Origin of the sequence: Psychroflexus montanilacus (assembly GCF_020164535.1) — a bacterium.
In the GTDB taxonomy this organism is placed as follows: domain Bacteria; phylum Bacteroidota; class Bacteroidia; order Flavobacteriales; family Flavobacteriaceae; genus Psychroflexus; species Psychroflexus montanilacus.
The window spans coordinates 1-57,671 of record NZ_JAIQZC010000005.1; the positions used below are offsets into that span (position 1 = coordinate 1).

The following is a 57,671-nucleotide window of genomic DNA, read 5'->3' on the forward strand; positions in this document are numbered from 1 at the left end:
CGGGGCTCACCTCTTCCCATTCCGAACAGAGCAGTTAAGCCCGTTAGCGCCGATGGTACTACATACCGTGGAAGAGTAGGTCGCCGCCTTCTTTATACTAAACCCTTCATTGCATCCGTAATGAAGGTTTTTTTATTTAAACACATTTATACACTCATATTTACACAAAAAAGTCTGCATAAATTAATTATGCAGACTTTTATTCTAGTTGTATTTTTGATATTAAGCTGGGATCAATCCAGCTCTTTTCAATAAAGCTTTAGGGTCAGGTTCTTTACCCCTAAACTCTTTATACAGTTTTGTAGGCTCAATGGTGCCTCCTTTTTGGAGAATGTTTTTTTTATACTTTTTAGCTACAGCTTCATTAAAAATCCCTTCTTCTTTAAAAAGCTCAAAGGCATCAGCATCCAATACTTCTGCCCATTTGTAAGAATAATATCCAGAACTGTATCCGCCTTGAAAGATGTGACCAAAAGCAGTACTCATACAATTATTATCCACATCAGGTAAAAGTTCAGTCGATTTAAAGGCTTTATCTTCATGTGCTTTTACATTGTCAATTCCTTCAGTAGTTTTTAGTGCGTGCCATGCCATGTCCAATTTCCCAAAGCTAACTTGTCTGGTGGTTTGTAAGCCCTCCATAAAGTTAGACGATGCTTTTATTTTTTCAATATATTCAATTGGTAAGACCTTATTCGTTTCATAGTGTTTTGCAAAAAGTTCAAGAGCTTCTTTTTCATAACACCAATTTTCCATCAACTGACTAGGTAGCTCTACAAAATCCCAGTATACAGAAGCTCCTGAAAGGGATGGATAGGTTGTATTGGCATTCATTGCATGAAGAGCATGACCAAACTCGTGAAATAAAGTCGTCACTTCATTAAAGGTTAGGAGTGAAGGCTTATCCTTTGTAGGTTTTGTGAAATTACAGACGATTGAGACCTGCGGCCTTTCTTCTTTACCTTCGTAATTATATTGATCCTTATAAGTTGTCATCCATGCTCCATCTCTTTTGCCAGGTCTGGGATGAAAATCAGCATATAAAGTAGCTAAATACGTATTACCTTCATAAACTTTATAGGTCACTACATCTTTGTGATAGACTTCAATACTATCATCTCTTTTAAAACTCAGGTTGAATAATTTTGAGGTAATTTCAAACATGCCCATAATGACCTGATTCAATTCGAAATAAGGCTTTAAAACCTCTTCATCCAAATCAAACTTCTTTTGCTTTAGCTTTTCAGAATAGTAAGCTTTGTCCCACTTCTGAAAGTCTTTAATACCATCACTTTCGAGTGCAAAAACTTTAATCTCTTCCATCTCCTTTTCAGCGGCTGGTAGAGCTTTTTCCAAAATATCATCAAGAAAGGATTCTACATTGTCTATACGTTGAGCCATGCGTTCTTGCAGAACAAAATCAGCGTGAGAGTCAAATCCAAGAAGATTTGCTCTTTCTAACCTTAACCTTACGATTTCTAAGACATTTTCTTCGTTATTGAATTCGTTATCTTTAAAAGCTTTAGAACCAAAACCTAAAAACATCTGTTTTCTTAGGTTTCTATTCTTAGCAAATTTCATTATTGGAATGTAAGTAGGGAAATCCAAAGTCAAAATATAACCCTCTTCACCTTTTTCTTTAGCGGTCACCCTGGCAGACTCTTTCACAGAATCTGGAATGCCATCTAATTCGGCTTCATCAGAAATATGCAATTGAAAGTTATTGGTTTCTGCCAACACATTTTCTCCAAACTTTAAAGAGGTAAGGGATAATAATTTATCGATTTCTCTCAATCGCTCTTGCTTTTCCTCATTTAGATTAGCTCCGTTTCTGGTAAAGTTTTTATAAATCTTATCGAGTAACATGATCTGTTCTCCAGTAAAATCATGATTTGACTTATCCTCATAAACCTGTTTAATCTTATCAAATAAACCTTTATTCAGAAGTAAATCATTATTAAACTCACTCAACAAAGGAGAAATTTCCTGTGCTAGTTTTTGAATTTCTGGATTCGTCTCAGCTGAATTTAAATTGAAGAAAATACTTGCAATTCTACCTAACTGGTTGCCTGAAAATTCTAAAGCTTCGATGGTATTTTTAAAAGAAGGACTTTCAGAGTTTTTGACAATAGCATCAATTTCTTGTCTTGCCTCTTTCAGACTTTCTTCAAAAGCAGGTTTAAAATGCTCAGTTTTTAACTTTGAAAACGGAGGGTGATCAAACTTTTGAAGTAATGGGTTTATTTTTGTCATAAATTAGTTTTGATTTAGCTTTTTTCTTCCTTATTGAAGTAAACGAGGTAATAGAACATCTGGCGATCTTCGTCCCAGCCTTTTTCTATAAATTTCTCTGCACTGTCCCCGTTCACAAAATCCATCTTGATCTGCACATTAGTGTCCAGATTGATCACACTTTTGATTTTCTTACGAGCGGCGGTGACTGCCGTGTTGGATATAGGAAAATCCGAAAGGTCTTCCACTTTATACTTGGGTGCTTTTTCTGTTTTGTAATTTTGAAATTCAGGTTCTAAGGCCGGATTATCAATCACATCTTTTAGAAAATTTTGTTCATTAAAATTATCATTAGACGCAAAGTGGTTCATAGCTTTGTTCATGAAAAGCACTTCTTGTTGTTTGTCTTCAGCAGGCAAGACAACATCTTTAGCGAAATTCTCACAGAATTTTAAGTACTTCTTGGTATAAAAATTTTCATCTTCAAAAAAGTCCACCTGCAAAAATTGCTCAAGCCAGTATTTGGTATCGTATTTATTGGAATCCACTGAAAGGATCTTATAACCGTTTTCTTTTTCAGTATTGAAAATTAAAGCGCCTTTGTCTAATTTATTTAGATAGACACCTTGTTGTAGGATGACATCCAAATTATTTTGCTTTTCTTCAAACTGAAGGAAATCGTGTTTTAATTCAGATTTAAAAATTCCAACCGCAGACACTTTTTCGTTATCGATGAGCATATTTTCAAAATAGACTACATAAACTTCACCGCCTTTGATATGCTGATGTTTGGATTCTTCAAACAGTAATCGGGTGATTTTTTTGGAAATCGAATGACTTTCCAAGGGATTATTGAAAATGTCAGTCGTTAAATTATAAAGCTCATGAAATTCTAAATCAGTATTATGAACAAAGTGATAGTAGTTTTCCTCTTTGTCTCTAAATGACTTTAAGAAATATTCCTTGATGAGAGGTTTTAATTCATCCGAAAGTTCGTGTGGTTCTTCTGAAATAAATAGAGATTCATTTCGGCTTTTATTGCCTACACGATGTATGGACATGCTCTCAATCTGAGCACTAAATAAGTTGATCATATAAAACTATTAATTAATCTATGTATATGTTGGTTTTAATTCCAATTTTCATCAAAATCGAAATCATCTAAATTTTCAAATTCAATGTCATCATTACTATCATCATCGAAATCATCCAATTTTTCAGCTTCAAATTGCTTTTCGGGAGGGGATTCTGGCAACTGACCCTGAGCAAACATTAAGTTTGGATAATCCTGACCATCTTTAGGTTCGGTGATATCCGCCAGTTCTACATAAAATGTCCACATGTTGAAAAAATCATACACATAGATCATCTTGGTGTCTTTTCTTGAAAATACAGAGTCCAGTGAGGTTTCATTCATCATATTCACATCGCCTTGTCCATCACTCATATCGAAGAGTAAATACTCTTCGCCTTGGTTCCATTCTTCATCACTCTTGTAAAATGAGGCCATTTCGGTACCATCGAAACCAAAGGCCTGAGCAATAGAATTGTGAAGATCTTCAAGAGTAGAGGTGTCTCTTATTTCAATATCTCTTATAACATCGTCTAGTACATCTAAAACGATTCTATATTTGTAAATCATTACTTAAGTGTTTTTGTAATTAGTTTAGCTTCAAAACTTTGCATTAAAATATAAAATTGTATTCCGAATAACAAAGCTGCAAAAACTAAATGTAAAGGTTGAGTAAGAAAGGGAAAATCTAAGTAAAACATAGCAATTCCAGTTAAGATTTCAATGCTTAAAATAATCATCATCCAGTTGGTGAGTTTGAAACCGAGATTTCTCGTTTTATTTAGCCACCAGATTCCAAGATTGATTAGTAAGACTAAAATCGAAAAGGATCTGTGTGCATAAAACACTAAAGTTGGATTCTCTAACCAATCACTTTTGTTTGAATAGCCAACTAAGTCAATTTGTTCGTCTACAAACTGTCTTACCTGAGTCCCCATGGCGACTTGAATTAAACTCAATATCACAGCAAAAACAAGTAGGTTTCTGAAGGTAAAGCTACTCCTTAAAGAAGTATCCTCCTCTGAAGAAAGTTTAAGAATGTAAATGAGAAGTGCTACTAATACTAAAGCAACAAGCATGTGGATGGTAATTCTTACAGGAGACAAAACTGAGTACACTACTGTAGCACCCAGCCAGGCTTGAAAGAGCAGAAGTAACAGACAAAATATTGAAAAAAGCGTCAATTTTTTATTCTTTTTCCATTGTCCAAAAGAACTTATGGTCATAATCAGTATGGCAATTCCAGATAAGGCCCCCAAAAGTCTATTGATGTATTCTATCCAAGTATGAGCAGCGTTGAACTCTGCATAATCGTGTTTTTCATAGGTTTCCCAATGGGTTTGATCAAAACTTGAATTAGAGGTGAATGCCTCTTTAGCAACTTTTAGGGATTCGTCTACAATGATGACCTGACCTTTAAAATAGTCATGACCTGGTTCCCATTTTAATTGGCTTTCCTCTGTAGGTGGAATATAATAACCAAAACATTTTGGCCAGTCTGGACAGCCCATTCCACTCCCAGTCATTCTTACCACAGCCCCAGCGATAATAACCAGGTAGATAATGATGATAGAAGCTTTTATCGATTTTCTAAACACGTTTTTAGTTTTGTACAAAGATAATTCTTATGCATCAGTTGACCCCTTCATTACAAACTTTACAAGCGTATTTTGGGAGGTTTTTGAGAAAAATTAAGGCTGTTGTTTAAATCCGTAAGCTTTGCCTTCTTTCAACATAAATTCAAAAGCGGCATCATATTCATTGGGAATGACCCCATCAAGAATAGCTTCTTTGATTTTAGCTTTTATTTCTCCTACGGCCTGGCAAGGCTCTATATTGAAAGTTTCCATAATTTCTGTTCCTGAAACCGGTGGTTGAAAGTTTCTTACTTTATCACGCTCTTCCACTTCTTTTATTCGGTCTCTTACGAGTTTGAAATTGTTGTGGTATTTCTTGTAACGTTTAGGATTCTTGGTGGTGATATCTGCTTCGCAAAGTGTCATCAAATCTTCCAAATGTTCACCAGCATCGTGAACCAGTCGTCTTACTGCAGAATCTGTGACGTCTTCATCTACAATAGCAATAGGTCTTGAACTCAATAAAACCAGTTTTTGAACAAATTTCATTTTGTCATTCAATGGCATTTTCAAACGTTTAAAGATCTGATACACCATTTTGGAGCCTTTGAATTCATGACCATGAAAGGTCCAGCCAATTTTTTTGTGAAAACGTTTAGTCGGTGCTTTGCCGATATCATGCAATAAAGCGGCCCAACGCAGCCAGACATCATCGGTTTCTTTGGAAATATTATCCACAACTTCTAAGGTATGCCAAAAATTGTCTTTGTGTTTTTGTCCGTCAATTTCATCAATGCCTTCAAGATTGGTAAGCTCTGGAAGTATGCGTTTAAGTAATTCGGTATCGTGAAGCAATTTTAAACCGATGGAAGGTTTTTCCGATTCTAAGATTTTATGTAATTCTGTAACGATGCGTTCTTTACTAACGATATCTATCCTTGATGCATTGTCTTGAATAGCTTGAAGGGAATTCAGCTCGATCACAAAATTAAGCTGAGAGGAGAACCTTATAGCTCGCAGCATCCTCAAGGGATCATCAGAAAAGGTGACTTCTGGATCTAAAGGGGTTTTGATCAGCTGAGTTCTGAGATCCTGCAGACCATTAAAAGGATCCAGGAGTTTTCCAAAATGAGCTTTGTTCAACTGAAGCGCAAGCGCATTGATAGTGAAATCTCTTCGGTTTTGGTCGTCTTCCAGTGTTCCTTGTTCGACCTCAGGATTTCGACTGTCTTCAGAATAAGACTCTTTTCTGGCACCAACAAATTCAACTTCCAGGTCAAAAATCTTCAACATGGCCGTGCCATAAGTTTTGAAAACCTTTACAGGCGGATGGCCAGGGAGTTTTTCAGACACTTTTTTGGCCAGTTCAATTCCACTGCCAACTGCAACAATGTCAATATCTTTAGCTTTGCCGCGTTTTAAAAAGAAATCCCTTACAAAACCACCTATAGCGTAAGCCTCTATGTGGAGTTCGTCGGCAGCTTCAGAAAGAAAATCGAATAGTTGATGTTGTAAAGCTTCTTGGTAATAAGTTTCAGACATTTTATTTGCGAATCACTTCAACCTTTCCATCCAAATCTAGTTTGATGATGGTAGAAGGCTTTTTATTTTTATTGGATTGGTGCAAATTTACAACATAGTCCACGCCTTTTAAAATCTCCTCCGAAATTTCAAAGTAGTTAGCAGGGGTTTTTTGACCGCTTATGTTAGCTGAAGTAGAAACAATTGGTTTTTTGTATTTTCTCACCAGTTCCTTAGCAAAAATGTCATTTACCACTCTAATGGCCAGGGTATCATCTTCTGCAATCAGGTTGGTGGCAACTCTTATAGGATTTTGGTAAATAATAGTGGTAGGTTTATCTGCGTATTTTAAAATATCGTAGGCCACTTCTGGAATTTCTTCTACGTATTGATTCAGCATTTTAAAGTCGGAAACCAGGCAAATCAAAGACTTATCGTTGGGTCTTTGCTTTAATTTATAGATTTTATCAATAGCCTCGGCATTGGTCGCATCGCAGCCTATTCCCCAAACGGTGTCGGTAGGATAGAGGATAAGTCCTCCTCTTTTAAGGGTTTGTATGCATTCTTGAATGACTTCTTTTTGATCTTTCATATATTTTGAAGATAAATTCTGCTGTAATAATGAAGTTACAAATCTAAGTTATTCTGTTGTTTTTGATTTTGAATTTGATAAACAAATAGGAAAAAAACATGAGAATATATTAGATAAGTCATACTAAGAATTATTTCTACATTTGAAACTTCGAACTAATCTTTATATTATACTACTATATTTGAGAACTGAAAATATGGTATTAATTAGCTAACACAGATGAATATATTAATTGTTGAAAATTCCATTATCCCCGTCAGTTTGTATGGGGGGACCGAAAGAGTAATTTGGGATCTTGGAAAAGAATTTGTAAAATTAGGTCATAAGGTAACATTTTTAGTCAAGGAAGGTTCTACCTGTGAATTTGCATCTGTACTATACATTAATAACGAAATTCCTTTAGTTAAACAGATTCCTGTTGATATCGAAGTAGTTCATTTTAATTCGAAACAAGCTGATCTAGATTTGCTGGACACACCATATATTATTACTATACATGGTAATTATTATGATAATGACGAATTTGATAAAAACGTAGTTTTTGTATCAAAAAATCACGCTAATCGTTATAATTCAGACTCTTATGTATATAATGGTCTAGACTGGAATGCCTACTCAAAACCAAATTTGACCGCTAAAAGAGAAGCTTTCCATTTTTTGGGAAAAGCGTCTTGGGGAGTTAAAAATTTGAAAGGAGCTATAGATATTATTAAAAAGACGAAAACCGAAAAACTCAATGTGCTAGGTGGAAAAAGGTTTAGTGAAAGAGTTTTGAAGATGGGACCCTCATATGTTTTTTCTTCAAAAGTAAATTTTAAGGGAATGGTAGGCGGCCAAGAAAAAGAAGACTACTTAAACCATTCTAAAGGCCTGATATTCCCCGTAATATGGCATGAACCTTTTGGGTTAGCAATTATAGAAAGCTTATATTTTGGTTGTCCTATTTTTGGAACCCCCTATGGCTCATTAAGTGAGTTAGTAGTCGAAGATGTTGGTTTTCTTAGTAATAGAGCAGATGAACTTACAAACTCAGTATTAAACTCAGAACGCTTTTCCTCTCAAGTCTGTCATGAGTATGCTGTTGAAAATTTCAATAGCAAAAAGATGGCATTGGATTATTTAGCTAAGTATGAAAAAGTATCTAGTGGTTTGACTTTGAATCAAATGAATCCCAAATTAAAAAAACTACCAAAAAAGAAGTATTTGGAATTTAACTAGGGATGCAGAATCTATGCATTTTATTTTTGAATGAATTTAAAATTAGCCATTATACAAAGAGAACCTAAGAGATGGTATTTAAATCGACCTGAAGTTGTGTTCCATCTTTAATTTTTGTAATCACTTTGCTGTCATGACCTAACGCAAACGCTACTTTGTTAATATGTTTATACAGTTGGTTTAGTTTTCGATGTTCGGGTAATTTCTTGGTTAAATCTGAAATTTTCTTTAATAATATTGAAGTTTTTTTTCATGTATTTAAAGTAAGTTGAATCAAAATTATAGAAATTGATTTATTCCCTTTTCAGCATAAACTAACTTCTCCTCCGTAGTTTGCTGTTCAATTTCTAGATTGATATCTATGTGAGATTTTGACTGCTCTTTATGGTAGATGTGATAAGCAATACCTGCAAACTTAAGGCGTTTTCCTTTAATCCCAATGTTATGTAGCCTTTGGATCATTTCAGAATCATCAATTCCCCAACCTACAAGATTTTCATTAAATCCGTTGACTTTAATAAAATCTTCTTTCCAAAAGGACATATTACAACCTCTTAGTTTTTTTGAACGTTCTTCAACGGGTTTAATTAAATTTGTTAAAAAAGGAGCTCTTAGAGTTCTGCCTCTTTTTTGAATTCCCTGTGATAAAAAACTGAAACCGAGTTTTTGCTTTTCAAACAAATTTTTCAAATAATCCTTTTTTATATTTACTCTAGAGCCATAGAGATAGAAGCCTTTTTGTGAAAACAGCAGATGATCTTGCACAAAATACTTATTCATAATGATATCACCGTCTATCTCAATAATATAGTCATAGTTTGCCTTAGCAATAGCCTTATTCATAATTCTAGGCTTTCTATTCCCTTTATCTTCGTGCCAAACATGTATAATAGGGATGGGAAGCTTGTTTTTGAATTGATCGATCAAGGCTTTCGTATCTGGTTTGGATCCGTCGTCAGCAATAATAACTTCGTTGGGTAAGTAAGATTGATCTTCCACACTTTTTAATAACAATTCTAAAGCTTCAGGCCAATTGTATGTTGGGGTCACTAGACTACACTTGGGGAATGTTTTCATCAAAATATTATAAATATATAATATGAAAAAAATAAGCTTAAGTTGATTTTAAGCCATTCTTTGGTTTTAAATTTGAAATTTAAATAATATCAATGAATTCTAAGTATAATCCAGCATTTATTCAACACAAAAAAGCTTTATTGGAGCTTATCAATTCTTTTGACTCCATAGGTCAAGTTTTTGGAAAAGGGGATCGAAATGTGATCAAAACTGTTGAATTTAATGGATTGATCCTTAATATTAAATCCTTCAAAGAGCCCAACATCATCAACCAAATTGCTTATCAATACTTTAGAAAATCTAAAGCCAGGCGATCTTTTGAATATGCGACTATTTTAAAAGAAAAAGGCATTGGAACTCCAGATCCCATCGCTTATTTTGAATTTAAAAAAGGCATTGGTTTCGGTAAATCATTTTATATCAGCGAACATGTATCTCCAGATCTTACCTTTAGGGAATTAGTTCATCAACCTGATTTTCCAAATCATGAGAACATCTTAAGAGCTTTCACAAGGTTTACCTTTCAACTTCATGAGAAAGGAGTTGAGTTTCTGGACCATTCTCCAGGGAACACCTTGATTTTTATTGAAGAAAATGACCATAAGTTCTCCTTGGTTGATTTGAATAGAATGGAATTTAAAAAATTAGATTTTAAAGAGAGAATGTATAATTTTAGACGACTTACGCCTAAAAAAGAAATGGTGGAAGTGATGAGCGACGAATACGCCAAACTCATCGAAAAACCCAAAGAAGAAGTCTTTAAGTTGATGTGGGAATTCACGTCAGAATTTCAAAGAAAATTCCAATTGAAACAAAAGCGAAAACAAAAATTGAAATCACTTTTTAGATAGTTCTTTTAATATGGGATAGCGTTTGTATACACTTAAGGCATTTAAGTAGCATATAATTATTCCTTTTCTGCCATCTAAAACTCCAAGCCTAACGATATAATCGTAAAGAAATTTAAAAGCTGGTTTGACAACATAATGAAAGGTATTTGGTTTGACTCCTTTTTGATTCAATTCTTTTGCTTTTAACGCTGCATAACTTATCATTTTCTTCTTGTAAGTTGCATAGCTACTGTAGGAATAATGGATAAGTTTATGTTTCATATAAGAAGTAGACCCTTCTACTTTTAATACTTCGTGAACCAAACGCTCTGCTGTGTATTTGGATTTACTTTTCTTGAAAAGTCTTATGTTTTTATCGGTCTGCCAGCCACTAAAATGTAAAGGCTTTCCCTTGAACATAAATTTTCTATAAAAATAATAGGCATCAGCAGAATGATTTGAAGATACTGTCTCCAAAATTTCTTTTTTAAGTGGTTTTGTAATCCGTTCATCTGCATCTAAAAATAAAATCCACTCATGACTGGCCTTACTTAGGGCAAAATTTCTCTGTTTAGTAAAGTCTAGAAATGTATTTCTATATACGGTTACATTTGGATAAGATTCTGCAATTTTTGCTGTATCATCCTCAGAATAAGAGTCCACAACTATAATTTCATTAGCAAAACTTAGATTTTTAATAACCGAGCCAATATTCTTGGCTTCGTTAAGGGTAATAATAAGTGCCGAGATTTTGGGCATAATAGATTTGGTCGATTATTTGGTATCTAATTCGCAAATGTAAAATAATGTTCACTTTAGAAATAATAATTCATTAATTGATTTGAGAAGTTTTAAATTAAATTAATTTTGAGACATATATTTAATCATGAAGGTATCCGTTATTATTAGTACATATAATTCACCAAAATGGTTGGAAAAAGTACTATGGGGATATAGTGTTCAAACTTTTAAAGATTTTGAGATAATTATAGCAGACGACGGTTCAACTTCAAAGACCAAGCAACTACTTGATGTTATTAAGAATAAAACGCAACTCTCTATAACTCATGTTTGGCATAAGGATGAAGGATTTCAAAAAACAAGAATCCTGAACAAGGCTATTTTAGCTTCACAAACAGATTATTGTATTTTCACAGATGGAGATTGTATTCCACGAAAGGATTTTGTTGAAGCTCATATGTCTCATAGGAAACAAAGAAAATTTTTATCAGGCGGTCACTTTCCGTTATCTAAAGAGTTATCAAATTTAATTACTAAACAAGATATTATAAGTCAGAACTGTTTTGACATAAACTGGCTTAAGAATCAAGGCCTAATAACTAGTTTTAAAAATGTAAAACTTACAAAAAATAGGGAAGTAGCAAAATTGATGAATTTTATTACCACAACAAAGGCAACTTGGAATGGCGGGAATGCGTCTGCTTGGAAGGAGGATATTCTTGCTGTCAATGGATTTGATGAAAGAATGAAATATGGTGGAGAAGATAGAGAATTCGGGGAGCGGTTGGTTAATCATGGAATTTATCCCTTAAGAGTCCGTTATTTCGCTATTTGCGTCCATCTTGAACATGAAAGGGGATATGTAAATGAAGAGGCTTGGGAAATTAACAACAAAATTCGACAAATCACTAACAAAGAAAATATAATCAAGACTTTGCACGGGATTAATTTACACGATTAATTATAAAATTGTTAAGTAAATCCAAAAATAAATCAGGTTTGAATAGCTGATATGCTGATTCAGTATTTTTTTTTGAAATAATATCTGGCTTAAAATCTTTTAAATGTACAGAAACATGTTTCAGTGTATGATTTTCAAGACCATTCCATCCTTGTTTATCAATACAAGGTGAAAAAATTGAAAACGTAGGAACATTCAACGCTTTAGCCATGTTTGTGGAACCACCTTCATTCCCGATTACCGCCTTACAAAATTTGGTTATGGTCAGAAATTCTCTTAAACTTTTTACTTCAAAGTCGATCAGAATATGGTTTTGAGTCTTTTTTAGACACATGCCATAAAGCCTCATGATGTCGCCTTTCTGTTGAGGCATATAATTTAAGATAAGGCTTGCATTGCTTTGATTTGCCACAACATCTAAGACCTTAGCCATATAAGCTAAGGGGTAGGTTTTAGACGGGTTGCTACCCAAGGCACTTATCATGATGATTGCGTTTGACTGTTTATTCTGAACTAGTTCTATACGAGTTTTGGCAGAATCGAGTTCTTTAGGCGTAAGATAAATTTTAGGCTGTTTTGAATATATTTTAGAATTTCTAAAGCCTTTCACTAAGTTCAATCTGTTCTCAATAGCCGAACCCAAACCCATTTTGGATTCGTTTACGATCTTTATCGTTTTTGTATAATGTAATTTTGTGTAGCTTTTTTTCCAGCTAATTTTGGTTTTAGCTCCAGAAAATATTGTTATTAAATTGCTTTCAAGTTTCCCATAAGCATCTATCACCACATCATACTTTGCTTTTCTGATCTTCTTTAAAAATTTGTAAAATTTAAGCTTGCTGGACCTGAATTCATCTTCAAAAACGACTATTTTATCTATATAAGGATTGTTTTCAATAACAGGAATAGTGAATCTGTTAACCAGATAATGTACCTCTGCCTCTGGATGATTCAGTTTCAAATTCTCACAAATAAGACTGGAGACGAGAACGTCTCCAATCATTTTTTGTTGAATTACCAGAATTTTAGGAGCCTCCCCAACCCCTCCCAAGGAGGGGCTTTTTCCTCCCCAACCCCTCCTTCGGAGGGGCTTTTTCAACTCAGGTTTTAGATTTGATTTTTCCATACTGTTATTAAGTTCCTCCCCTTGGGGGAGGCTAGGTGGGGCATATTTCCTTCCCCTTTGGGGAGGTTAGGTGGGGCTTACACCGCTACATCATAAGTCCTTAACGCATCATTTAGAGAGGTTTTCTTGTTGGTACTTTCTTTTCGCTTTCCAATGATCAGAGCACAAGGGACGTTGAACTCTCCTGCTGGAAATTTTTTGGTATAACTTCCAGGAATCACTACAGATCTAGCTGGTACGATGCCTTTCATCTCCACTGGCTCAGGTCCAGTCACATCTATAATTTTGGTAGAAGCCGTTAAAACGACATTTGCACCAAGCACAGCTTCTTTTTCTACGCGAACACCTTCCACCACAATACTTCTGGAACCCAAAAAAGCATTGTCTTCAATAATTACCGGAGCGGCTTGTAGCGGTTCTAAAACGCCACCAATACCAACACCTCCAGATAAATGAACGTTTTTACCAATCTGAGCACAACTTCCCACAGTTGCCCAGGTATCTACCATAGTGCCTTCATCTACGTAGGCCCCAATGTTCACATAACTTGGCATCATGATCACTCCGCTGGAGATATAAGCTCCATGTCTTGCCACAGCGTTTGGAACTACGCGGATTCCTTTTTCCTTGTAACCAGTCTTCAAAGGCATTTTATCATGATATTCAAAAATACCAGCCTCTAAGGTTTCCATTTTTTGGATAGGGAAGTAAAGCACAACTCCTTTCTTCACCCATTCGTTTACCTGCCAGCCATCTTTGGTCGGCTCTGCACAACGCAGTTCTCCACTATCTAGTTTGGATACCACAGTTCTTACGGCTTCGATGGTTTCCTGTTCTTTTAGTAATTCTCGGTTATCCCAAGCGTTTAATATGATTTTTTTTAAATCTTCCATGAGTTGTTTTTTTGCGAAGATAAGGTTTATGGCTAAATTCAAAATAACTTCCAGTACCTTATATTTGTTGCTTAATTAAGTTTATGAAAACGAAAGTTTTAGCTTTAGATTTTGGATTAAAACGGACAGGACTCGCTATTTCTGACGAAATGAAAATGATTGCCTCAGGTTTGAAAACAGTTGATTCCAGAAGACTTATGGATGAATTGAAGACTTTAATTCCTGCAGAAGATGTTGATACACTTGTGGTAGGTGAACCCAAATTTACCGATGGCAAACCGATGCAGCTAGAAAAAAATATTCTATTTCTTATTGAAGATATTCAAAAGTTATTTCCAAATCTCAAAATTGTAAGAATGGATGAGCGTTTTACGTCTAAAATGGCTTTTCAAACCATGATAGATTCTGGATTGAAAAAGAAAAAGAGACAGAATAAAGGTCTTGTGGATGAAATAAGCGCTACAATTTTGCTTCAGAATTACTTACAATAAATCTTGAGTTTTAAATTTTGTAAATGTCAAATTCAAAAGAAATAAAACCTGTATTTTTGCACATCTAAATTGAAAATGGGCTTGCCCTCTCACTTAAAATTGAGATTATGATATTACCAATTGTAGCTTATGGTTCTCCAGTTTTGAAAAAGAAAGCTTCAGACATTTCTAAAGATTATCCTAAGTTGGATGAATTGATAGACAACATGTTCGAAACTATGTATAATGCCAATGGAGTAGGACTAGCAGCTCCTCAAATAGGACTCTCCATTAGATTATTTATCGTTGATGCCAAACCATTTTCTCAGGATGAGTCTTTAAGTGAAGAAGAAGTGAAGGAGTTGGAAAATTTTAAACGCATTTTTATAAATCCTAAGATTATTGAGGAAAATGGAATTGAGTGGGATTTTAATGAAGGCTGCCTAAGTATTCCTGATGTCCATGAAGATATTTTTAGAAAACCTGAAATTCAAATTGAATATTATGATGAGAATTTCAAAAAGCATACAGAATCATTAAGTGGACTTCCTGCTAGAGTGGTTCAGCATGAGTACGATCACATTGAAGGTGTTCTGTTTACCGATAGGATTTCAAATTTGAAAAAGAGATTGATCAAAAGTAAATTGACAAACATTACAAAAGGAAAAGTTGATGTGGGATATAAAATGAAGTATCCACTTGCTAAAAAAATACGCTAAAGCTACTTCAGAATTTAAACAAATCGCATATTTGCCAGCCAAAAAAATAAGGTATGAAATTAGACAAAGTATTATCTATATCTGGAAAACCAGGACTTTATGAATTGAAAGCTCAAACCAGAGGTGGCTTTCTAGCCGAGTCTTTTATTGATGGAAAGAAAATTCCTGTAAGCATGAGAAATAATGTAAGTATTCTTAGCGAGATCGCTATCTATACCTATTCAGAAGAAGTTCCTCTAAGAGAGGTTTTTCAAAAAATTCATGATAAAGAAGAAGGGAAACCGTCTATAGATCACAAATCACCAAAGAATGAGTTGACAACTTATTTTAGAGAAATTCTTCCTGAGTATGATGAAGATAGAGTATACCCATCAGATATAAAGAAAGTAATCCAATGGTATAACTTATTAATTTCGAAAAATATCACTGATTTTTCAGATCCTAAAGCTGAAGAAGATTCAGCTAACGAAGAAACGGAAAATTAAAACAAACCCAAAACCAACTAAACCCTCTAATTTCTAGAGGGTTTTTTGGTTTTAATCCCTATTTTTAAACAAAAAAAGGATGTATACACGAAAGGAACAACTTGCAGCTTTTGAAAGGTTACTCAATATTATGGATGAATTGAGAGAAAAATGTCCCTGGGACCGTAAACAAACTATGGAATCCTTGAGAAACCTTACTGTTGAAGAAGTTTACGAACTTGGAGACGCTATTTTGGAAAAAGATTCTGAAGAGATCAAAAAAGAGCTTGGAGATGTTCTTCTACACATTGTTTTTTATTCTAAAATCGGTAGTGAAACGCAAGACTTTGATATAGCTGAAGTTATCAATTCACTTTGTGAAAAATTGATAGATAGACATCCTCACATCTATGGAGACGTTGAGGCTAATGATGAAAAACAAGTTAAGGAAAACTGGGAAAAGCTTAAGCTGAAAGAAGGTAATAAGAGTGTTTTAGGTGGAGTTCCAAAATCTTTACCTGCTCTTATAAAAGCCAGTCGTGTTCAAGATAAAGTGGCAGGTGTAGGTTTTGACTGGGAAGAGCCAAAACAGGTTTTTGAGAAAGTGAAAGAGGAACTTGCAGAACTTCAGGAAGAGATAGAACACAATCAGCAGGATAAAATTGAACAAGAGTTTGGTGATGTTTTATTTTCTATGATAAATTATGCTCGCTTCCTAAAAATTGATCCTGAGACAGCTTTAGAAAGAACCAACAAAAAATTCATTTTTAGATTTCAATATTTGGAGAAAAAAGCGAAAGAACTCAACCTTGATTTATCAGAAATGTCTTTATTAGAAATGGATAAATTTTGGGAAGAAGCAAAAACTATAAAACTTTAATAAAATTCAATTTCAATAAGTTAAAGCTATCTTTAAACTTCGTTTATTTTTTGGGTAACTTATTTGAAATAATAATATTGCACTTAAATTAAAACATACATCATGAAAAAAGTAATTTCAACAGTCGGCCTATTTTTGTTTACTATTTTTGCCGTTACTGCTCAAACACAAGAAAAAGTAACAGACGAACAACTTCAGAAGTTTGCTCAAGCCTATCAAACTGTTCAGCAATCCAACCAGGAAATGCAACAGAAAATGGTTTCTGCAATTGAAGATGAAGGTATTACTGCAGAACGTTTCAATACCATTTATGAGGCAAAAATGGATCCTGAAAAGGAAGTGGATGCTTCAGAAGATGAGATGAAAAAGCAGGAAGCTGCTATGGAGAAAGTGCAAAAAATGCAGGAAGATTCTCAAAAAGTAATGGAAGACAAAATCAAAGAAAAAGGATTGACAATGGAGCAATTTCAAAATATTGGTGCTCAAGTTCAACAAAATCCTGAGTTGCAACAAAAAATGCAAGCCATTATGATGAAGCAAGAAACTGGTAACAATCCAATGAAAAAGAAACAATAAAAATCTTTTTCAATCTAATAGAAAAGGTCAGAATTAAATTCTGGCCTTTTCTATTTTATAATAAGTCTTTTTACAATGGAATTTCCTTTTTGCTCAATTTTCACAAAATAGCTTCCACTGGAAAATTGACTTACATCTCCTTCGTAGTTTTTTCTATAAGTTTGAGTGCTCAAAAGCCTCTTTCCAGAAACGTCAAAAATTTCAATTGTTTTGTGCCCTCTTAAATTAAAGTCTAAATTAACCTTTGAGTTTTTAGTAGGGTTGGGATATAATACTACCTCTAGAGGTTTAGAAAATTGATAGTTTGATAAGAGTTGTTCTGCCGTAATTAAAATATTATCCACAGACCATCTGGTCGCTTCCTGACCACCTGTAGTGTCATATCTGAAGGCAATGTAAACCTCGCCGGTAATTTCTGAAATATCAATATCCGTCGCTTCGTAGACAAAAAGAGAAGATGTGCCATCTGGATGAAGCGGAATAGACACATTTGGTATTTCCTCCCATTCAAAATTTGAAGGATTACCATTGCCGTCGTAGGTGGAGGAATAAAGTAGCTCAAGTTTTGTATTGCCGAAGCTTGCAGAAGTCCAGAAGCTCATTTTTTCTACTTCATGATTATCAAAGTTAAGAGCATTGGTAGTAATCAACCAATCTAAACTCGGTACTTGCTGCCCATTCTGAAATGCATTCATTTGATATGCCTGAGAGCTATTTTCACCTGCAGATTGCCTGCACTCCCAGTCGATATTACTTTGTTCACTTACGCTTGTGAAATTACTAAGGACGCTACTGCAATTTTCAAAATCTTCATAAAAAAGTATGTTTGATTCAGCTAAAGTTACCACTTCCAGATTTTCACTGGGATCAGAAATATTATCACTTAAGTCTATCGCGTAAACCCTAAAGTTATATAGTGTTTCAGGAGAAAGGTCTTCCACTTCAAAATTTAGTATTTCAGAATTGACTTCTGCTATGTTTACGTTGTCCTGTTCAATAATATATTTATTTATACCGATATTGTCTTCGGATGGCTCCCAGCTGAGTTCAACACTAGAATCTGAAATGTAGACTGCTTGAAGGTTTTGAGGCGCAGAAGGAGGTTGATTGTCTGTTTCTCCCCAGATTTGGTAAGCAAACTCAGGGCGATCTATTAATGGATTTCTATTGCCTTGAAATTGATAGCCATTGTTATTTCTGTCAATTTCTCTTTGACTTACAGGATCGTTGGTATGCCATGATAACAACAAGTCGATGTACCAGTCTACAAAGAAGTCTTGGGGATTGTCTGCCAAAACTTCGTTTTTTTTCCAGCTGGTGCTGAACTCATCTTCATACCTAATGGCAAAATATAAAATGGATCTAGCGATATCTCCCTTAAACTCATCTAAAGGTTCAAATACAGTTCCCTCATAGCCGGAGAATGTGTTTGGACCACGTTTGGAACCGTTACTTGATACATAACTAGGTTGATTTACTTCACCAAAAGGGAAACTTCCTCTAGCTCCATTTACAGACCCGTCTGATGGTACAACGTGGAAATAATCATTTTTCATAGGAGAAGCACTATTAAAAGTGGATTGTGGTACAAGGTGTTCACGATTGTAACAGTCTCCTTCACCGCTATAATTGCCACATTGATTTTGAAAGTGTTCGTAATTATATGCTTCTTCTCCATTAGGAATTTCAGAATACATATCTAAAACTGTCCCGTCTTCTTCAAAATAATCATCTGTATCTCCACTATTTTCTGAAGCATAAGCATCATACAAAGCTCCATATCCCTGGTCTTGATGAAAAGGAAAACCACTTCCATCATCTTCACTGTCTATGATGTTTTTTAAAGCTGTTTTTAATTGAAATCCGGAAAGCCCTTCAGCGTTATTATAGTAACCCGAGGGTGCCTGAGCAAATCCCAAATAAGAGATTAACAAAAAGATTGGTAGTGAAAAGTGTTTCATTTTAGACAGATTTTTGAAGTACAGCATAATAAAATCCATCAAAACCTGATTTATGAGCAAGAATTTTTTCATCCTCACTCAGTTGAAAGGCTTCACCAGATTCAGAATTTATAAATTCCTGAACTTGCATTTGATTTTCGGAAGGTAAAATAGAACAGGTCGCATACACCAAGATTCCTCCAGGCTTTACCATTTTGCTATAATCCTGAAGTAATTCCTGTTGTTTTTGTCTAATTTCAACAAGAAATTCTGGAGACAGTTTCCATTTTGCATCTGGATTTCTTCTCAGAACTCCAAGTCCGGTACATGGTGCGTCAATCAAAACTCGATCTGCAGAATTGTGAAGTTTTTTTATGACCTTGGTAGAATCAATAACCCGAGTTTCCAGATTATGAGCACCAGCTCTTTTAGCTCTTCGCTTTAATTCTTTCAATTTATTACCGTAAATATCCATGGCAATAATTTGTCCTTTGTTTTCCATCAATGCAGCGATATGAAGCGATTTGCCGCCAGCACCAGCACAAGCATCAACTACACGCATTCCTGGCTCTAGCTTCAACGCATGAGCTACTTTTTGGGACGATCCATCTTGTACTTCAAACAGCCCTTTTTTGAAAGCATCTGTTTTAAAAACATCTGCTCTTTCATAAAGTTCTAAAGCCTCTGGATAGCCTTTTACCATCTTGGTAGGAATAAATTCTTCATCCAGAATAAGTTGAAGTTTTTTTGGAGTTGTTTTGAGCGTGTTAGTTCTAAGAATGACTTTGGCCTGCTCGTTTAATGCCTTTATTTCTTCCTCCCAAAGTTTACCAAGTTCTTTTCTTCCTAGTTCGTCCAGCCAATCTGGTATAGATTCAGAGTATTTTGTGATTTTGGATAATTCATCAAATCTACCTTTAATACGTCGAGTTGGAGTGTCTTCAAACTGTTTCCAATCTGGAATTTCAATTCCCTTGAGCGTCGCCCAGACAGTAAATAATCGAAATAAATTAGGTCTGGAATAGGGAGCGTTCACGTCGGCGATTTCAGAGTACAATCTTTTCCACCTCACGATATCGTAAGTGGTTTCTGCGATAAAGCCTCTATCTCTGGAGCCCCAGCGTTTATCTCGCTTTAAAGTATTGGATATTTCTTTGTCGGCGTACTTGCCTTCATTAAAAATGAGGTGTAATGTGTCTATGACGGCGAAAACTAAATTTCTATGTAAGCGCATGATTATGATTTAATCTGCAAAAATAGATATTTAGTCGTTAGAAGACTTGTCAGATTTGTATTGTTTCAAAAGTTTTTTATGAAAGTCATATTCAGCTTTTTTCAGCATCATGATTTGTTTTGGTGAGATGACTTCTTTTAAATTCTTGACAAATTCCTCTCTGTATTCAACTCGTGATCTTTTGTAAGACATATAGTCATTGAGAAGTTTATTGGACTCAGACTGACTCAACTCTTCAATATTTTCCAACTGAGACTTTATGGAAGACCATTCATTGGACCTGAGTTCCTCATATTTTTTGTTGTGCTTATTGTACACAGGCCAAAAGCGTTTGGCTTCACTACCTGTCAGGTTGAGTTCTTCTGTAAAGAAAGCAATCTTAAGTTGCTCAATTTTTTCACTCTCGCTGTTTTGCGAATTACCGTAGAAACCGAGTAGGAAAGTGAACAAGATTATAAATAGGCTTTTTTTATTCATTGTCAAAATCTTGATCGTCAAGATTATCATTGAGATATTCAATAATATCCTGATCGTTTAATGTTGTAATATTTTCATCAACTAGTTTTTTCACAGTTGTATTTTCAAAATCTATATAATCTTCTGGAGTCTCTAGATTGAAGTCTAGGTATCTTTCTATCATATCATTGTCAAGATCAGAGAATTGAAGGTTTTTATTTGGGCTCATGGAATCAATATACAAAGCACCAATAACAGCAAAGGCAACAATGGCTGCTGCTGCTACCCATTTACTCCAATCTTTTAACTGAATCACTTTAGAAGAATTTTCCTCTGAAGGTGTTTTTAGTTCAAAATCGCTGAAGTAATCTTCAGGAACTTTAAATCCAGATTTTTTAGCTAAAGTCTCAGATTTTAGCTGATTCATCAAAGAATTCTCCAAAGTATTGAAGTAATCTTCAGGAACTTTAAAGCCTGATCTATTTTCGTGTATGTTGTTATTTCTTGACATTATCTTTTAGACTCTGTTTCAATTTAAAGGTTTAATCCTCTTTCAAAAACTTTTCTACTTTCTTCCTGGCGTGGTGATAGTTAGATTTTAAAGCACCAACACTAGAGTTGAGAATCTCGGACATTTCTTCGTAAGGGATTTCTTCAAAATATCGCATATTGAAGACTAATTTCTGTTGTTGTGGCAATTCTTCAATCGCTTTTTGTAGCTGGAGTTGAATTTTATCTCCTTCAAAGTACACATCGCTTTCTAATGAGTCTATGAGATAGTCATTAAATTCCTGATCTGAAAGTTTCATTTTCTTCGCTTTCTTATTCAAAAAAGTAATAGATTCATTGGTAGCAATTCTATACATCCAACTAAAGAGCTTACTATCTCCCTTAAAAGATTTGATGTTTCTAAAGACCTTGATGAACGTGTTTTGCAAAACATCATCTGCATCTTCATGCAATTTCACAATAGTGCGTACATGCCAATATAGCCTTACTTTATGTTCAGAAATAAGCGCCTGAAAGGACTCATCGGTTTTGATGCCTTTTTGTAAATTCTCTATGATCTCGTTTTCCTTCAATGCGTGTTATTCAAAAGACTGCATATTGACCAACTTCTTGTAAACTCCATCGCTAATCATCAATTCCTCGTGTTTTCCTTGCTCAACAATTTCACCTTGATGTAACACAATAATACTATCTGCATTTTTAATGGTTGAAAGTCTGTGAGCAATAACGATAGAAGTTCTATTCTGCATCATGTTTTCCAAGGCTTTCTGGACAAGTTGTTCGCTTTCTGTATCCAGAGCTGAAGTAGCTTCGTCTAAAATCATTATAGGCGGATTTTTGAGAACAGCTCTGGCTATGGAAATACGCTGTTTTTGCCCACCACTTAATTTTCCTCCACTGTCACCAATATTGGTATCGATGCCTTTAGGAAAAGCACTTACAAATTCATAAGCATTTGCTATCCTTAGCGCCTCCATCAATTCTTCATCTGTAGCATTAGGCTTTCCGATTTTTAGATTTTCTTTGATGGTGTCATTAAACAGAATAGAATCCTGAGTCACCAGTCCCATCAAATTTCGTAATGATTTTTGAGTGATTTTCTTGATACTTATACCGTCAATTTTAATCTCTCCTTCATTTAAATCATAAAATCTAGTAACCAGGTTGGCGATTGTAGATTTCCCACTTCCAGACTGGCCAACCAAAGCAATGGTCTTTCCTTTTTTCACTGTTGCACTAAAATTCTTTAAAACATATTCATCTTCATATTTGAAGGATATGTTCTCTAAAGTTAGTTCTGAAGTAAACTCAGTTTTATGGATTGCATCTGCTTCATCTTGAATGTTATTTTCAGTTTCAAGAATTTCCAGAACGCGTTCTGCAGCTGCATTCCCTTTTTTGACATTATAAGAGGCTTTGGAAATACCCTTAGCCGGCGTCAAGATATTGTAAGCCAATCCCATATAAGCAATAAATGTACTGCCATCCAGAGTGCCGTCGATCAAAACCATTCGGCCTCCGTACCAAAGTAAAACAGCAATCACACTGATTCCTAGAAACTCACTGGCAGGTGAAGCTAAGTTTTGGCGATTCAATAATTTATTGGAAAAATCATAAAAGTTTTGAGTAGAAGCTTTGAATTTTGAATAGAAAATAGATTCAGCATTAAAGCCCTTGATGATTTTCAATCCTCCTAAAGTTTCTTCCAAAATGGATAAAAACAAACCCTGTTCCTGCTGAACTTTATCCGATTTTCTTTTCAGTGATTTTCCGATCAGTGATATGATAAATCCTGAAATTGGAATAAAGATGAACACAAAAATGGTCAATTCCCAGCTGATAAACAGCATAGCGCCTATAGTGAACAAAATGGTTAAAGGTTCTCTTACAATTAGTTCCAAAATCGATAAAAACGAGTGCTGTATTTCAAGTACGTCACTAGTTATCCTGGCTATAGTATCTCCTTTACGCTTCTCAGAATAATGTGAAAGTGGCAATTCAATGGTTTTTTTATAAAGTGCATTCCTCAAATCTTTTAGTACTCCATTTCTCAAAAACGTGATAAAATACATGGCGATGTAGTTGGAAATGTTTTTCAGAAAAAATAGCACAATGACCAAACTTATGACCAAGATCAAAGCAATGGAAGCATCATCCTGGGCGACTTCATTAACCTGAAAAGACAAATAATCTTTGAAATAGTCTTTCGCTTTACCGATTCCTTCATATACTGGTGGTTCAGTAATCTTTTTAGCATCTTTTCCTTTGAAAAGTACATCCAGCATGGGGATGAGCGCTATAAAAGATAGGGCACTGAAAAGTGCATAGAAAACATTAGCAATGATATTTAAAATCGCATAGCTTTTATAAGGTTTCGCAAAGCGAATAATCTTTTTAAAATAAGTCATATATTGTCTACTCAGTGAGTCCTAAATCAGTTCGGATTGTTTTAATTTTCGAATCGAGTTTTGCATCCACAGTTTCAAAATCTGAAAGCTCTTCCAAAGTAGAATTTACGCTGATGTAAAATTTGATTTTGGGTTCTGTACCACTAGGTCTAGCTGCTACTTTGGTTCCATTTTCAGTATAGTAAATAAGGACATTCGATTTTGGAATGTCGATCTCATAAGTGTCATGACTTTGCATGTTTTTTGCTGTTGAAGTTTGGTAATCTTCAATTAAAACTACCTGTTCGCCGGCAATTTCTTTAAGCGGGTTTTCTCTTAGATCAATCATTTTTTGCTTGATTTCTTTGGCACCTTCAAGTCCGCGTTTCACAAGAGAGACTAAGTGTTCTTTAAAGAACCCATGCTCTTTGTAAATCTTGATGAATTGCTCGTAAACAGATGAGCCTTGAGATTTGAGATCGGCAGCCATTTCACACACCAAAAGGATGGCGGTATTGGCATCTTTATCTCTCACAAAATCACCAACCATGTAACCAAAACTTTCTTCACCACCACCAATGTAATCTAGTTCTGGGTGATCTTTGATCAATTTTGCAATCCACTTAAAACCAGTTAAGCTTTCCATATAGTGGACACCATAAGCTTCTGTAAGTACTTTCATAAGTGGAGTAGAAACAATTGTGGAAGCTACAAAATGCGAGTCTTTTAAACTTCCGCTTTGTTTCATCTTGTCAAGCAGATACCAGGTCATCAATACCATGGTTTGGTTGCCGTTGAGTAAAGTCAATTCTCCTTGTTTATTTCTCACGGCGATACCAAGCCTGTCTCCATCGGGATCTGTTCCAATGGCTAAATCGCTTTTTTGTTTATTTGCAAGCTCGATTGCCATTTCCAAAGCTTCAGACTCTTCAGGATTTGGAGATTTTACAGTAGAAAATTCAGGATCTGGTTGAGCTTGAGCATCGACCAGATGTAAATTTTTGTAACCAGCCTTTTCAAGCAACTTAGGTACAGTGGTTATGGAAGTTCCGTGTAGAGAAGTGAACGTCACATTCAAAGCCTTTTTGGCGTCTTCAGATAAATTGAAATTAACATTCCTGACCGCTTTTTCTAAATAAGTGTTTTCAACAGTATCATCCAGTTCTTTAATTAATTCTGAATTTCTGTTGAAGTCGATATCCGTAAATTCTAAAGCATTTATTTCTGAAATGATTTCTTTGTCCTGTGGAGGCACCAACTGGCCTCCATCTTTCCAATAGACTTTATAGCCATTGTATTCTGGGGGGTTGTGACTGGCTGTCAGCATGATTCCACAGTGGCATTCCAGGTGTCTTACGGAGTAAGATAGGAGTGGAGTGGGTCTTAACTCTGGAAAAATAAAGACCTGAATTCCATTGGCAGAAAATACATCTGCCACCTGATGGGCAAAAATTTTGCTATTATGTCTACAGTCATAAGCGATGACTACTTTCAGTTTTTCACCAGGGAAAACAGATTTCATATAGTTGGAAATTCCCTGGGTGTTTTTACCAAGTGTATATTTATTAATTCTGTTGGTCCCAACCCCCATCACTCCGCGCATTCCGCCAGTTCCAAAATCCAGATTCTGGAAGAAACTTTCCTCAAGAAGTTTTGAATTTGTATCTATAAGGTGCTGAACATCTTTATTGGTGTTACTATCAAAAGTATCTGTTAGCCAAGCTTTAGCTTTATCTAAAATATTGCTCATAATCTTTTTGATTTATATTTTTTCTGAAATAATGTATCGTTTATGCTGTTGTTTGGATTTTAAAAATAACTCACCTAAAAAACCAGCCAAAAACATTTGAACTCCTATGATCATAGCCGACAAAGCTATATAAAACCAAGGATTATTGACGACCAGGATATTAGGCAATCCATTCCAAAGTTTATAAAGTTTGGAGGCGCCTATCCAAATTGCAGATAGAAATCCTACAAAAAACATCAACACACCTATAGCACCAAAGAAATGCATAGGGCGTTTGCCAAATTTTGAAAAAAACCACAAAGTCACCAAATCCAAAAATCCATTGATGAACCGTTCTGCACCAAACTTAGTTTTTCCATATTTTCTTGCCTGATGTTTTACAACTTTTTCACCAATTTTTGTGAAGCCAGCCTGCTTGGCAAGAACAGGAATATATCGGTGCATTTCTCCATAGACATCGATGTGTTTTACAACATCAAGTTTATAAGCTTTTAGTCCGCAATTAAAATCGTGTAATTTCAAACCAGAAGTCCATCTAGCGGCCTTATTAAACAGCTTCGAAGGTAAGTTTTTAAAAATAACAGAATCGTATCTTTTCTTTTTCCAGCCTGAAATAAGATCGTAATTTTCTGTTTTGATGAGTTGAAAAAGTTCCGGGATTTCTTCAGGATTATCCTGCAGATCCGCATCCATAGTGATAACAACTTTTCCTTTCGCTTCACAAAAACCGGCATGAAGTGCTTGAGATTTGCCGTAGTTTTTTTTAAAATTTATAGCCTTTACGCTATCAAATTCAGAAGAAAGTGTTTTTATGATATCCCAGGAATCGTCTGTGCTTCCATCGTTGATGAAAATAATTTCATAACTAAAATTATGTTTTTGCAAGACTTCCCGAATCCAGCGGTGTAGCTCTCTTAAGGATTCAGATTCATTGAGAAGAGGAATGACGATTGATAAATCCATGCGTCTATCAATTATTACGTTTGATCATCCCCACTATAAGCCCAACAAGAAAAGTTTTGAAAATAATGGAAAGCAAACCTATAGTTCCCAGGACAAATGGTGAGGCAAATACACCTGACATATTTCTTGTCATTTCTGCTTCTTCGTCACTCATTTGCTGCTGCTGTATTTGTGCTTCCATTTCAGCCTCCATACCTGATTTCATTTCTGAGATATATTCTGGTTCAATAAACTCATAGTGGATATAAGTGTAACCTCCGTAAATCAAGCCTCCTATAACCCCAATAGCTAGCCCTAATTTGATAGAAGTTGTAAGGTCTAGTAGACCTTCATTATCAATTTTATAGAGGTGAATTGCATACCAGACTATAGCAACGGTTATGATGAAATTCAATATAGAAATAAAGACATCAGACTCATAGTTGAATGCATAAAGCAAAACCAGAATCAGAATGGAATAGGCTCCAAATATGGTCCCAAATTTCGAAGCATAAGGTTTTACTGGAAGATCTTCTTGTTGCATGTGGAATTTTTGTAATCTGCAAATATAAGCAATAGCCTATATTAAATGATTTGTATTTGCTTTACAATCTTATTCTTCTTCTTTTGAAATTGCCTGGTTAAGCATCTTTTCAAGTTTATCTGTAATTTGACCAGGTAAATTACCATCAAATTCTTCACTGTGTAATTTTGCAGTAAATGATAGATCTTGAAAATGAATCAAAACTCCATCTTCTTTCCCTTCTTCATCATTCTTATTTTCGGTTTTCTCAATTAAAACTCTAAGCGGAAGATCAATTGAAAAATTTGGGTTCTGCTGCATCAGTTGTGTACCGACTTTTGGGTTTCCAAATACAAAAAGGTGTAAGGGTTTCAATTCAGCTCCAATGTTTTTAGCATCTTTGGCGAAATCTTTTGACTCAAAAAGGCTTAAGTCTTCATTGCTCTCTATTAGTTTTTCGATAGAAGAAACCGTTTCCTCGTAGTTTTTAGGACTTTTAATGGTTCTAATGCCATTGTTATCAAGAGAGTCAATAGGAGAGTTCTGAGTGTAAGCAGCATTGGAGCTTTGTTTGAGAAAGGTTTCAGACAAGGTTCCTACACTTCTTAAAGCTGCACTATTAGCTAGCCCGTATCGTTTCAAAAAATAATCTTCACTTCTTGCAACAATAAATTTTTCATTTTCGATTTGAAAAAATCCAATTCTTATAGGGAATTCTAAAGCCATCAAAGGATTCTCATCAATTAAAGGTACACTATACCTGGGGTTATCAATAAAAAAAACTTGATTAAAACCTAATTCTAAATTGACATCCTTTGCGTTTTGTACATGATTTATTTCTGTTGAAATTTCTAAAGTTCTGTCTGTATTGACGTAGGATTTAAAATTCTCTGCAGCTTCTTCTAAATCATCTGTCTGTGTAAAAATTAAACCTGGAGAAATATTTTCATCTATTGTAGAAATATCCTTTTTTTCTGAATTGTCTTTACAGGATAATAATAATAAACAGAAAAGAAAGGCTGGGAGTATGGATTTGAGTTTGTGTTTCATTGTATTTGCTTTTTTACAAATCTATCAAATAACTTAGTACCGTCTTCGATTTGAGCGAATATATAAAGCAGATGCCTTCAAAATCTTTTATATTTACCCTCAAACTATATAAACCTATGAAACACTTACTAAAAGCTAAGGTGAATGAAGAGCATGAGTTTGAATTTGAACAAGAGCAAATTCAAAACCTGGATGTACAGAAAACATCTTCTGGAGCTTATCATTTACTGGTAAACGATAAGTCTGTTGCTTCAGAAATTGTGGCTTCAGATTTTTTGAATAGAAGCTACACTGTTAAAATTAATTCCAATTTATACCAAGTTAAAATATCCAATCAACTGGATGTTCTCATCAAAGACATGGGGCTTTCTCTGTCTGCCAACCAGGTCATTAATGAAATAAAGGCACCTATGCCAGGAATGATTCTGGATGTATCTGTCGAAGTTGGTCAAGAAGTGATGGAAGGGGATAGTCTTTTGGTTTTAGAAGCGATGAAAATGGAAAATACCATAATGGCTCCTAGAGATGCAGTGATCAAATCCATCACTGTGAAGAAAGGTAAAACTGTAAGCAAAAATGAGGTTTTAATTGAAATGGAATAAATTATTCTTATGAAAAAAATATTAGTTGCAAATAGAGGGGAAATTGCTTTAAGGGTCATGAAAACTATAAAACAGATGGGAATCCAAACTGTTGCTATTTTTTCTGAAGCCGATAGGAATGCTCCTCATGTAAGGTTTGCTGATGAAGCGATTTGCGTCGGACCAGCACCTTCCAATCAATCTTACCTATTAGGAGATAAAATTATAGAAATCGCAAAATCTCACCAAGTAGATGGCATACATCCTGGTTATGGATTTCTAAGTGAAAATGCAGATTTTGCTGAAAAAGTCGAGAATAATGGTCTTACATTCATAGGTCCTAAATCCCATGCTATTCGTATTATGGGAGATAAGCTTTCTGCTAAAGAAACTGTAAAGTCTTATGATATACCTATGGTTCCTGGAATAGATGAAGCTATCACAGATACCAAAAAGGCAAAAGAAATCGCTAAAGAAATAGGTTATCCAATTCTCATAAAAGCTTCTGCTGGCGGTGGAGGTAAAGGGATGCGAGTTGTAGAAGAAGAAACAAAGCTCGAAGAACAAATGAAACGTGCCATCAGTGAAGCTGAATCTGCGTTCGGGAATGGAGCTGTTTTTATTGAAAAATATGTGGGTTCGCCCAGACATATTGAGATTCAGGTGTTGGCAGATACCCACGGGAATGTCTTGCATTTGTTTGAACGCGAATGTTCAGTTCAAAGACGTCACCAAAAAGTGGTAGAAGAAGCGCCTTCAGTAATTTTAACTCCAGAACTGAGAGAAAAGATGGGACAAGCTGCCATCAATGTTGCCAAATCCTGTGACTATGTTGGCGCTGGTACTGTAGAATTTCTAATGGATGAACACAAGAATTTCTACTTTCTGGAAATGAATACACGTCTACAGGTGGAACATCCTGTTACAGAATTAATCTCTGGAGTGGATTTAGTTGAACAACAAATCCGTATTGCCAGAGGAGAAGTTCTTCAGATTGAACAAAAAGATTTGAAAATAAAAGGACATGCTTTGGAATTGAGGGTTTATGCTGAAGATCCCACCGATGACTTTTTACCAAGTGTTGGAACATTAGAACGTTACAGAAAACCCAGCGGAGAAGGGATTCGGGTAGATGATGGTTTTGAAGAAGGCATGGAAATTCCAATTTATTATGACCCGATGTTGTCAAAATTGGTGACTTATGGAGCCAATCGGGAAGCGGCCATTCAACTTATGTTGGAAGCAATTAAGCAGTATGAAGTTAAAGGCGTGGCAACAACTTTACCTTTCGGAAAATTTGTATTCAACCATGAAGCCTTTCGATCTGGAAACTTTGATACGCATTTTGTCAAAAAGTACTACACACCTGAGATCCTGCAAGAAGAAGTAAAAGAAGAAGCTTACTTAGCAGCATTGATGGCTATGAAGCAATATCAGGAAGATCAAAAAAAATTACGCATCCCAGAAGTTACATCAGAAACAAAAATCCAATGAGTAAAAACATAAAAATACTTCAAGACAAACTTGAACAAGCCAGACTTGGTGGAGGGCAAAAGAGAATTGATAAACAACACGAAAAAAAGAAACTCACCGCGAGAGAGCGAGTGGACTATCTGTTAGATGAAGGCTCTTTTGAAGAAATAGGAGCGCTAGTAACGCATAGAACCACAGATTTTGGTATGCAAGATCAAATCTATTATGGTGATGGCGTAGTAACGGGTTACGGAACCGTAAACAATAAACTGGTGTATGTCTATGCTCAGGATTTCACGGTATTCGGCGGTGCATTGTCTGAAACGCATGCCGAAAAAATATGTAAACTGATGGATCATGCCCTTAAAGTTGGTGCACCAATTATAGGACTCAACGATTCTGGTGGAGCCAGAATACAGGAAGGAGTAAGATCATTGGGTGGTTATGCTGATATTTTTTATCGAAATGTACAGGCTTCTGGCGTAGTACCTCAAATTTCGGCCATCATGGGACCTTGTGCTGGAGGTGCAGTGTATTCACCTGCCATGACCGATTTTACCTTTATGGTGGAAAACACAAGTTATATGTTTGTGACTGGTCCTAATGTTGTGAAAACAGTTACCAACGAAGAAGTCACTTCTGAAGAACTTGGGGGTGCTAGCACACACTCAACTAAATCTGGGGTGACGCATTTTACTTCAGTTAACGATGTGGAGTGTTTAGAACACATCAAAGTTTTACTCAGTTATATCCCGCAGAATAACACTGAAACTCCAGAACACTTTCCAGTGGACTTACAAGATGAGGTAAGAGAAAATCTGGATTCATTAATTCCTGATAGTCCCAATAAACCTTATGACATGCATGAGGTCATCAAAGGCATCATCGATGAGGATTCTTTCTTCGAAGTTCATAAAAATTATGCAGACAATATCATCGTAGGCTTTTCCAGGATAGGAGGAAGGAGTGTTGGCGTAGTTGCCAATCAACCCATGAGTCTGGCTGGAGTTTTAGATGTAGATGCGTCTAAAAAAGCAGCAAGATTTGTTAGATTCTGTGACGCCTTCAACATTCCTTTGCTTGTTTTGGTCGATGTTCCTGGGTTTTTACCTGGTACAGACCAGGAATGGAATGGGATAATTTTACATGGTGCCAAATTACTTTATGCTTTAAGCGAAGCCACTGTTCCTAGAGTTACCGTTATTACTCGAAAAGCTTATGGTGGTGCTTATGATGTGATGAATTCTAAACACATTGGCGCTGATCTTAATTTTGCATGGCCTACGGCTGAAATTGCAGTGATGGGAGCTAAGGGAGCTTCTGAAATCATTTTCAGAAAGGAAATTCAGGAAGCAGAAGATTCTGAATTGAAATTGTCTGAAAAAGAAGCAGAATATGCTGAAACTTTTGCCAATCCATTTAAAGCAGCACAGCGAGGTTTTATTGATGAGGTGATCTTGCCTAGAGAAACCCGAAGAAAATTAATTAAAGCTTTTGCAATGCTTGAAAATAAAGACGTCCAGCGTCCAAAACGAAAGCATGGAAATATTCCATTGTAATTTATACAAATTAGAATAAAACAAAAAAGCCTCAGTAATGAGGCTTTTTTGTTTTTGAATATAATGCTTGGTGCGATCGTCTCGCTCGCATTATCTTAAGAAAACTACATCCTTTGTGGAACATCAATGCCAAGCACTTTAAAGCTTTTCTGAATGACTTCTCCTACGAGTCTGGCGAGTTCTACTCTGAATTCAATTTGCTGAGCTTCGTCTGCTCCCAAAATGGAGACATTTTGGTAGAAGGAGTTAAATTCTTTGACCAAGTCATAGACATAATTGGCCACTAGTGCAGGACTGTAATGTTCTGCAGCTTGCTGAATGATGTCTGGAAATTGATTTATAATTTTAATTAAAGCTTTTTCCTTAAGGTCAAATTGATAGTTGGATAAATCCAAAGTCGTCACCTCTTGATTGGCTTTTCTCAATATCGATTGAATTCTGGCGTATGTATATTGAATAAAAGGACCTGTATTACCTTGAAAGTCAACAGATTCTTGAGGATCAAAAAGAATTCGCTTTTTGGGATCTACTTTTAAGATATAATATTTTAAAGCACCCAAACCAATCATGTTATATAGTTCGTTTCTTTCTTTTTCGTCGTAACCTTCAAGTTTACCGAGTTCCTGTGAAATGGTTTTAGCAGTCGACGTCATTTCTTCAATTAAATCATCTGCATCTACGACATTTCCTTCACGACTTTTCATTTTACCACTAGGTAAATCCACCATTCCGTAACTCAGGTGAAAGAGGTGATCTGCCCATTCAAAGCCTAATTTTTTTAAAATCAAGAATAAGACTTTGAAATGGTAATCTTGCTCATTTCCAACAGTAAAAACCATTTCGTCAATATCGTAATCTGCAACCCTCTGGATAGCCGTACCGATATCCTGAGTCATGTAAACAGCTGTTCCATCAGATCTTAAGACAATTTTTTCGTCTAAGCCTTCATCGGATAAATCTATCCAGACGCTACCATCTTCTTTTTTAAAGAAAACGCCACTTTCAATTCCAGCTTTGATATGGTCTTTTCCCAGGAGGTAAGTTTCACTTTCGTAATAATTTTTATCGAAATCGACTCCAAGATTATCATAGGTGATTTCAAACCCATCATACACCCATTGGTTCATGGTTTTCCAAAGCTCTACGACTTTAGAATCTCCAGCTTCCCATTTTTTGAGCATGGCTTGGGCTTCCAAAAAGATAGGAGCTTCTTTCTTGGCTTCCTCTTCAGTTTTACCTTGATTTATTAGATCGTTGATTTCTTTTTTATAAGCTTTATCAAATTCAACGTAATATTTGCCGACCAAATGATCACCTTTTACACCTGAGGTTTTTGGAGTCTCACCATCACCAAATTTTTGCCAGGCTACCATGCTCTTACAAATGTGGATTCCACGGTCGTTGATGATTTGAGTTTTATAAACTTGTTTTCCAGCTGCTTTTTGAATTTCAGCTACAGAATATCCAAGCAAGTTGTTTCTAACGTGTCCAAGGTGTAGAGGTTTGTTGGTATTTGGTGAAGAATATTCAACCATTACCTTTTGGCTTTCAGGGGTTACTTTCTTAAAACCAAAATCTTTGTCTTGGCGTATGTCATTAATCAAACCTGTAAAGTAAGATTCGGCTAAAGATAAATTCAGAAATCCTTTGACCACATTAAATTTTGATACGTCTGTCGTTGATTCGGTTAAATACTCCCCAATTTGTTCACCTAGTTGTACAGGATTGGTCTTGATGTGTTTCAAAAGAGGAAACACAACCAAAGTAAGATCTCCTTCAAATTCTTTTCTTGTGAGTTGAAATTCAAAGGATTCTACTTCAACAGCATGTTTTTTTTGTAAAAATGTAGTTATGTGCTTAGAAAGTTTTGTTTCTAGGGTCATAGTAATAGTGTTTCAGTTGCAAAGATAATCTAAAAATTAGAGGGCATTCCAAGAAGTGCGGCTGGAATTGGGTATATTTCAAACAAAAACATGCTTTTAAATGTATCTTATAACCGGCCCAAAATAAAAGAGCAAATCAATACTGAAGTTGGTAGTCCATTTACTTTTATGGATAGAATTAAAATGGGTGGTATAGGTTCTGGTAAATTGAACATTCATTCGTCTAGTATCCAAATTCATAACCTTCTTATCTTGGATAACAACCTCAATGTTTGTGGAGTAGAAATGAGGCCAAAAGGAATTATCGTTACGTTTCGTTCTTTATTAGAAACGTATGCACTCGTTATTCCTTATTATAAATTGAAGCTTTATAAAGGACAATCTCAAGTGTATTCTATTTATATGGACAACTATTTTATAAAAGTGGAAGCTAAAGAAAAACGCAATCACGAATTTTTAAAGAAAATTCTAAAATTTAAATCGGATAATTTCTCCAACGATTTTGAAAATTACTAAACTATGAAAATACTTCTTACAGGAGCCAACGGTTACATAGGAATGAGAGTGTTGCCATTGCTTTTAGATTTAGGTCATGATGTGGTGTGTGCAGTAAGAAGTGCAGATAGGCTTTCTGTAGATAAAGAAACCAAAGACAAAATTGAAATTGTTGAAGTTGATTTGCTGGATGATGTGAAGCCCAATCTTTTTCCTAAGGATATAGATGCTGCTTATTATCTTATTCATTCCATGACAAGCTCAACCTCAAATTTTTCGAGTAAAGAGCAAATTACTGCCAATAACTTTAATGCTTACATGAAGGAGACTAATGTAAAGCAAGTTATTTTTTTAAGTGGAATTGTAAATGAAGATCACCTTTCTGAGCATTTGGAATCCAGAAAAAATGTAGAATCTATTTTGTACAAAGGAAGTTATCATCTCACAGTGGTGAGGGCTGGAATTATAGTTGGTTCTGGAAGTGCTTCTTTTGAAATTATACGAGATTTATGCGAGAAACTCCCACTGATGGTTACCCCAAAATGGGTGAATACCAAATGCCAGCCCATTGGAATTCGGGATGTACTAAAATTTCTTACAGGAGTCCTGGGGAAAGAAGAAACCTATAATGATTCATTTGACATAGGTGGACCTGATATACTTTCATATAAAGACATGATGAAAGGTTATGCCAAAGTAAGAGGTTTGAACCTTACCATTGTAAATGTTCCTGTTATGACCCCTAAACTTTCTTCGTACTGGCTGTATTTTGTGACATCAACTTCTTACAAATTAGCTTCAAATCTAGTGGATAGTATGAAAGTGAATGTCATCGCAAAGGATAACAGACTCCAAGAAATTCTAGGCATACAGCCACATACTTACGAAGAGGCTATTGAGATGGCATTTGTAAAGATTGAGCAGAACCAGGTGATTTCAAGCTGGAAAGACTCCAAAGTAAGTAGTCGGTATTCTCAAAAAGACTTAAATAAATACATCAAAGTTCCAAAATATGGATGTTTGCACGATCATCAATCTATGAAGGCAGATGACCCGCAAAAAGCCTTAGAGAAAATTTGGGCTATCGGTGGTAAAAATGGCTGGTATTATGCAAATAAGCTTTGGAAAATAAGAGGCTACATCGATAAATTATCAGGAGGAGTCGGTCTGAGAAGGGGAAGAACCAATCCAGATAAAATCAACCCTGGGGATTCTTTGGATTTCTGGCGAGTCCTAATGGCAGATAAGGAAGAACGTAGGTTGCTTTTATTTGCTGAAATGAGAGTACCTGGTGAAGCATGGCTCGAATTTTTTATCGACGAAAACAACGTAGTTCATCAAAATGCCACCTTTAGGCCTCGAGGTCTTAAAGGCAGACTATACTGGTACTCTATGTTACCGTTTCATTATTTTATCTTCAATGGAATGTTGACACAAATCTGCAAGTCTTAAAGCTATCTACGATCTATAGTTTCATTGTTCGTGTCAAAATTGAAGGACCCAAACCCTTGGGAATTAAACCGGATTGTCCTTTCAGAGTCTGTATTATTTAAAGTAATGTTATTAAAGACAACGGTTATTCTAAACTTTCTGGAAATTGTGTTAGGTATGAAAAAATCAACAACTAAAGAGTCTCTAGAATTAGGGTCTAGATAATTTGGAACTCCTTCTTCGTTTTGACTATTTTCTGGATTCAGAGTCGGATTTTCTGTATCATCATCGAACGCATTTAAATCTTCATATCTTGTAATGACTCCGTCTCCATCATCATCGTCATCAAGATAATTTGGAATACCGTCTCCATCTGTATCAATCACATCATTTTCATCAGGTATTCTGTTGAATTCAGCACTTTCAGTCCTTTCAGTATTTGTAAGTACATTGTCATTATCATCATCTATATCCAAGAAATTAGGAATACCGTCTCCATCGGTATCCAATTCAAATACACTTTCGCCTGGTCGCCGCTCATCAATATCTAGGACACCGTCACCATCTGTATCTACATTTGGACCTGTTTCTCTTGTGATGGTAAATACTACAGAGCCTCCAGTAGTACTCACAAATTCTTCCAGCACTCTGGGTTGACTTGGGGGAATCTGCTGGCAGAAATAGTCGTCACTATTTACATTGGCATCCAGCCTCCGGTAATTTATTCTATTTGTACTATTGATAGGGATAGAAAATTCCTCTGGTTGAATAACATTATCTATTTTTTCCATAATGCTTTCCTCAAAGGTAAATGAGATGGCTTCATTTGATTCTGTTATAATATGTAGTACTCTCCGTTCTGAATTTTGAAATTGAAACTCACATAAAGTCAATTCAGAATCTAGGTCAAAGTTGAAGTCACTTACAATAATATCTCCATCGTCGCAACTCGATAAAATTAAGGCAGTAGCCAGTAGTAATAAATATCTTTTCATAATCTTAAATTCGAATTCAAATATAAAACACTTCAGTGATTCCAATTAAATTTGATTTATTTTTGTAGAATAATTTTATACAATGGATACAGTTTACTTAGATAACGCAGCAACCACTCAAATAGATGATCAGGTGATATCTGTTATGCATGAAAGTATGAGATCCAATTTCGGTAATCCATCCTCAACTCATGCCTTTGGCAGAAAGGCTAAAGCTGCGGTAGAAACTGCAAGGAAATCTATCGCCTCTCTTTTAAACGTTCAATCTGCTAGTATAGTATTTACCTCTGGAGGCACAGAAGCCGATAATATGGCTATTTCCTGTGCGGTCAGGGACCTTGGAGTCACTAGAATTATTTCTTCAAAAATTGAACATCACGCAGTTTTAAATTGTGTGGAGTTTATGAATGCTGAACATAAAGTAGACCTTCAATTTGTGAATTTGGATAAAGAGGGTTCAGTGGATTTGGCTCACCTGGAGCATCTTCTGAAGGATAGTACTTCCAAAACACTTGTATCTTTGATGCATATCAATAATGAAATAGGAAATATTTTAGATATAAAAAAAGTGGGCGAGTTATGTCATGAACATAACGCCTACTTTCACAGTGATACCGTACAGTCGGTTGGTCATTACGAAATGAATCTTGCAGAACTTCCTGTAGATTTCATCGCCGTAAGTGCTCATAAATTTCACGGCCCTAAAGGTGTTGGTTTTCTTTATGTTAAAAGTAGAAATCACTTAAAACCTCTCATTCACGGAGGTTCACAGGAACGTGAGCTAAGGGCTGGGACTGAAAGTGTGCATAATATTGTAGGCCTCCAAAAGGCAATGGAACTGGCCTATCAGCATCTTAATGATGACTCTGAATATATTAAGTCTTTAAAAAGGCATTTTATCCAAACGTTGAAAAGTGAAATTCCTGAGGTTAGGTTCAATGGCCTTTCTGGTGATTTGGAGAAAAGCACTTACACGCTGGTGAATGTGAGCATTCCACTCTCAGCTTCAGAATCTGATATGATGTTATTTCAATTAGACTTAAAGGGCATCGCCTGTTCCAAAGGAAGCGCCTGTCAGAGTGGGTCTCAGTTGGGTTCTTTTGTCTTGAATGAAGTTTACGGTGAAGATTTGGATTATCCAGGTATTCGGTTTTCGTTTTCTAAATTTACTACCAGGGAAGAATTAAATTATGTCATTGCCACATTAAAAACTTTAGCAATTTCAAAAGCGAGCTGAAAGCTTGAGATTGAAAACCCTTGGACTTAAGAAATTAGGGATTGCAAATTGATTTCTAGAGGAAGCATCCCTCACAAAAGTATTGGTGATGGAGTTTAATCTATCAAACATATTGAAGACTTCAAAGCCAACATCCACATTTTCAAAAATATTCAACCAATGATTCTTTCTGAAGTTGTCATTGGGTTCTTTTAAAGCATAGAAAAAGCCAACATCTACTCTTTGGTAATCCGGAAGTCTATTTTGAAAATCATAAGGATCCTCAAACTGAGGAGAGCCTCCTGGTAAGCCTGTGTTATAAACTAAGTTGAGGTATAATTTCAATTTTGGAATGTTGGGCACGTAATCTTGAAATAGTGCTGCAAATTTGAGTCGCTGATCGGTGGGTCTGGAGATGTATTCCCTTCCACCTTGTCGTTCTTCTGTTTTCAAATAGCCAAAGCTAAACCAGCTTTCAGTGCCAGGGACAAACTCACCATTGAGCCTCATATCAAGCCCGTAAGCATAAGCTTCAGCATCATTCCTGGCTCGATAGCGGATTCTTACATTTTCAATCGTATACGGGTTGACATCATTTAATTTTTTATAATAAGCTTCAGAAACCAATTTGAAAGGCCTGTTCCACAGCTTAAAGCTATAGTCATTTCCTGCAACTATGTGGATAGATTCCTGGGCTTTAACCGTTGGAATCACTGTTCCCGTGGAGTCTCTCAGTTCTCTGTAAAACGGTGGCTGGTGATAAAATCCGCCGGAAAGCCTAAATAACATGTCTTTATCCCAATCTGGTTTGAGGGAAATTTGTGCTCTTGGACTCCATACCTGCTGAGTCTTAGACTCAATATCCTGACCAGAAACTCTCCAGGCTTGTGACCTTACTCCGGCATTCATCCACAATTTGGAATTACCAAGATTCGTTCTGTAACTCCATTGAAGAAAAGCGGTGAGCCTATCAATTTTGGTTGAATTTAAAGCTCTTATACTTATAAAAGGCTCAATAGGGGCGTCAAAAGGATTGTAAGGCTGGTCGTTTGCAAAATCGGGTAGTGGAGGCCGAATGCTAAACCCAGCTGAATCAATGACTTCATATTCTTGTAAGCGATCTCTTATATCCTCATGAGAATATCTTGCTCCATATTCAATAAGGTGTTCGTCTATTTGGTGACTTGCTAAGTGCTGTACATTAAAAATTAATGCATCCAGATTATTCCTGGCATGAGTAAATTGCGAACCAGCACCTTCAGTAAATTCGACTTCACCAAGATTCCCGTCGCCAAAATCTGTACTAACACTTCCAAGTCTATAATTGGCTAGAATATCAAAATGTTCTTGCTCTTTGGTGTGATATGCTGAAGCAATGAGTTTTCCTGTATAGTTTTCATTTGGTTTATAAGTTGCCTTGAAAGCCCCAAAATAAGTTTCATAAATATCTTCTTCTTCACCTTCGTAAAACACGAGTAAAGCCTGAGGATCGTCTATCGTACCAAAATTGGTTTGTCTTGTAAAAGGTTCGTAGTTGTAGGTGTTCACAGCTATATTACCTAAAAAACTTAATTCAAATTTAGGGCTGAATTGATAAGTTAGAAAGGTTTGAACATCTGCAAACCTGGGTCTGAAATTGGCTTCTACCTGCTTAGCATTTACAAAAAGAGAGTTGTCCCTGTACCTCAAGCCTACGATAGCAGAAAGTTTTTTGTCTTTTGAGACTCCCTCCACTGAAGCACTTCCACCAAGAAAACTGGCTTCAAAACTTCCTCCAAAACTGACGGGCCTTCTGTATTCTATATCCAAAACTGAAGACATCTTATCTCCATACCTGGCTTTAAAACCTCCAGCAGAAAACTCTACATTTCTTACCAAATCCGTATTGACAAAACTTAAGCCTTCCTGTTGACCACTTCTTATTAAAAAAGGTCTGTAGATTTCAATATCATTGACATAGACCAGATTTTCATCAAAGTTCCCGCCTCTTACAGAATACTGCGTGCTCAACTCGTTGTTGGAATTCACTCCTGGAAGAGTTTTCAATAGGTTTTCTACACCGGCATTGGCACCTGGTATTTTCCTTATGGTTTCTGGGTTGAGCGTTGTAACCCCTTCAACTCTCGCTCTGCCTTCATTTTGCAAAATAACTTCGCCGATTTGCTCAACATTGGTTTTCAAGACAAAATTGAGTTCTTCTACCTGATTGGTTTTTAGGTTCAACTTTAAAGTAATAGGCTGAAATCCTACATATGAAATTTTGAGTTGTTCTGTTTGATTGGCTCGGATTTTAAGCTTATAAAATCCATTAGCATTGGAAACCGTTCCGCCATCAGATGAGCTGATGTTTGCAAAAGGAACGGTATTGTTGTTTTCGTCGAAGATGATTCCCTGTACAGTTGCAGTTTGCGAAAAAACAGCATTTGTAAAGGTCAAACATAGAAGTATGTAAACGTATTTCAAGCTTTATGGAATTAGTTTTTTCTGAAAAACTCTGCCTCAAATATAGCAGTATTTCCCACTTTATCAGTAACAACGACTTTTAATTCATTTTTAGTATCCGATATTTTTCCATCGTTGAAGTCATGAGTAAGCGTTTTGGTTTTGTAATCGTATTCCATCAAGATAAACTCTCCATTTACTGTAGCTCTGTAACTCTCGATTCCAGTTTCAGCATCCTCAATTTCAAGTTCCAGAAATCTGAAATTAGAGATCCATTGTTTGTCTTTAAAATTTTTAGGCTTTATACTCGGTGGGGTCTTATCTTCAAATAATTTATATGTACCAAACTGATTGGTCTTGGTGGTGAGCCTGTTTTTCTTTCTGTAAGTGTTTACATAATACTTGCTTCCCCAGGAAGTTACTTGAGCAATATACAGTTTTGCTTGGTCTTCTAATGCAAATTGACTTACATCAAAGCCTAAAGTAATCGATTTGTGCAATGGGGTTGTGAATTTGTGTAAATCTACACTTAAGCCTTCAATATTGATATCGAGATAGGTATCTTCATAAAGGGCATTCTTAGGAATATAAATATCAACTTTTCCTTCTTCAAAAACACTAGCCGCATTAGCTTTGGCAAAATATTCGGTTTCAATAATTTTTTTAGCAGGTAAATCTTCTTTAAAATCCGTTTTTATGGGAATAGATATACTTTGAGTGTTGCCTTTAAAATCTGATACCAAAATTTCAAAATTTTGATCCAAATTATCTTTTTGTATACCAACCATACCCTTATCGTATACATCTTTATAAACGCTCAACGGATTATTTGATTCTACAAAAAGCTTATGAATTCTCCTCCTATTTTTATTGTAATATTCGAAGTCAATGAGACGGTTGATGTATCGAGTTTCATAAAATGAAAATTTATCAAAGGTATTCTCAAATACAGGTTTACCGTTGAGGAGTGTTTTTACAGAATAAACTCCGTTTTTATTGTAAGCCAGATCCAATATATCGTAAGCATCTATTCCAAAGCCTATGGTTCCAAAGGCATTGATAGGGTCAGTTTTGTAGGTGCCATCACTTCGTTGAACTAGTTTTAATTGAACGCGATCCCTACTTCCATTAATATGTGATTCTGAGCCAAGGGGGTAGGCATGTAAAGCAAAAATCTGTGGTTTTTTTGAATCTTTTACTTCTTCAAAACCAAACAAAAAAGGATTCATAGGTTTTGAATTGAAGTCCCTAATTTCAAAATGTAAATGAGGTCCTCCACTAGAACCAGAGTTGCCACTGTATCCTATGATTTCTCCCTGCTCAATTTTTAATTCTGAAGCCGAAGGAAAAAGCTCAATTTCATAAGATTCCTTTTTATACTGAGTTGATTTAACTAGTTCTTGAATTTTTGGGGCATAATTATCCAGATGTGCATATACAGTTTGATACCCATTTGGATGATAAATGTATAAAGCTTTTCCATATCCACCATGCTGAACTTTAATTCTCCCTACATAGCCTTCAGCAGAAGCTTTGACGGGTAACCCAGTTACACCTTTAGTTTTTATATCGATTCCTGCATGAAAATGATTTGACCTTAATTCTCCAAATGTACCAGACAACAAGAGTGGAATGTCAAGAGGCTTTTTAAAATAATCCTGAGGGATATCTTCTTGCGCCTGAATAAATTGTGTGCATAAAGCAAGAATGGATATGAGAAATTGAAGACGCATGCAGGCTTATATTTTTAAAAAATTATAGTTTGGAATTTAAACGTTGTCGCTTAGCCTCAAAAATAAGGATTGCTGCAGAAACTGAGACATTTAAAGAGTCAACTTTTCCTTCCATCGGTATTTTTATGATTTTTGAAGCCTGAGATATCCAGCTTTCAGAGAGACCTTCATGTTCAGTTCCTACAACTATAGCAGAAGGTTTAGAAAAGTCTTCTTTCAGATATGAGGTCGACTCTTGAAGTGCAGCGGCAAAAATTTGAATATTATGCTTTTTTAGAAAATCAATTATTTCTGAAGTTGATCCCGTTGCAATTGAATTGGTAAAGATTGTCCCGACGCTGGAACGGATAATGTTTGGGTTATAGAGATCTGTTTTAGGGTTGGCGATAATAACAGCGTCCAGATTTGCAGCATCACAAGTTCTTAACAAAGCACCAATATTTCCAGGTTTTTCTGGAGCTTCTGCAACCAAAATAAGTGGGGTGTTGGTTTTAAACTTTAGATCTTTCAAAGACGAATTTCGACTTTCTGCAATGGCTATGACACCACCAGTGGTGCTTCTGTAAGCTAACTTTTCAAATATTTCTTTAGAAATCTCTATAATTTCATATTCGGAATTTTCTAAAACAACCTCATTTTCATAAAGGTCTGGGCATATTAAAATCTGCTTTAGTATATACTTTGCTTCAATGGCGTAACTCAATTCCTGAACGCCTTCAATGACAAACTCATTGTAGCTGTTTCTATGTTTTGATTTCTTCTGAAGCAAAAGCAAATGCTTGATGAGCGGATTACTAAGGCTTGAAATATGTTTCCTCATAATGATGAACTAAAAAAGCTTCTGAAATTTGACTTTCAGAAGCTTCAAATGTAATTAAATCTTAAGTACTAGAGGTGGATTACTTCACCGTATGCATCTGCAGTTGCTTCCATAACAGCTTCACTCATGGTAGGGTGTGGATGGACTGTTTTTAAGACTTCATGACCTGTAGTTTCTAGTTTTCTACCTAGAACTGCTTCAGCAATCATGTCTGTAACACCAGCACCAATCATATGGCAACCTAACCATTCACCGTATTTGGCATCAAAAATTACTTTTACAAAGCCGTCTTTTGCACCAGAGGCACTTGCTTTTCCTGAAGCAGAGAACGGGAACTTACCAACTTTGATATCGTATCCAGCTTCTTTGGCTTGCTTTTCTGTCATTCCAACACTCGCGATTTCAGGGTTTGAATATGTACAACCTGGAATATTACTGTAGTCCAGAGCCTCTACTTTTTCTCCTTTGATTTTTTCAACACAAAGAATACCTTCAGCCGATGCTACGTGAGCTAGTGCAGGACCAGGGGTAACATCACCTATGGCATAGTAACCAGGAACATTGGTCTGATAAAAATCATTTACAGTGATTTTATCTTTGTCGGTTTTGATGCCAACCTCTTCAAGTCCAATGTTTTCGATGTGAGTTTTGATACCAACAGCAGACAGTACGATATCAGCCTCAATTACTTCTTCTCCTTTTTTGGTTTTAACCGTAGCTTTTACTTTTTTGCCAGAAGTATCTACACTTTCAACAGAAGAATTGGTCATCACCTTTATGCCTTTCTTCTTATATATTCTCTCAAATTGTTTTGACACTTCCTCATCTTCTAGTGGAACAATGTTTGGCTGAAATTCTACCAAAGTAACTTTAGTTCCCATGTCGTTATAAAAACTGGCAAACTCAGAACCGATAGCTCCAGATCCTACAACGATCATAGATTCTGGTTGCTTGTCTAGTGTCATTGCTTTTCTGTAACCAATAACTTTTTTACCATCTTGTGGTAAATTTGGAAGTTCTCTGGAATGGGCTCCAGTGGCAATGATGATATGGTCTGCTTCATAATCAGTCGTTTTTCCTTTATCATCTTTCACGGAAACTTTCTTACCTTTTTTAAGTGTTCCATGTCCCATAATGACGTCAATTTTATTCTTTTTCATCAGGAACTGAACACCCTTACTCATGCCTTCAGCAATACTTCTACTACGTTTGACAACTTTTGTAAAATCTTTATCTGGATTTTTTACACTCAAACCATAATCTTCAGCATGATTTAAATATTCAAAAACTTGTGCACTTTTTAATAAAGCTTTGGTTGGGATACACCCCCAATTCAAACATACTCCACCTAAACTTTCTTTCTCAATTACGGCTGTTTTGAAACCGAGTTGAGAAGCTCTTATGGCAGCAACATATCCTCCAGGTCCACTCCCTAAAACTATAATATCGTATTTACTCATAACATTTTGTTTGCTAAGATTTTTAAAAGCGCTAAATTAAGAATAATCCACAAATTCTGCACTTAAAACGCTTGTCTTATTTAAAGGACTAAAGCCAGCACAATCCCTAAAACGATAATACCAAACTTATAGATATTAAATTTATGATCTTTTGAAGATTCAAATAAAATGGTTGTAGAGACATGCAGGAAGATACCAATGACTATGGCATCTAAGTAAATAGCAATCCCGTCTAGCAAATCAGTATTGGCCTGAACAAAACTGCCCAGAGGAGTCATGAGTCCAAAGACTAGAAGGAAAAAGATAATTTTAAATTTTGATAAACTGGTATTGAATAGGAATGAGGCAATAATGATGGCGATTGGTACCTTGTGCACAATAACCGCATAGAGTAAATGATCATTGCCATGTATGGGTATTCCTTCCAGAAATGCATGAATACAGAGACTTATAAATAAAACGAAAGGGAAGTCTTTTTTTTCTTTTGAAAGATGAAAGTGTCCATGTTCTGCGCCACCAGATAGATACTCTAAAATAATCTGAAGCAAAATCCCTCCCAAAATATAAATACCAATCGATTTTTCTCCACTAGTATATATATCCGGAAGAAATTCTAGGACGGTTACCGAAAGTAAAAATGATCCACTAAAAGCTAGTAGAAGATTGATTGTAACCGATTTTTGATATACAAAGTATGAGATCCCAAACCCGAGAAGTACTGCAACAATTGGCAATAGTATGTTCATAAAAATGATTTAATTCAATTTTGAAGGCCTAAAATCTTGTTTCAAAAATTTAGGGTGCAAAATTAGTGTATTTTTGCACTCCAAAATATCTTCTTTATGGAAAATAATTTCAAAATGATTGCTAAGTGTCTTTATGAGTTCGAAGATGAACTTGCTAAAGAACTAAGAGAACTGGGAGCAATGGATATCCAGAAAGGGGTCAGACACGTGTCATTCGTTGGTGATCTTGGATTTATGTACAAAGCCAACCTTAGTCTTCGAACCGCTATAAGCATCTTGAAACCAATTTTCAGTTTCAAAATTTATAACGAAGAAGATTTTTACAAGAAAATTAATGCCTTTGCCTGGGAAAATTTGATCGATAAAAATGGGACTTTTGCCGTTGAATCTACAGTAAATTCAGAAATATTCACACATTCACGGTATGTTGTTTTTAGAACCAAAGATGCCATCGTGGACAGGTTTCGGGATAAATTTGAGTCTAGACCTAATATCGATACCGATCGACCAGACTGCCAGGTGAGTGTGCACATCGATAGAGAAAATTGCGAAATAAGTTTAAATACTTCTGGAGATCCTCTTTTTAAAAGAGGATATAAAACAGCAACTAATATTGCGCCTATCAACGAAGTTTTGGCTGCTGGTCTGCTTTTAAAATCAGGTTGGACTGGGCAGTGTGATTTCTTGGATCCTATGTGCGGGAGTGGAACCTTACTTATTGAAGCAGCGATGATTGCCTGCAGGATTCCTCCAAACATCAATCGTGAACACTTTGCTTTCCAGAAATGGGATGACTTCGATGAAGACCTCTTCGAAATTATTAAAGACTCTACTTTAAAAAAAGTACGCTCTTTTGATTTTGAAATAAAAGGCTACGATAAAGCACCTTCAGCAGTAGAAAAATCAATACAAAATATAGAAAATGCCAATCTATCTGAATTTATAGAAGTGAAGCGTCAAGACTTTTTCGAATCGTTCAAGACTTCAGAACGGCATTTGCATATGGTTTTCAATCCACCTTACGGCGTTAGACTGGATGTAGATATTCCAAAGTTTTATGCCAAAATAGGAGATACCTTAAAGCAAAATTATCCTGGCACTTCCGCCTGGTTTATTGTTGCAGATTTGGAGGCCATAAAGCATGTAGGTTTAAGGCCATCGAGAAAAATCAAGTTGTATAACGCAAAACTAGAATCCAGGCTTTTAAATTATCAAATTTACGAAGGTTCTAAAAAAGCAGCCAAACAGTAAATTAATTGTCTACTGCCTGCGTTTTAGTTTTAGAATATATAGGAATCAAATAACTTATAGAATAACCCCAGCCAGCTCCAATACTGGAATTATCGAAAGTTCTTCGAAATCCTGGCACATAGAGGTTGTCAAAATTTTGAATATCAGTTGTTGATATCATGTTCTTTAGTTGTATGTGTGCGCCAAGGAAAAAATTTCCAAAAATATTGACTCTTAGCCCTGCTTGTAATTCTACCCAATTGGCTGTGAGATTTCCAAAGGTGGTATTTTCGTCTCTTACATCTGGTGGGAAATAATCATCGGTGGTATAAATTCTGAAGCTTTGTAAGTTTTGTGAGTAAGTGGCAAATCCATATCGAAATCCTACATAAATGAGATTATTCATGCCAATCCAGTTGTCATAAACATTATAGTTCACTCCAAGCTTTATATAACTCCCATCCGTTTCGTTGAGGAGGTTTTCATTATCGTAAGTAGCTTTTTCATTTCCTAATTCCCCCGCTATATAAAGGTTTTCAGAAAATCTATAATCGGCAGCAAGTTCTATTCCCTGATACTCTGAATCCCAAAAGCTCTGGCCAATCCTACTTAAATCTAAGCTCACTGTTAGCCCGTATTTATCTTTGTAAAAGATAGAATCACTTACCTGTTCATAGTCTGCATCCCCATCCTCCTGAGCAATACTGGTGGCAGAGTAGAAAAAGAAAAGAATACTAATAATATATAAACAGATGAGTTTCAGATTCATTTTCAATAATTCTTTCATTTATTTCTATTCTCTGTATCCAGCTGTCTGGATTGTCAGCTTGATTTTCTAATCTAGCTCTAAAATCTATAAAATTCACTCTGAATCCGCAGGCTCTGTTGACGTAAAACCTTTCAGTGGCATAAGAGAAAGTGAGAGTGTCCGTAAGCCCTCCTGTATCTCCTAAAGAATTCAAGTTGAATACATAACTGGTTTCAATAGCATTAGTTTTAAGTGGTATCTCAATAGTTGATGTAGAATTGAATACTCTAAAAACATCACTTGAATCCCTTCCTACTTCTCTCACTGCTAGATTAATAACACTTTGAGACCTTCCTGTGCCATCTGCATTAAGGAACTCGATGACCAGTTTTGGAGTAGTTTGAGTTGCTTCTGCGCAAATATCATCCCTTTCACAAGAAACAACTAGTGAAATTACAATCAAAAAAAATAAACAAGTGAGCAGTATTTTTTTCATTCTCTCAATCTTAAGCAGACGACATTTTCGACATGATGTGTTTGTGGAAACATATCTACAGCCTGGCTTTTTTCAACTTGATACAGCGTATCCATCAATTGAAGATCTCTAGCCTGAGTTGCGGAATTGCAACTCACATATACAATACGTTTTGGTTTCACATTTAGTATTTGTTCTACTACATCTTTATGCATACCTTCTCTTGGAGGATCGGTAATAATAACATCGGGTTGCCCATGCTCTGCTATAAAGCCTGATGTGAAGATCTTTTTCATATCACCGGCAAAAAAAGAAGTATTTTCTATGCCGTTTAGTTGAGCATTGGCTTTGGCATCTTCAATAGCTTCGGGTACAGCTTCTATACCGACTACATGCTTGGCTTTTTTGGCTACAAATTGAGCAATAGTCCCAGTCCCTGTATATAAATCATAAACAAGTTCGTCACCACTTAAATTTGCAAATTCTCTGGCAATCTTATACAATTCATAAGCTTGATCTGAATTGGTCTGATAAAAAGACTTGGCATTGATTTTAAACTTTAAGCCTTCCATTTCTTCAAATATGAAATCCTGACCAAAGTATTTTATGACCTTTTGATCATAAATGGTGTCATTTCCTTTTTCATTGATGACGTATTGCAGGGAAGTCACCTCTGGAAATTCTTTGATGATGTAATCCAACAGAAGTTCGCGTTTAGCCTTATTTTCCTGGTAAAACTGAATCAATATCATGAATTCTCCAGTAGAACTTGTTCTTATCATCAAGGTTCTCAGCAAGCCAACCTGTTCTCTTGGGTTAAAGAATTCAAGATTGTTTTCAGTTGCGAAATCTCTTATTTTATTCCTGATAGCATTACTTGGATCTTCCTGTAGATGGCATTTTTCAAGATTTAAAATCTTATCCCACATCCCGGGAATGTGAAAACCAAGTGCATTTTTGTCTTGAATATCCACTCCACTTGAAATTTCAGATTCAGTTAACCAACGGCTGTTGCTGAAGGAAAATTCCATTTTATTTCTGTAGAAGTAAATATCCTTACTTCCTAAGATGGGCTTGGTTTCTTGGATAGAAACTTTTCCAATTCGTTTTAAATTTTCGAGGACTTCTTTTTCTTTGTAATACAGTTGATGCTCATAAGCCATATTTTGCCATTTACAGCCACCGCAAACGCCAAAATGCTGACAAACAGGTTCGGTTCGTTTTGGAGATAATTCTACAAACCGATGAGGTTTTGCCTGGTAATAAGATTTTCTCTTTTTATAAGTTGTAACATCTACCACATCGCCAGGAACAACTTGGTCTATAATCAAAACCCTTCCATCGCTGGCTTTTCCTATACCTTTTCCTTTGCTTCCTGCATCAAGAACTTCAACATTCTCGAAGGTTTTTTTCGAATTTTTTCTTCTTGCCATGAGGCAAAAATAAAGTAATGTTTTAAATACAGCTTATTGAATTTGATTTCTTTTGGCGCTTAAAAATAGTCTAGAAAAAATAGATCAAAATTACCCAAAGACTTACCAGTACTGGTCCCAGAATTCCTATTAATACACCGCCAAATCTAAAGTCTGATTGCTCTAGATTTCCAGTGCTGAAAGCAATAGCATTAGGTGGGGTTGAGACAGGTAGAAGTAGTGCGCAAGATGCGCTCAAGGCTATAATAAGTGGAATTATTTTAGGCGATTCATCAGGTATAAGTAAGGTAAATGAAATTGCAAGCGGAACCATAATTGTGGTGGTTGCTGTATTGCTCATTATATTTGAAAAAATAACACTCAGAAAAGCAAATAATATTGCTAGTAGGTAAAAGTTGATATCTTGAACGTTGATAAAGCTGATAAAGTAATCAGTTAAGCCTTGCTGTTGCACTGCAAGTCCCAAAGCAAGTCCTCCTGCAACAAGCATTAAGGTATCCCAGGGTAGTTTTCGCATATCATCCGCATCTAAAATTCCAAACATGGTGAATCCAACTATAGGTATTCCAGATACTGCAGACACAGGTATTCCTGTCCATTGTGATGTTAGCCAAAATAGTAAACTCGTCATAATGATAATTACCGATACACGAATTTGAGTTGAAGAAATATTTTCATCAATTTCCTGCTTGGTTTTTTGTAAAAAACTTAAGTCCAAAGGCTTATTTCTGATTTGATATTTTTTTAGGAGTGCTATCCAAAACGTGAAAATAAGAACCACAGCAACGGGGATGCCAATGAGCATCCATTCTAAAAAACTAATTTTGATACCGACTCCTTCTAGTGCACCCACAGCTATGGCATTAGGAGCGGAACCTATAATGGTCCCCATTCCACCAATAGCAGCAGCTGTAGGAATTCCAATTAACAAAGCCTTGGTGAGCGGGGCTTTTTTGCCAAGACTAAAGGTGATGGGGGCAATGCTTGCGATCATCATAGCAGTAGTTGCAGTGTTACTCATTAACATAGAAAGAAATGCAGTAATGAGCATTAACCCAAGAAGTATAAATTTGGGTTGTTCCCCAAGTTTTGCTACTATCATTTTCAATAAGCTTTGGTCTAATGCAGTTTTTTTCATGGCTTCAGCTATAAAAAAACCACCCAGAAACAACCAGATAACCGAGTCAGACCATGTTTGTAAATATTGAGTCACATTTTCAGTCTCAAGATTACTCATTGTAAACACCAGGTAGCCAATGATTAAAATCCCAACAGCAAAAGGAGGTATGGCCTCTGTGACCCAAAGACCGATGGCAAACAATAAGATAAATAATACTGAAGTCTGACCTTCAGTAAAACTCTCTTCCTTGATCAAATACGTCAATGCAAGTGCGAGAAGAAAGCTAAGAATAAACTGAAGAGAGCGACTTTTCCAGTTCAGTCGTTCAGAAATTTTTCTATTAAATTTACTAAGGATCTTTTTTGAATACCTTCTAGAATCCTGATACATTGTTTACAATATTTTAAAAGCCAATTTATAGCATTCTTAATATTTAATCATAAGGTTTAAAATTATTTAATTAACTCTTTAGTATTTGATAATTAAATACTTATTTAAACTGAAACTAAATTGACCTAAGGATTGGTTAATAATTTTTTATGGTCGCTCGAATCCTTATTTTTGTAAAAATCGTTTAAAAATACAAGATATGTCAGTAGATACAATAGATAAATTGAGAGTGGATGATGTGAAATCTTCACAACAGGCCATCGATCTTGAAGATAAACATGGAGCACACAATTATCACCCTTTACCAGCAGTTTTAAAGAAAGGTGAAGGTGTACACGTCTGGGACGTCGAAGGAAAAAAATACTATGATTTTCTTTCTGCTTACTCAGCAGTCAATCAAGGACATTGCCATCCTAGAATTGTGGAGGCCATGCACAAGCAGTCACAAACCATTTCTTTAACTTCCAGAGCGTTTCACAACAATGTGTTGGGAGTGTATGAAAAATATGCCACCGAATATTTTCAGTTTGATAAACTCCTTCCTATGAATAGTGGGGCAGAAGCGGTTGAAACAGCGATCAAGATCTGTAGAAAATGGGCGTATGAAGAAAAAGGCATCCCAGAAACAGAAGCTCAAATCATAGTTTTTGAAAATAATTTCCACGGAAGAACTACAACTATCATTTCCTTTAGTAATGATGAAGGTGCGAGAAAAAACTTTGGTCCTTACACACCAGGCTTCATCAAAGTGCCTTACAACGATGCTGAAGCTCTTGAAAAAGTGCTTAAAGAGAACAAAAATATCGCAGGAGCTTTAATCGAACCGATCCAGGGTGAAGCCGGTGTCTTTACTCCAGAAGATGATTTTATTCCAAAAGTCAAATCACTTTGTAACGAACATAATGTGCTATTCATGGCAGATGAAATTCAGACAGGTATTGCCAGAACAGGGGCTTTACTGGCCGTATGTGGAAAATGCGATTGCCAGGGCCACTGTGAAAGACAAGCCACCTACTCTCGACCAGATGTGTTGATTCTTGGTAAAGCCTTATCTGGTGGCGCCTATCCAGTATCTGCAGTACTAGCAGATGACGCAGTGATGAACGTGATTCAGCCAGGTCAGCACGGTTCTACTTTTGGTGGAAATCCTGTGGCTGCAGCTGTGGCGATGGAAGCTCTAGAAGTAGTGAAAGACGAAAAATTAGCCCAAAACGCCAGACGTCTTGGAGACCTTTTCAGAAGTGAATTGAATAAATTCATTGACGACCATAACATCGTAAAACTCGTAAGAGGTCGTGGATTGCTCAATGCCATCGTTATCAACGATTCCGAAGACAGTTCAACGGCTTGGGATATTTGTGTGGCCTTGAAAGAAAATGGCCTTCTAGCCAAGCCAACCCACGGTAACATTATCCGTTTTGCACCACCATTGGTGATTACAGAAGAACAATTGATGGAGTGTGTGAATATCATAACCACAACTTTGAAGGATTTTGAAAAGTAAAATTTGAATCCACCATTTATAAATTAAAACCTCAATTTAAAGATTGAGGTTTTTTTGTTTTAAAAGCTAATGCATCGGTTTTATTCTGAATTTAATGCTGCTAGTTTTAAGCTTTTTCGGTGATAAGCTTTAGTTATTTTCGTTCATTTTTCTACTTCGTCCTTTGAGTGTGATAATTCGAATTTTTAAGTTTGGAATTGAAGTTTTGGATTTATCTGAAGTTAGAAGTTCAAGAAAAATAGTCTACCTCAAATCCTTCAGTTGGAATTCCTCATTTAAGACGCCACTTTAAAAAATAGAGTAAACGCTTAAAGCTGAATATCTTGTAACCTTAAGTCTATTTAAAAACAAAATCCCCTTAAAAATTAGCTCAGTAAAAATTCTACTAAACAATGCTTACTTATCTCTGTTATCAATCTGGAATTGTCTTCGCATTCTTCTTTTTTCCTTTTCACGCCTTTCTTTCTCCTCCAGATACAAAGATTTCTCTTTATCATCTTTGAAGAGGTATTCATCGCTGTTGTGCATATCCAGCCTGTAGGATACCCCAATGCCAGCTCGCCAGCGCTCTGGTGAATCCTTAAAATTGACAAGTCCTGAAACGTCTACTTGAAAGTTTTTGTTCACTAAAAAAGCGACACCACCTCTCAAGATCTCGTCACTGTAGATATCACTGACTAAAGTTTGAAACTCTACAAAAACACCTGTTCGGGCGTAAATAGAGTGAGTTAAGGTGAAAATACCTGCGTATGTAGGAAAATCGGTAGTGGGCTTGTCTACGATAAAGTTGGAAACAAGCACCCATTTGCCTCCAGAAAAATTATTCTGGGTGATGATAGCTGCTTTTGGAGAGATATTGGGTTCACCCTGGAACTTAAATGGATTGTCACCAAACAACAAGTTTGCGCCCGCATAAACAGATACTGCAGGTATAAAATCCTTCCACTGTGGAAGGTTATTCTTTTTCCAGCTGTAAAGATTAGGTCCCTCTTTTTCTCTTTTTATAAATGGGTCATATATGAGGTATTTTGCACCAAGTGTATTTCTTTGAAAATTACTAAAATTTGATGTGGTAACGGCTCCAGACCTTTGAAGGGTCTCTTCTGTGCTTGCAAAGGTTCCATCCAGGACAATCTCCAATTGTTCCATGAACAACCCATACCTCAATTGATATTGAAAGTCGACTTGAGAACGATCTGGAATGAGAGGGAAAGCATGGTTGTCTTCTCCATAGGCAATTCCAGTTTCCAGTTGAAGCACATTGGTCCCAACACTGTAAGCACCAAAGGATTCTCCTGGTCTGTTGGAATTGATCATATCGGTATACTGTGCCTGTAGGCTAAGACTAGCCAGTAAAAACAAGCCAATAATATGTAGTTTCATAAGTCTGGTTTGAAATTCAAATATAAATTAAATTCCGATTTTTTGTGACAGTATATCGCTTTGCTATAAAGTATTGGTATTTTTGTGATTCAAATTATGCTTATGGTAGTTCTGAAAACAATTTTAATTATACTCTTGGTTTACTTTGGAATCAAGCTCCTGGCCAAATATTTCGGACCATTGTTCTTGAAGTATATCTTCAAAAAAGTCCAAAGAAATATGGAAAACCAGTTTAACCCTCACCAAAAAGAAACACGAAATAATTCACAGAAATCTTCTAAAACTTTTAAAAGCAAATCCAAAGACAGTAAAGTAGGAGAGTACGTAGATTATGAAGAAATTGACTAACTTTCGCATTTTACAAACCAACATCCACCAATGAAGTCTGTATTTAATAACTCCTGGAAACACCTTCTGGTTCTACTCCTTTTTGTTGTTGCCTCACTCGCGTTTTTCTATCCTGTTTTAAAAGGTAAAACCATTTACCAAAGTGATATTGTACAATACACAGGAATGGCTAAAGCACAAAACGACTTTAGAGCAGCTGAAGGTGAAGAGCCCTACTGGACCAATTCTGCTTTTGGAGGTATGCCTACCTTTCAGCTCGGTGCAAATTATCCTTATAATTTTATAAAAGAAATAGATCGTCAACTTCGGTTTCTACCAAGACCTGCCGATTATTTGTTTCTATACTTTGTTGGGATGTATATTTTGTTTTTGTGCTTCAAGGTCAATTATAAACTGGCATTTCTCGGCGCACTTGCTTTTGGTTTTTCTACCTACTTAATTATTATCCTAGGAGTGGGTCACAACGCTAAAGCTCATGCCATCGCTTATTTTCCTCTCGTAATAGGAGGAATGGTACTGGTTTATAGACAAAAGCTGTTTTGGGGTAATGTTCTCTTCTGCGTTGGACTTGCTTTTGAACTCATGGCCAACCATTTTCAGATGACCTATTACCTGATGTTATTGTGTTTGGTAGTGGTTATTGTGAACGCTGTACATGCTTATAATTTAAAAGCTCTCAAACCCTTTTTTAAAGCGACTTTAAGTTTCATTCCTGCTATTATTTTAGCGGTTTTGCTTAATATCACGAATCTGTTGGCTACTCAGGAATATGCAGATTATAGCACCAGAGGAGAAACAGGTCTTACTATAGAACCCAACGGAACCGAAAAAGCGAAGTCTGGCCTGGATTACGATTATATCACCGAGTATAGCTATGGTGTTTTGGAAACCTTCAACTTGTTTATTCCCAGATTCATGGGAGGGTCTAGTAGTGAGTCCTTGGGAAAAGATGCCGAAGTTTACAATGAAATTATTCAGCTAGGGGCTTCACCAGCCCAGGCTCTTCAGTTCAGTAAAAATTTACCAACCTACTGGGGTGAGCAAACCTTTATTGGTGCTCCTGCATACATAGGTGCGAGCGTAATATTCCTTTTTGTTCTGGCTTTATTTTTGACCACAGGCAGAACCAAGTGGTGGATAGTCGCTGGTTCAATTTTAGCTTTATTGCTCTCCTGGGGAGATAACTTTTCTCTGCTGACTAAGTTTTTCATCAATTATGTTCCATTTTACGATAAGTTTAGAGCAGTATCTTCTATACAGGTGGTTATCGAATTTTGCCTGCCTATTCTAGCCATTTTGGGAATTTCTAAACTTATTTCCACTGAAATTTCAAAGGAGGAGAAGTGGAAGGCTTTAAAGATGTCTACAGCTATTTTAGGTGGACTCAGCGTTCTGTTTTTATTACTAAAGTCGGTGCTTTTTGATTTTAGTGGCGCTAATGATGCCACTTTTTTACAAAATTACGGTGCCAAATTCGTTAGAGCACTCAAAGAAGACAGAAAGGCCATGTTTACAGCAGATACAATACGATCTTTGGTTTTTGTTTTACTTGTAGCCGGAGCTATTTATTTGTATCTGAAGGAAAAGATAAAACAACCTTTGTTTTTTGGACTGCTTGGTATCTTCATTTTGGTAGATTTAATTGGAGTGAATACACGGTACGTCGGCGAAGATGATTTTGTAGCGACCTCTGAAATGGAAAGACCTTTCCAGGCCAGCCAAGCCGATCTTGAAATTCAAAAAGATAAGTCTCATTATCGTGTATATGATCTCACTTCCAATCCCTTAAATTCTGCCAGAGCCTCTTACTTCCATAAGTCAATTGGTGGCTACCATGCGGCAAAGCCCGGAAGAATGCAGGAATTGTTCGACTTCTATATTTACGATGGAAAACAGAGTATTTTGAATATGCTCAATGTTAAATACTTTATTTTTGATAACGAAGGTCAACCTACACCCCAGGAAAACCCAGATCACTTAGGAAATGCTTGGTTTGTGAACAAACTGGTTACAGTAAACAATGCCAATGAAGCGATTCTAGCTTTAGATTCGATAAACCCGAATACAACTGCGATAGTAGAAAGCAATGAATTTGAGTTAACAGACAAAACCTACGAGGTCAATTTTTCAGACCAAATTGAATTGACTTCTTATAAAGAAAATGAATTAGTATATACCTATAAAGCTGAAAATGAAAGTCTGGCTGTATTCTCAGAACTATATTATCCAAGGGGCTGGAAAGTGACCATAGATGGCAAAGAAGCTGAGCATTTTAGAGCTAACTATGTGTTGAGAGCTATGGAATTACCTGCGGGGAGTCATGAGGTTAGATTTTCATTTGAACCAGACGTAGTGAGTTTTGGAGGAAAAATCAGCCTTGCTAGTTTTATTCTTTTATCACTTATCATCCTTGGTGGACTAGGTTATACATTTAAGCGCAAGCAAGATTAGAAAATGAAGAACGTATTGATTATCACTTACTACTGGCCACCAGCAGGTGGACCTGGAGTGCAACGCTGGCTTCAATTTTCTAAGTACATGCCAGAATTTGGGTTTCAACCCATAGTTTATAGACCTAAAAATCCCAGCTACCCCATTAAAGATGCTTCGCTGGAAGTCGATCAAAAGGTCAAGGAGATTGAAAAATCAATTTTTGAGCCTTACGCTTTTGCTGAATTACTTTCAAAATCAGATTCTAAAACCATCAGCAGTGGTCTCATCAAATCCAGGAAAAGGCAATCCTGGAAAGAACGCTTGATGTTGTACATCAGAGGTAATTTTTTTATCCCAGATGCAAGAGTGTTTTGGGTTAAACCATCTGTAACTTATCTGAAAGATTACATCCTAAAACATGAAATCGAAACCATCATCACCACAGGACCACCTCACAGCTTGCACCTCATTGGCTTAGGATTAAAGAAAGACAATCCTCAGCTTCAGTGGATTGCTGATTTCAGAGATCCGTGGACCACAATAGGTTATCATTCTGAATTAAAACTTACCAAAACCTCTAAGCTGAAGCATCTTGCCTTAGAAAAAGAGGTATTAGATTCCGCAGATCAACTGATAACGACTAGTTTTAAAACTAAAGAAGAGTTTCAGCAAAAAACCAAAACCCCCATTGAAGTGATTACCAATGGTTTTGGGGAATTGTCTGTCGACGCCGAATTAAGCGAGAATTTCACTATTTCGCATATTGGTTCTTTGCTCAACGATAGAAATCCAAAAATACTGTGGGAGGTTTTAGCTGAATTGATAGAAGAAAACCTTGTGTTCAAAGATTTTTTTGAACTTAAACTTATCGGTAAAATCAGTGAAAGTGTTTTGGAATCTGCTCACGAGGCTGGACTCAAGAATTTTGTAAGTGTAATCGGATATCTAGACCATAAAGATGCAGTAGAGAGCCAGCGTAGTTCGCAGATGCTTTTGCTCATTGAAATCGACAAACCAGAAACTCAAGGTATTATTCCAGGAAAACTTTTTGAATATCTGGCTTCCAAACGCCCTATTTTAGCCATAGGTCCCAAAAACTGGGATGTTGCTAACATTATTTCCGACACCAATTCTGGGGAATGTTTTACCTACAATGAAAAAACACGATTAAAGTCATATATTGAGAAGTCTTTCAATGCTTTTCTTAACGGGAAACTGAAAGCCAACACCAAAAATATAGAGCAATACAGCCGTAAGAATTTGACGCAACAGTTAACACAACTCATTAAGTAGTTTCTATGGGAATCGTCGCCAAGCAATCCTTAAACAACCTTATATCTACCTATCTAGGTTTTGGAATTGGCGCGCTCAACGTTCTGTTTTTATATCCAAAATTCCTCACTGCAGAGTATTATGGACTAGTAACTTTCCTGCTTTCTGCAGGAAATTTATTCTGGCCATTTATGGCATTGGGTGTCCACAATACGATCGTAAAATTTTACACGAGTTACAAAAACAAGCTAGATACTGATAAGTTACTCAACTTCGCCCTGTTTTTACCACTTTTACTAGGACTTTTGATAGGGATAGTTGGTTACATTTTTTACGATTTACTACTCAACTATTTTGAAGGAGAAAACGATCTGGTGCAGCCTTACATTTGGGGAATTTTTGTCATTGCCCTAGCAACTGCCTATTTTGAAGTCTTTTTCGCCTGGGCAAAAGTCCAGTACAAAAGTGTGTTTGGGACCATCATGCGGGAACTTTTTCATAGGCTGGCGATCACTATGTTGTTGATTATTCTTTATGCTGAATTGATTAGCGTTCACCTGTTTATTTACCTTCTCATTGGAGTTTTTGTCTTGAGAGCAGTGGTGATGCTGGGTTATGCGATAAATTTGTATACGCCTCGATTTAGCTTTCAACTTCCGCCAAGACTGAAGGAATTGTTGAACTACTCACTGCTCATTTTTATTGCAGGAACGGTAGCAGTGGCTTTGTTTGATTTGGATAAAGTCATGATAGAACACTT

52 protein-coding genes and 1 rRNA gene (1 of these 53 running past the window's edge) are annotated in these 57,671 nt (G+C 36.0%); 21 read left to right on the plus strand and 32 right to left on the minus strand.

Annotated features, from left to right (window positions below; all coding sequences use genetic code 11):
* Positions 1 to 92: ribosomal RNA gene (gene rrf, locus LB454_RS12800) — 5S ribosomal RNA — on the plus strand; the annotation flags it as partial.
* A gap of 130 nt (positions 93 to 222) precedes the next feature.
* Here rrf and LB454_RS12805 read toward each other — a convergent pair.
* The 6 genes from LB454_RS12805 to LB454_RS12830 form a co-directional block, all read right to left on the minus strand.
* Positions 223 to 2,253, minus strand: a complete 2,031-nt coding sequence (locus LB454_RS12805) for a M3 family metallopeptidase (protein WP_224465074.1) — start codon at positions 2,251 to 2,253, stop codon at positions 223 to 225.
* A gap of 14 nt (positions 2,254 to 2,267) precedes the next feature.
* Entirely contained in the window at positions 2,268 to 3,326 is a 1,059-nt protein-coding gene (locus LB454_RS12810) for a nucleoid-associated protein (protein ID WP_224465075.1), read from the minus strand.
* 35 nt (positions 3,327 to 3,361) lie between these two features.
* Positions 3,362 to 3,874 carry a plasmid pRiA4b ORF-3 family protein gene (locus LB454_RS12815; protein WP_224465076.1) on the minus strand — a complete coding sequence of 171 codons (513 nt, stop codon included), beginning with the start codon at positions 3,872 to 3,874 and terminating at the stop codon, positions 3,362 to 3,364.
* The gene (locus LB454_RS12820) at positions 3,874 to 4,902 is read right to left on the minus strand and encodes a COX15/CtaA family protein (RefSeq protein ID WP_224465077.1); all 1,029 of its coding nucleotides are present in this window, start codon (positions 4,900 to 4,902) and stop codon (positions 3,874 to 3,876) included. The genes LB454_RS12815 and LB454_RS12820 overlap by 1 nt, the downstream gene beginning before the upstream one ends.
* 93 nt (positions 4,903 to 4,995) lie before the next feature.
* On the minus strand, positions 4,996 to 6,423 hold the full coding sequence (locus LB454_RS12825) for a CCA tRNA nucleotidyltransferase (RefSeq protein WP_224465078.1): 1,428 nt from the start codon (positions 6,421 to 6,423) through the stop codon (positions 4,996 to 4,998).
* 1 nt (position 6,424) lies between these two features.
* On the minus strand, positions 6,425 to 6,994 hold the full coding sequence (locus LB454_RS12830; RefSeq protein ID WP_224465079.1) for an L-threonylcarbamoyladenylate synthase: 570 nt from the start codon (positions 6,992 to 6,994) through the stop codon (positions 6,425 to 6,427).
* 219 nt (positions 6,995 to 7,213) lie between these two features.
* Here LB454_RS12830 and LB454_RS12835 point away from each other — a divergent pair, with 219 nt between their 5' ends.
* Complete coding sequence (locus LB454_RS12835) at positions 7,214 to 8,212, plus strand: glycosyltransferase (protein ID WP_224465080.1); 999 nt, start codon at positions 7,214 to 7,216, stop codon at positions 8,210 to 8,212.
* 279 nt (positions 8,213 to 8,491) lie between these two features.
* On the opposite strand, the gene LB454_RS12840 is transcribed toward LB454_RS12835, so the two are convergent.
* Complete coding sequence (locus LB454_RS12840; protein WP_224465081.1) at positions 8,492 to 9,289, minus strand: glycosyltransferase family 2 protein; 798 nt, start codon at positions 9,287 to 9,289, stop codon at positions 8,492 to 8,494.
* A 92-nt stretch (positions 9,290 to 9,381) separates the two neighbouring features.
* Between LB454_RS12840 and LB454_RS12845 the strand changes: the two genes are divergently transcribed.
* Complete coding sequence (locus LB454_RS12845) at positions 9,382 to 10,140, plus strand: lipopolysaccharide kinase InaA family protein (RefSeq protein ID WP_224465082.1); 759 nt, start codon at positions 9,382 to 9,384, stop codon at positions 10,138 to 10,140.
* Here the strand turns inward: LB454_RS12845 and LB454_RS12850 are convergent.
* On the minus strand, positions 10,126 to 10,878 hold the full coding sequence (locus LB454_RS12850) for a glycosyltransferase family 2 protein (RefSeq protein ID WP_224465083.1): 753 nt from the start codon (positions 10,876 to 10,878) through the stop codon (positions 10,126 to 10,128). The genes LB454_RS12845 and LB454_RS12850 overlap by 15 nt on opposite strands.
* A gap of 127 nt (positions 10,879 to 11,005) precedes the next feature.
* Here LB454_RS12850 and LB454_RS12855 point away from each other — a divergent pair, with 127 nt between their 5' ends.
* A complete protein-coding gene (locus tag LB454_RS12855; RefSeq protein WP_224465084.1) occupies positions 11,006 to 11,821 on the plus strand; it encodes a glycosyltransferase family 2 protein in 816 nt (271 codons plus the stop codon).
* Here LB454_RS12855 and LB454_RS12860 read toward each other — a convergent pair.
* Complete coding sequence (locus LB454_RS12860) at positions 11,805 to 12,824, minus strand: glycosyltransferase family 9 protein (RefSeq protein WP_224465085.1); 1,020 nt, start codon at positions 12,822 to 12,824, stop codon at positions 11,805 to 11,807. The two genes, LB454_RS12855 and LB454_RS12860, sit on opposite strands and share 17 nt — an antisense overlap.
* 200 nt (positions 12,825 to 13,024) lie before the next feature.
* Positions 13,025 to 13,840, minus strand: coding sequence for a 2,3,4,5-tetrahydropyridine-2,6-dicarboxylate N-succinyltransferase (locus LB454_RS12865; protein ID WP_224465086.1), 816 nt, complete (start codon positions 13,838 to 13,840; stop codon positions 13,025 to 13,027).
* 83 nt (positions 13,841 to 13,923) lie between these two features.
* On the opposite strand from LB454_RS12865, the gene ruvX reads away from it, so the two are divergent.
* The 5 genes from ruvX to LB454_RS12890 all read left to right on the plus strand — a co-directional run bounded on the left by ruvX (position 13,924) and on the right by LB454_RS12890 (position 16,949).
* A complete protein-coding gene (gene ruvX, locus LB454_RS12870) occupies positions 13,924 to 14,331 on the plus strand; it encodes a Holliday junction resolvase RuvX (RefSeq protein WP_224465087.1) in 408 nt (135 codons plus the stop codon).
* Positions 14,332 to 14,438: 107 nt separating this feature from the next.
* The gene (def, locus tag LB454_RS12875; RefSeq protein WP_224465088.1) at positions 14,439 to 15,029 is read left to right on the plus strand and encodes a peptide deformylase; all 591 of its coding nucleotides are present in this window, start codon (positions 14,439 to 14,441) and stop codon (positions 15,027 to 15,029) included.
* 53 nt (positions 15,030 to 15,082) lie between these two features.
* Positions 15,083 to 15,514: a DUF5606 family protein gene (locus LB454_RS12880; protein WP_224465089.1), complete on the plus strand. Its 432-nt coding sequence runs from the start codon at positions 15,083 to 15,085 to the stop codon at positions 15,512 to 15,514.
* A 79-nt stretch (positions 15,515 to 15,593) separates the two neighbouring features.
* Positions 15,594 to 16,373 (plus strand): nucleoside triphosphate pyrophosphohydrolase, encoded by a 780-nt coding sequence (mazG, locus tag LB454_RS12885; protein ID WP_224465090.1) that lies wholly within the window; start codon positions 15,594 to 15,596, stop codon positions 16,371 to 16,373.
* 102 nt (positions 16,374 to 16,475) lie between these two features.
* Positions 16,476 to 16,949: a DUF4168 domain-containing protein gene (locus LB454_RS12890; RefSeq protein WP_224465091.1), complete on the plus strand. Its 474-nt coding sequence runs from the start codon at positions 16,476 to 16,478 to the stop codon at positions 16,947 to 16,949.
* A 50-nt stretch (positions 16,950 to 16,999) separates the two neighbouring features.
* Here the strand turns inward: LB454_RS12890 and LB454_RS12895 are convergent, their stop codons facing one another.
* The 10 genes from LB454_RS12895 to LB454_RS12940 form a co-directional block, all read right to left on the minus strand.
* Positions 17,000 to 18,910 carry an endonuclease gene (locus LB454_RS12895; RefSeq protein ID WP_224465092.1) on the minus strand — a complete coding sequence of 637 codons (1,911 nt, stop codon included), beginning with the start codon at positions 18,908 to 18,910 and terminating at the stop codon, positions 17,000 to 17,002.
* A gap of 1 nt (position 18,911) precedes the next feature.
* Positions 18,912 to 20,123: an RsmB/NOP family class I SAM-dependent RNA methyltransferase gene (locus LB454_RS12900; RefSeq protein WP_224465093.1), complete on the minus strand. Its 1,212-nt coding sequence runs from the start codon at positions 20,121 to 20,123 to the stop codon at positions 18,912 to 18,914.
* Between the two features lie 30 nt (positions 20,124 to 20,153).
* Positions 20,154 to 20,600, minus strand: coding sequence for a hypothetical protein (locus tag LB454_RS12905; RefSeq protein ID WP_224465094.1), 447 nt, complete (start codon positions 20,598 to 20,600; stop codon positions 20,154 to 20,156).
* Positions 20,593 to 21,090, minus strand: coding sequence for a hypothetical protein (locus LB454_RS12910; RefSeq protein ID WP_224465095.1), 498 nt, complete (start codon positions 21,088 to 21,090; stop codon positions 20,593 to 20,595). Before LB454_RS12910 ends, LB454_RS12905 begins: the two co-directional genes overlap by 8 nt.
* Before the next feature lie 31 nt (positions 21,091 to 21,121).
* Complete coding sequence (locus LB454_RS12915) at positions 21,122 to 21,661, minus strand: RNA polymerase sigma factor (RefSeq protein ID WP_224465096.1); 540 nt, start codon at positions 21,659 to 21,661, stop codon at positions 21,122 to 21,124.
* 6 nt (positions 21,662 to 21,667) lie between these two features.
* The gene (locus tag LB454_RS12920; RefSeq protein WP_224465097.1) at positions 21,668 to 23,497 is read right to left on the minus strand and encodes an ABC transporter ATP-binding protein; all 1,830 of its coding nucleotides are present in this window, start codon (positions 23,495 to 23,497) and stop codon (positions 21,668 to 21,670) included.
* 7 nt (positions 23,498 to 23,504) lie between these two features.
* Positions 23,505 to 25,226, minus strand: coding sequence for a phospho-sugar mutase (locus LB454_RS12925; RefSeq protein WP_224465098.1), 1,722 nt, complete (start codon positions 25,224 to 25,226; stop codon positions 23,505 to 23,507).
* A gap of 12 nt (positions 25,227 to 25,238) precedes the next feature.
* The gene (locus tag LB454_RS12930; protein ID WP_224465099.1) at positions 25,239 to 26,189 is read right to left on the minus strand and encodes a glycosyltransferase family 2 protein; all 951 of its coding nucleotides are present in this window, start codon (positions 26,187 to 26,189) and stop codon (positions 25,239 to 25,241) included.
* A 7-nt stretch (positions 26,190 to 26,196) separates the two neighbouring features.
* Complete coding sequence (locus tag LB454_RS12935; protein ID WP_224465100.1) at positions 26,197 to 26,712, minus strand: DUF4199 domain-containing protein; 516 nt, start codon at positions 26,710 to 26,712, stop codon at positions 26,197 to 26,199.
* A 69-nt stretch (positions 26,713 to 26,781) separates the two neighbouring features.
* The gene (locus LB454_RS12940; protein ID WP_224465101.1) at positions 26,782 to 27,741 is read right to left on the minus strand and encodes a DUF302 domain-containing protein; all 960 of its coding nucleotides are present in this window, start codon (positions 27,739 to 27,741) and stop codon (positions 26,782 to 26,784) included.
* 116 nt (positions 27,742 to 27,857) lie between these two features.
* On the opposite strand from LB454_RS12940, the gene LB454_RS12945 reads away from it, so the two are divergent.
* Genes LB454_RS12945 through LB454_RS12955 form a run of 3 tightly spaced genes read left to right on the plus strand, consistent with a single transcriptional unit; the run spans position 27,858 to position 31,354 of the window.
* The gene (locus LB454_RS12945; protein ID WP_224465102.1) at positions 27,858 to 28,343 is read left to right on the plus strand and encodes a biotin/lipoyl-containing protein; all 486 of its coding nucleotides are present in this window, start codon (positions 27,858 to 27,860) and stop codon (positions 28,341 to 28,343) included.
* A gap of 9 nt (positions 28,344 to 28,352) precedes the next feature.
* The gene (gene accC / locus LB454_RS12950) at positions 28,353 to 29,816 is read left to right on the plus strand and encodes an acetyl-CoA carboxylase biotin carboxylase subunit (protein WP_224465103.1); all 1,464 of its coding nucleotides are present in this window, start codon (positions 28,353 to 28,355) and stop codon (positions 29,814 to 29,816) included.
* A complete protein-coding gene (locus LB454_RS12955) occupies positions 29,813 to 31,354 on the plus strand; it encodes an acyl-CoA carboxylase subunit beta (protein ID WP_224465104.1) in 1,542 nt (513 codons plus the stop codon). Before accC ends, LB454_RS12955 begins: the two co-directional genes overlap by 4 nt.
* A 104-nt stretch (positions 31,355 to 31,458) precedes the next feature.
* Here the strand turns inward: LB454_RS12955 and argS are convergent, their stop codons facing one another.
* The gene (gene argS / locus LB454_RS12960) at positions 31,459 to 33,237 is read right to left on the minus strand and encodes an arginine--tRNA ligase (protein ID WP_224465105.1); all 1,779 of its coding nucleotides are present in this window, start codon (positions 33,235 to 33,237) and stop codon (positions 31,459 to 31,461) included.
* 90 nt (positions 33,238 to 33,327) lie between these two features.
* Here argS and LB454_RS12965 point away from each other — a divergent pair, with 90 nt between their 5' ends.
* Complete coding sequence (locus LB454_RS12965; RefSeq protein ID WP_224465106.1) at positions 33,328 to 33,753, plus strand: hypothetical protein; 426 nt, start codon at positions 33,328 to 33,330, stop codon at positions 33,751 to 33,753.
* 3 nt (positions 33,754 to 33,756) lie between these two features.
* Positions 33,757 to 35,184: an SDR family oxidoreductase gene (locus tag LB454_RS12970; RefSeq protein ID WP_224465107.1), complete on the plus strand. Its 1,428-nt coding sequence runs from the start codon at positions 33,757 to 33,759 to the stop codon at positions 35,182 to 35,184.
* 2 nt (positions 35,185 to 35,186) lie between these two features.
* Here the strand turns inward: LB454_RS12970 and LB454_RS12975 are convergent, their stop codons facing one another.
* A complete protein-coding gene (locus LB454_RS12975; RefSeq protein WP_224465108.1) occupies positions 35,187 to 36,158 on the minus strand; it encodes a hypothetical protein in 972 nt (323 codons plus the stop codon).
* Positions 36,159 to 36,240: 82 nt separating this feature from the next.
* Here LB454_RS12975 and LB454_RS12980 point away from each other — a divergent pair, with 82 nt between their 5' ends.
* Positions 36,241 to 37,395, plus strand: coding sequence for a cysteine desulfurase family protein (locus LB454_RS12980; protein WP_224465109.1), 1,155 nt, complete (start codon positions 36,241 to 36,243; stop codon positions 37,393 to 37,395).
* Here LB454_RS12980 and LB454_RS12985 read toward each other — a convergent pair.
* From LB454_RS12985 to LB454_RS13005, 5 genes are all read right to left on the minus strand, one after another.
* A complete protein-coding gene (locus LB454_RS12985; protein WP_224465110.1) occupies positions 37,381 to 39,837 on the minus strand; it encodes a TonB-dependent receptor in 2,457 nt (818 codons plus the stop codon). The genes LB454_RS12980 and LB454_RS12985 overlap by 15 nt on opposite strands.
* An 11-nt stretch (positions 39,838 to 39,848) precedes the next feature.
* Complete coding sequence (locus LB454_RS12990; RefSeq protein ID WP_224465111.1) at positions 39,849 to 41,549, minus strand: M23 family metallopeptidase; 1,701 nt, start codon at positions 41,547 to 41,549, stop codon at positions 39,849 to 39,851.
* A 22-nt stretch (positions 41,550 to 41,571) separates the two neighbouring features.
* On the minus strand, positions 41,572 to 42,369 hold the full coding sequence (locus LB454_RS12995; RefSeq protein ID WP_224465112.1) for a TrmH family RNA methyltransferase: 798 nt from the start codon (positions 42,367 to 42,369) through the stop codon (positions 41,572 to 41,574).
* A gap of 68 nt (positions 42,370 to 42,437) precedes the next feature.
* Positions 42,438 to 43,829, minus strand: coding sequence for a dihydrolipoyl dehydrogenase (gene lpdA, locus LB454_RS13000; RefSeq protein ID WP_224465113.1), 1,392 nt, complete (start codon positions 43,827 to 43,829; stop codon positions 42,438 to 42,440).
* Between the two features lie 80 nt (positions 43,830 to 43,909).
* Complete coding sequence (locus tag LB454_RS13005; protein ID WP_224465114.1) at positions 43,910 to 44,575, minus strand: ZIP family metal transporter; 666 nt, start codon at positions 44,573 to 44,575, stop codon at positions 43,910 to 43,912.
* A gap of 96 nt (positions 44,576 to 44,671) precedes the next feature.
* On the opposite strand from LB454_RS13005, the gene LB454_RS13010 reads away from it, so the two are divergent.
* Positions 44,672 to 45,826, plus strand: a complete 1,155-nt coding sequence (locus LB454_RS13010; RefSeq protein ID WP_224465115.1) for a THUMP domain-containing class I SAM-dependent RNA methyltransferase — start codon at positions 44,672 to 44,674, stop codon at positions 45,824 to 45,826.
* A gap of 1 nt (position 45,827) precedes the next feature.
* On the opposite strand, the gene LB454_RS13015 is transcribed toward LB454_RS13010, so the two are convergent.
* The 4 genes from LB454_RS13015 to LB454_RS13030 all read right to left on the minus strand — a co-directional run bounded on the left by LB454_RS13015 (position 45,828) and on the right by LB454_RS13030 (position 49,971).
* Entirely contained in the window at positions 45,828 to 46,592 is a 765-nt protein-coding gene (locus LB454_RS13015; RefSeq protein WP_224465116.1) for a DUF6048 family protein, read from the minus strand.
* Complete coding sequence (locus LB454_RS13020) at positions 46,540 to 47,049, minus strand: DUF6452 family protein (protein ID WP_224465117.1); 510 nt, start codon at positions 47,047 to 47,049, stop codon at positions 46,540 to 46,542. Before LB454_RS13020 ends, LB454_RS13015 begins: the two co-directional genes overlap by 53 nt.
* Positions 47,046 to 48,461, minus strand: coding sequence for a 23S rRNA (uracil(1939)-C(5))-methyltransferase RlmD (gene rlmD / locus LB454_RS13025; protein ID WP_224465118.1), 1,416 nt, complete (start codon positions 48,459 to 48,461; stop codon positions 47,046 to 47,048). Before rlmD ends, LB454_RS13020 begins: the two co-directional genes overlap by 4 nt.
* Positions 48,462 to 48,531: 70 nt before the next feature.
* A complete protein-coding gene (locus LB454_RS13030; RefSeq protein WP_224465119.1) occupies positions 48,532 to 49,971 on the minus strand; it encodes an SLC13 family permease in 1,440 nt (479 codons plus the stop codon).
* Between the two features lie 199 nt (positions 49,972 to 50,170).
* On the opposite strand from LB454_RS13030, the gene rocD reads away from it, so the two are divergent.
* Entirely contained in the window at positions 50,171 to 51,475 is a 1,305-nt protein-coding gene (gene rocD / locus LB454_RS13035) for an ornithine--oxo-acid transaminase (protein WP_224465120.1), read from the plus strand.
* Between the two features lie 396 nt (positions 51,476 to 51,871).
* On the opposite strand, the gene LB454_RS13040 is transcribed toward rocD, so the two are convergent.
* Positions 51,872 to 52,858 (minus strand): transporter, encoded by a 987-nt coding sequence (locus tag LB454_RS13040; RefSeq protein ID WP_224465121.1) that lies wholly within the window; start codon positions 52,856 to 52,858, stop codon positions 51,872 to 51,874.
* Positions 52,859 to 52,960: 102 nt separating this feature from the next.
* On the opposite strand from LB454_RS13040, the gene LB454_RS13045 reads away from it, so the two are divergent.
* The 4 genes in view from LB454_RS13045 to LB454_RS13060 are tightly spaced (at most 30 nt apart) and all read left to right on the plus strand, a layout consistent with a single transcriptional unit that may run on beyond the window.
* On the plus strand, positions 52,961 to 53,206 hold the full coding sequence (locus tag LB454_RS13045; RefSeq protein WP_224465122.1) for a DUF4834 domain-containing protein: 246 nt from the start codon (positions 52,961 to 52,963) through the stop codon (positions 53,204 to 53,206).
* Positions 53,207 to 53,236: 30 nt separating this feature from the next.
* Complete coding sequence (locus LB454_RS13050; protein WP_224465123.1) at positions 53,237 to 55,657, plus strand: YfhO family protein; 2,421 nt, start codon at positions 53,237 to 53,239, stop codon at positions 55,655 to 55,657.
* Between the two features lie 3 nt (positions 55,658 to 55,660).
* Positions 55,661 to 56,932, plus strand: a complete 1,272-nt coding sequence (locus tag LB454_RS13055; protein WP_224465124.1) for a glycosyltransferase family protein — start codon at positions 55,661 to 55,663, stop codon at positions 56,930 to 56,932.
* Between the two features lie 5 nt (positions 56,933 to 56,937).
* On the plus strand, positions 56,938 to 57,671 hold the 5' portion of the coding sequence (locus LB454_RS13060) for an oligosaccharide flippase family protein (protein WP_224465125.1). 733 nt of this gene lie beyond the right edge of the window; only the first 734 of its 1,467 coding nucleotides appear in the window; it begins with the start codon at positions 56,938 to 56,940; the stop codon falls past the right edge of the window.

Coding starts and splice junctions, on each gene's coding strand:
- LB454_RS13040 (WP_224465121.1), bottom strand. CDS start 52,858: ATGAAACTACATATTATTGGCTTGTTTTTACTGGCTAGTCTTAGCCTA.
- LB454_RS12900 (WP_224465093.1), bottom strand. CDS start 20,123: ATGCGCTTACATAGAAATTTAGTTTTCGCCGTCATAGACACATTACAC.
- LB454_RS13050 (WP_224465123.1), top strand. CDS start 53,237: ATGAAGTCTGTATTTAATAACTCCTGGAAACACCTTCTGGTTCTACTC.
- LB454_RS12980 (WP_224465109.1), top strand. CDS start 36,241: ATGGATACAGTTTACTTAGATAACGCAGCAACCACTCAAATAGATGAT.
- LB454_RS12830 (WP_224465079.1), bottom strand. CDS start 6,994: ATGAAAGATCAAAAAGAAGTCATTCAAGAATGCATACAAACCCTTAAA.
- lpdA (WP_224465113.1), bottom strand. CDS start 43,829: ATGAGTAAATACGATATTATAGTTTTAGGGAGTGGACCTGGAGGATAT.
- argS (WP_224465105.1), bottom strand. CDS start 33,237: ATGACCCTAGAAACAAAACTTTCTAAGCACATAACTACATTTTTACAA.
- LB454_RS12910 (WP_224465095.1), bottom strand. CDS start 21,090: ATGTCAAGAAATAACAACATACACGAAAATAGATCAGGCTTTAAAGTT.
- LB454_RS12955 (WP_224465104.1), top strand. CDS start 29,813: ATGAGTAAAAACATAAAAATACTTCAAGACAAACTTGAACAAGCCAGA.
- LB454_RS12805 (WP_224465074.1), bottom strand. CDS start 2,253: ATGACAAAAATAAACCCATTACTTCAAAAGTTTGATCACCCTCCGTTT.
- rocD (WP_224465120.1), top strand. CDS start 50,171: ATGTCAGTAGATACAATAGATAAATTGAGAGTGGATGATGTGAAATCT.
- LB454_RS12925 (WP_224465098.1), bottom strand. CDS start 25,226: ATGAGCAATATTTTAGATAAAGCTAAAGCTTGGCTAACAGATACTTTT.
- rlmD (WP_224465118.1), bottom strand. CDS start 48,461: ATGGCAAGAAGAAAAAATTCGAAAAAAACCTTCGAGAATGTTGAAGTT.
- LB454_RS12905 (WP_224465094.1), bottom strand. CDS start 20,600: ATGAATAAAAAAAGCCTATTTATAATCTTGTTCACTTTCCTACTCGGT.
- LB454_RS12850 (WP_224465083.1), bottom strand. CDS start 10,878: ATGCCCAAAATCTCGGCACTTATTATTACCCTTAACGAAGCCAAGAAT.
- LB454_RS13015 (WP_224465116.1), bottom strand. CDS start 46,592: ATGAAAGAATTATTGAAAATGAATCTGAAACTCATCTGTTTATATATT.
- accC (WP_224465103.1), top strand. CDS start 28,353: ATGAAAAAAATATTAGTTGCAAATAGAGGGGAAATTGCTTTAAGGGTC.
- LB454_RS12965 (WP_224465106.1), top strand. CDS start 33,328: ATGCTTTTAAATGTATCTTATAACCGGCCCAAAATAAAAGAGCAAATC.
- mazG (WP_224465090.1), top strand. CDS start 15,594: ATGTATACACGAAAGGAACAACTTGCAGCTTTTGAAAGGTTACTCAAT.
- LB454_RS12835 (WP_224465080.1), top strand. CDS start 7,214: ATGAATATATTAATTGTTGAAAATTCCATTATCCCCGTCAGTTTGTAT.
- LB454_RS12810 (WP_224465075.1), bottom strand. CDS start 3,326: ATGATCAACTTATTTAGTGCTCAGATTGAGAGCATGTCCATACATCGT.
- LB454_RS12975 (WP_224465108.1), bottom strand. CDS start 36,158: ATGAAAAGATATTTATTACTACTGGCTACTGCCTTAATTTTATCGAGT.
- LB454_RS12890 (WP_224465091.1), top strand. CDS start 16,476: ATGAAAAAAGTAATTTCAACAGTCGGCCTATTTTTGTTTACTATTTTT.
- LB454_RS13045 (WP_224465122.1), top strand. CDS start 52,961: ATGGTAGTTCTGAAAACAATTTTAATTATACTCTTGGTTTACTTTGGA.
- LB454_RS12930 (WP_224465099.1), bottom strand. CDS start 26,189: ATGGATTTATCAATCGTCATTCCTCTTCTCAATGAATCTGAATCCTTA.
- LB454_RS13005 (WP_224465114.1), bottom strand. CDS start 44,575: ATGAACATACTATTGCCAATTGTTGCAGTACTTCTCGGGTTTGGGATC.
- def (WP_224465088.1), top strand. CDS start 14,439: ATGATATTACCAATTGTAGCTTATGGTTCTCCAGTTTTGAAAAAGAAA.
- LB454_RS12880 (WP_224465089.1), top strand. CDS start 15,083: ATGAAATTAGACAAAGTATTATCTATATCTGGAAAACCAGGACTTTAT.
- LB454_RS12825 (WP_224465078.1), bottom strand. CDS start 6,423: ATGTCTGAAACTTATTACCAAGAAGCTTTACAACATCAACTATTCGAT.
- LB454_RS12855 (WP_224465084.1), top strand. CDS start 11,006: ATGAAGGTATCCGTTATTATTAGTACATATAATTCACCAAAATGGTTG.
- LB454_RS12865 (WP_224465086.1), bottom strand. CDS start 13,840: ATGGAAGATTTAAAAAAAATCATATTAAACGCTTGGGATAACCGAGAA.
- LB454_RS12945 (WP_224465102.1), top strand. CDS start 27,858: ATGAAACACTTACTAAAAGCTAAGGTGAATGAAGAGCATGAGTTTGAA.
- LB454_RS12995 (WP_224465112.1), bottom strand. CDS start 42,369: ATGAGGAAACATATTTCAAGCCTTAGTAATCCGCTCATCAAGCATTTG.
- LB454_RS12990 (WP_224465111.1), bottom strand. CDS start 41,549: ATGCGTCTTCAATTTCTCATATCCATTCTTGCTTTATGCACACAATTT.
- LB454_RS12920 (WP_224465097.1), bottom strand. CDS start 23,497: ATGACTTATTTTAAAAAGATTATTCGCTTTGCGAAACCTTATAAAAGC.
- LB454_RS12935 (WP_224465100.1), bottom strand. CDS start 26,712: ATGCAACAAGAAGATCTTCCAGTAAAACCTTATGCTTCGAAATTTGGG.
- LB454_RS12860 (WP_224465085.1), bottom strand. CDS start 12,824: ATGATTGGAGACGTTCTCGTCTCCAGTCTTATTTGTGAGAATTTGAAA.
- LB454_RS12940 (WP_224465101.1), bottom strand. CDS start 27,741: ATGAAACACAAACTCAAATCCATACTCCCAGCCTTTCTTTTCTGTTTA.
- LB454_RS12895 (WP_224465092.1), bottom strand. CDS start 18,910: ATGAAACACTTTTCACTACCAATCTTTTTGTTAATCTCTTATTTGGGA.
- LB454_RS13010 (WP_224465115.1), top strand. CDS start 44,672: ATGGAAAATAATTTCAAAATGATTGCTAAGTGTCTTTATGAGTTCGAA.
- LB454_RS12815 (WP_224465076.1), bottom strand. CDS start 3,874: ATGATTTACAAATATAGAATCGTTTTAGATGTACTAGACGATGTTATA.
- ruvX (WP_224465087.1), top strand. CDS start 13,924: ATGAAAACGAAAGTTTTAGCTTTAGATTTTGGATTAAAACGGACAGGA.
- LB454_RS13030 (WP_224465119.1), bottom strand. CDS start 49,971: ATGTATCAGGATTCTAGAAGGTATTCAAAAAAGATCCTTAGTAAATTT.
- LB454_RS13055 (WP_224465124.1), top strand. CDS start 55,661: ATGAAGAACGTATTGATTATCACTTACTACTGGCCACCAGCAGGTGGA.
- LB454_RS12845 (WP_224465082.1), top strand. CDS start 9,382: ATGAATTCTAAGTATAATCCAGCATTTATTCAACACAAAAAAGCTTTA.
- LB454_RS12970 (WP_224465107.1), top strand. CDS start 33,757: ATGAAAATACTTCTTACAGGAGCCAACGGTTACATAGGAATGAGAGTG.
- LB454_RS13020 (WP_224465117.1), bottom strand. CDS start 47,049: ATGAAAAAAATACTGCTCACTTGTTTATTTTTTTTGATTGTAATTTCA.
- LB454_RS12840 (WP_224465081.1), bottom strand. CDS start 9,289: ATGAAAACATTCCCCAAGTGTAGTCTAGTGACCCCAACATACAATTGG.